This window comes from Microbacterium flavum, from assembly GCF_018717645.1.
Lineage (GTDB): Bacteria > Actinomycetota > Actinomycetes > Actinomycetales > Microbacteriaceae > Microbacterium > Microbacterium flavum.
Genome location: NZ_JAFLHG010000017.1, coordinates 1 through 46623 on the forward strand (window position 1 = coordinate 1; position 46623 = coordinate 46623).

At 71.8% G+C, this 46623-nt stretch carries 41 protein-coding genes, 1 pseudogene and 1 riboswitch; of the genes and pseudogenes, 23 read left to right on the forward strand and 19 right to left on the reverse strand.

The genetic code is table 11. The features are described from left to right. Positions 1 to 872, forward strand: a pseudogene (locus tag J0P97_RS14565) (Na+/H+ antiporter); the annotation flags it as partial. A 34-nt stretch (positions 873 to 906) separates the two neighbouring features. Here the strand turns inward: J0P97_RS14565 and J0P97_RS14570 are convergent. From J0P97_RS14570 to J0P97_RS14620, 12 genes are all read right to left on the reverse strand, one after another. Further along, positions 907 to 1680, reverse strand: coding sequence for an enoyl-CoA hydratase/isomerase family protein (locus J0P97_RS14570; RefSeq protein WP_215488516.1), 774 nt, complete (start codon positions 1678 to 1680; stop codon positions 907 to 909). A gap of 8 nt (positions 1681 to 1688) precedes the next feature. Continuing rightward, positions 1689 to 2813, reverse strand: a complete 1125-nt coding sequence (gene paaE, locus J0P97_RS14575) for a 1,2-phenylacetyl-CoA epoxidase subunit PaaE (RefSeq protein WP_215488517.1) — start codon at positions 2811 to 2813, stop codon at positions 1689 to 1691. A 32-nt stretch (positions 2814 to 2845) separates the two neighbouring features. Then, on the reverse strand, positions 2846 to 3346 hold the full coding sequence (gene paaD, locus J0P97_RS15700) for a 1,2-phenylacetyl-CoA epoxidase subunit PaaD (RefSeq protein WP_282837326.1): 501 nt from the start codon (positions 3344 to 3346) through the stop codon (positions 2846 to 2848). Next, a complete protein-coding gene (paaC, locus tag J0P97_RS15705; RefSeq protein WP_246540632.1) occupies positions 3340 to 4131 on the reverse strand; it encodes a 1,2-phenylacetyl-CoA epoxidase subunit PaaC in 792 nt (263 codons plus the stop codon). Before paaC ends, paaD begins: the two co-directional genes overlap by 7 nt. 101 nt (positions 4132 to 4232) lie before the next feature. Then, positions 4233 to 4538, reverse strand: coding sequence for a 1,2-phenylacetyl-CoA epoxidase subunit PaaB (gene paaB / locus J0P97_RS14585; RefSeq protein ID WP_215488551.1), 306 nt, complete (start codon positions 4536 to 4538; stop codon positions 4233 to 4235). Continuing rightward, positions 4538 to 5524: a 1,2-phenylacetyl-CoA epoxidase subunit PaaA gene (gene paaA, locus J0P97_RS14590; protein WP_215488518.1), complete on the reverse strand. Its 987-nt coding sequence runs from the start codon at positions 5522 to 5524 to the stop codon at positions 4538 to 4540. The genes paaB and paaA overlap by 1 nt, the downstream gene beginning before the upstream one ends. A 67-nt stretch (positions 5525 to 5591) precedes the next feature. Further along, positions 5592 to 6899, reverse strand: a complete 1308-nt coding sequence (locus tag J0P97_RS14595; protein WP_215488519.1) for an AMP-binding protein — start codon at positions 6897 to 6899, stop codon at positions 5592 to 5594. Positions 6900 to 6916: 17 nt separating this feature from the next. After that, positions 6917 to 7309 carry a hydroxyphenylacetyl-CoA thioesterase PaaI gene (gene paaI, locus J0P97_RS14600; protein WP_215488552.1) on the reverse strand — a complete coding sequence of 131 codons (393 nt, stop codon included), beginning with the start codon at positions 7307 to 7309 and terminating at the stop codon, positions 6917 to 6919. A 62-nt stretch (positions 7310 to 7371) separates the two neighbouring features. Continuing rightward, on the reverse strand, positions 7372 to 9468 hold the full coding sequence (gene paaZ, locus J0P97_RS14605) for a phenylacetic acid degradation bifunctional protein PaaZ (RefSeq protein WP_215488520.1): 2097 nt from the start codon (positions 9466 to 9468) through the stop codon (positions 7372 to 7374). Beyond that, on the reverse strand, positions 9468 to 10334 hold the full coding sequence (locus tag J0P97_RS14610; RefSeq protein ID WP_215488521.1) for a 3-hydroxyacyl-CoA dehydrogenase family protein: 867 nt from the start codon (positions 10332 to 10334) through the stop codon (positions 9468 to 9470). The genes paaZ and J0P97_RS14610 overlap by 1 nt, the downstream gene beginning before the upstream one ends. Next, a complete protein-coding gene (locus J0P97_RS14615; protein WP_215488522.1) occupies positions 10331 to 11107 on the reverse strand; it encodes an enoyl-CoA hydratase/isomerase family protein in 777 nt (258 codons plus the stop codon). The genes J0P97_RS14610 and J0P97_RS14615 overlap by 4 nt, the downstream gene beginning before the upstream one ends. Continuing rightward, complete coding sequence (locus J0P97_RS14620) at positions 11100 to 12305, reverse strand: thiolase family protein (protein ID WP_215488523.1); 1206 nt, start codon at positions 12303 to 12305, stop codon at positions 11100 to 11102. Before J0P97_RS14620 ends, J0P97_RS14615 begins: the two co-directional genes overlap by 8 nt. Before the next feature lie 123 nt (positions 12306 to 12428). On the opposite strand from J0P97_RS14620, the gene J0P97_RS14625 reads away from it, so the two are divergent. Beyond that, positions 12429 to 13073 (forward strand): TetR/AcrR family transcriptional regulator, encoded by a 645-nt coding sequence (locus tag J0P97_RS14625; protein ID WP_215488524.1) that lies wholly within the window; start codon positions 12429 to 12431, stop codon positions 13071 to 13073. Continuing rightward, positions 13070 to 13471 (forward strand): PaaI family thioesterase, encoded by a 402-nt coding sequence (locus tag J0P97_RS14630; protein WP_215488525.1) that lies wholly within the window; start codon positions 13070 to 13072, stop codon positions 13469 to 13471. The genes J0P97_RS14625 and J0P97_RS14630 overlap by 4 nt, the downstream gene beginning before the upstream one ends. Before the next feature lie 21 nt (positions 13472 to 13492). Here the strand turns inward: J0P97_RS14630 and J0P97_RS14635 are convergent, their stop codons facing one another. Beyond that, positions 13493 to 15400: an FAD-dependent monooxygenase gene (locus tag J0P97_RS14635; RefSeq protein WP_215488526.1), complete on the reverse strand. Its 1908-nt coding sequence runs from the start codon at positions 15398 to 15400 to the stop codon at positions 13493 to 13495. Between the two features lie 30 nt (positions 15401 to 15430). After that, positions 15431 to 16816, reverse strand: coding sequence for an MFS transporter (locus J0P97_RS14640; RefSeq protein ID WP_215488527.1), 1386 nt, complete (start codon positions 16814 to 16816; stop codon positions 15431 to 15433). Positions 16817 to 16925: 109 nt separating this feature from the next. Here J0P97_RS14640 and J0P97_RS14645 point away from each other — a divergent pair, with 109 nt between their 5' ends. From J0P97_RS14645 to J0P97_RS14695, 11 genes are all read left to right on the forward strand, one after another. Continuing rightward, on the forward strand, positions 16926 to 18512 hold the full coding sequence (locus J0P97_RS14645; protein WP_215488528.1) for a fumarylacetoacetate hydrolase family protein: 1587 nt from the start codon (positions 16926 to 16928) through the stop codon (positions 18510 to 18512). Then, positions 18509 to 19207: a GntR family transcriptional regulator gene (locus tag J0P97_RS14650; RefSeq protein WP_215488529.1), complete on the forward strand. Its 699-nt coding sequence runs from the start codon at positions 18509 to 18511 to the stop codon at positions 19205 to 19207. Before J0P97_RS14645 ends, J0P97_RS14650 begins: the two co-directional genes overlap by 4 nt. After that, complete coding sequence (gene hpaE / locus J0P97_RS14655; protein WP_215488530.1) at positions 19204 to 20724, forward strand: 5-carboxymethyl-2-hydroxymuconate semialdehyde dehydrogenase; 1521 nt, start codon at positions 19204 to 19206, stop codon at positions 20722 to 20724. The genes J0P97_RS14650 and hpaE overlap by 4 nt, the downstream gene beginning before the upstream one ends. 138 nt (positions 20725 to 20862) lie before the next feature. Then, positions 20863 to 22029, forward strand: coding sequence for a 3,4-dihydroxyphenylacetate 2,3-dioxygenase (hpaD, locus tag J0P97_RS14660; RefSeq protein ID WP_215488531.1), 1167 nt, complete (start codon positions 20863 to 20865; stop codon positions 22027 to 22029). A 181-nt stretch (positions 22030 to 22210) separates the two neighbouring features. Next, entirely contained in the window at positions 22211 to 22996 is a 786-nt protein-coding gene (locus tag J0P97_RS14665; protein WP_215488532.1) for a 2-keto-4-pentenoate hydratase, read from the forward strand. Beyond that, on the forward strand, positions 22981 to 23784 hold the full coding sequence (locus tag J0P97_RS14670) for an HpcH/HpaI aldolase family protein (protein ID WP_215488533.1): 804 nt from the start codon (positions 22981 to 22983) through the stop codon (positions 23782 to 23784). Before J0P97_RS14665 ends, J0P97_RS14670 begins: the two co-directional genes overlap by 16 nt. Before the next feature lie 148 nt (positions 23785 to 23932). Then, positions 23933 to 25858 (forward strand): pectate lyase-like domain-containing protein, encoded by a 1926-nt coding sequence (locus J0P97_RS14675; protein WP_246540630.1) that lies wholly within the window; start codon positions 23933 to 23935, stop codon positions 25856 to 25858. Between the two features lie 132 nt (positions 25859 to 25990). Continuing rightward, complete coding sequence (locus J0P97_RS14680; RefSeq protein ID WP_215488534.1) at positions 25991 to 27253, forward strand: NAD(P)/FAD-dependent oxidoreductase; 1263 nt, start codon at positions 25991 to 25993, stop codon at positions 27251 to 27253. Beyond that, positions 27250 to 28164, forward strand: a complete 915-nt coding sequence (locus tag J0P97_RS14685) for an SDR family oxidoreductase (protein WP_215488535.1) — start codon at positions 27250 to 27252, stop codon at positions 28162 to 28164. The genes J0P97_RS14680 and J0P97_RS14685 overlap by 4 nt, the downstream gene beginning before the upstream one ends. Beyond that, positions 28161 to 29606, forward strand: a complete 1446-nt coding sequence (locus tag J0P97_RS14690) for an alpha/beta fold hydrolase (protein WP_215488536.1) — start codon at positions 28161 to 28163, stop codon at positions 29604 to 29606. The genes J0P97_RS14685 and J0P97_RS14690 overlap by 4 nt, the downstream gene beginning before the upstream one ends. Next, positions 29603 to 31165, forward strand: coding sequence for a GMC family oxidoreductase (locus tag J0P97_RS14695; protein WP_282837328.1), 1563 nt, complete (start codon positions 29603 to 29605; stop codon positions 31163 to 31165). The genes J0P97_RS14690 and J0P97_RS14695 overlap by 4 nt, the downstream gene beginning before the upstream one ends. A gap of 36 nt (positions 31166 to 31201) precedes the next feature. Here the strand turns inward: J0P97_RS14695 and J0P97_RS14700 are convergent, their stop codons facing one another. The 3 genes from J0P97_RS14700 to J0P97_RS14710 are packed head-to-tail and all read right to left on the reverse strand — an operon-like array spanning position 31202 to position 34447. Continuing rightward, complete coding sequence (locus J0P97_RS14700; protein WP_215488537.1) at positions 31202 to 33010, reverse strand: glycoside hydrolase family 15 protein; 1809 nt, start codon at positions 33008 to 33010, stop codon at positions 31202 to 31204. A 7-nt stretch (positions 33011 to 33017) separates the two neighbouring features. After that, entirely contained in the window at positions 33018 to 33899 is an 882-nt protein-coding gene (locus J0P97_RS14705; RefSeq protein ID WP_215488555.1) for an SDR family oxidoreductase, read from the reverse strand. Between the two features lie 5 nt (positions 33900 to 33904). Next, entirely contained in the window at positions 33905 to 34447 is a 543-nt protein-coding gene (locus tag J0P97_RS14710) for a Dps family protein (RefSeq protein ID WP_215488538.1), read from the reverse strand. Between the two features lie 131 nt (positions 34448 to 34578). Between J0P97_RS14710 and J0P97_RS14715 the strand changes: the two genes are divergently transcribed. From J0P97_RS14715 to J0P97_RS14740, 6 genes are all read left to right on the forward strand, one after another. Further along, positions 34579 to 35376: a transglutaminase-like domain-containing protein gene (locus J0P97_RS14715; protein ID WP_215488539.1), complete on the forward strand. Its 798-nt coding sequence runs from the start codon at positions 34579 to 34581 to the stop codon at positions 35374 to 35376. 71 nt (positions 35377 to 35447) lie between these two features. Beyond that, positions 35448 to 36014, forward strand: coding sequence for a hypothetical protein (locus J0P97_RS14720; protein WP_215488540.1), 567 nt, complete (start codon positions 35448 to 35450; stop codon positions 36012 to 36014). A gap of 168 nt (positions 36015 to 36182) precedes the next feature. Beyond that, the gene (locus J0P97_RS14725) at positions 36183 to 37040 is read left to right on the forward strand and encodes an ABC transporter substrate-binding protein (RefSeq protein ID WP_215488541.1); all 858 of its coding nucleotides are present in this window, start codon (positions 36183 to 36185) and stop codon (positions 37038 to 37040) included. 32 nt (positions 37041 to 37072) lie between these two features. Next, a complete protein-coding gene (locus tag J0P97_RS14730; RefSeq protein ID WP_215488542.1) occupies positions 37073 to 37918 on the forward strand; it encodes an amino acid ABC transporter permease in 846 nt (281 codons plus the stop codon). After that, a complete protein-coding gene (locus J0P97_RS14735) occupies positions 37915 to 38691 on the forward strand; it encodes an amino acid ABC transporter ATP-binding protein (RefSeq protein WP_215488543.1) in 777 nt (258 codons plus the stop codon). Before J0P97_RS14730 ends, J0P97_RS14735 begins: the two co-directional genes overlap by 4 nt. A 231-nt stretch (positions 38692 to 38922) precedes the next feature. Then, positions 38923 to 39750: a cytochrome c oxidase assembly protein gene (locus tag J0P97_RS14740; RefSeq protein WP_282837330.1), complete on the forward strand. Its 828-nt coding sequence runs from the start codon at positions 38923 to 38925 to the stop codon at positions 39748 to 39750. A 174-nt stretch (positions 39751 to 39924) separates the two neighbouring features. On the opposite strand, the gene J0P97_RS14745 is transcribed toward J0P97_RS14740, so the two are convergent. Together J0P97_RS14745 and glyA are read right to left on the reverse strand one after the other, a co-directional pair. Further along, positions 39925 to 40809 (reverse strand): bifunctional methylenetetrahydrofolate dehydrogenase/methenyltetrahydrofolate cyclohydrolase, encoded by an 885-nt coding sequence (locus J0P97_RS14745; RefSeq protein WP_215488545.1) that lies wholly within the window; start codon positions 40807 to 40809, stop codon positions 39925 to 39927. A 124-nt stretch (positions 40810 to 40933) separates the two neighbouring features. After that, entirely contained in the window at positions 40934 to 42208 is a 1275-nt protein-coding gene (gene glyA / locus J0P97_RS14750) for a serine hydroxymethyltransferase (RefSeq protein ID WP_215488546.1), read from the reverse strand. Positions 42209 to 42274: 66 nt separating this feature from the next. After that, positions 42275 to 42357: riboswitch (ZMP/ZTP riboswitch) on the reverse strand. 165 nt (positions 42358 to 42522) lie between these two features. Here glyA and J0P97_RS14755 point away from each other — a divergent pair. The 3 genes from J0P97_RS14755 to J0P97_RS14765 form a co-directional block, all read left to right on the forward strand. Beyond that, the gene (locus tag J0P97_RS14755; RefSeq protein ID WP_215488547.1) at positions 42523 to 44139 is read left to right on the forward strand and encodes a beta-N-acetylhexosaminidase; all 1617 of its coding nucleotides are present in this window, start codon (positions 42523 to 42525) and stop codon (positions 44137 to 44139) included. After that, on the forward strand, positions 44136 to 45281 hold the full coding sequence (gene nagA / locus J0P97_RS14760) for an N-acetylglucosamine-6-phosphate deacetylase (protein ID WP_215488548.1): 1146 nt from the start codon (positions 44136 to 44138) through the stop codon (positions 45279 to 45281). Before J0P97_RS14755 ends, nagA begins: the two co-directional genes overlap by 4 nt. A gap of 448 nt (positions 45282 to 45729) precedes the next feature. Then, positions 45730 to 46623: sigma-70 family RNA polymerase sigma factor (locus tag J0P97_RS14765; protein WP_215488549.1), on the forward strand; the 894-nt coding region annotated here is incomplete at its 3' end.

Genomic DNA, 46623 nt, shown 5'->3' on the forward strand with positions numbered 1-46623 from the left:
GCTCCGGCGACGCGAGCACCGCGTCGGGCGCCGCGCCGGCGCCGGCGGCGCCGCCGCGCCCGGGCCACCGCGCCCGGATCGTCAGCACGTTCGCCGGCTTCCGCGGAGCGGTCTCGCTCGCGATCGCGCTGTCCGTCCCTGCCACCGTCGCGGGGTCGGGCGAGCTCAGCGGACGTGACGCCGTCGTCTTCGTCACGGGCGGCGTGATCCTGCTGAGCCTGCTCGTCCAGGGGCCCCTCCTCCCCCTCATCCTGCGCTGGGCGGCGCTCGCGCCCGACGACGCGGCAGAGGAGGAGGCGGAGCTCGCGCAACGGACGATCACGGGCGCCGCCGCCGCAGCGATCGACGAGCTCGCCACCGCGAACGACATCAGTCCGGAGGTCCGCGACCGCGCACGGCGCGAGACGTACGAGCAGCTCGAGTACGCCAACGCACGCGCCTACGCCCGTCAGAGCAGGCTCGACGACGCGCGGATCGCCGAGCTCGAGTCCATGCTCACGGATCCCTCCGCGCCAGGCACGGCGGCGGTCGAGGTGGGCGAGGCGCCGGGCGCCGACCCGATGCCGCCGAGCGGCGCCGAGGAAGCGGCGGCTCCGCCGATCGCGGAGGGGACGGTCACGGCCGCGTCTGCGCGACCCGCACCCACTCTGCAGATGCTCGCCACGAGCGACGGCATCGACCTCACCCAGCGCTCCCCGCTCGTCCGTCACGACGAGCTGACGCGCCTGCGACTGGCTCTCATCGGTCGGAAGCGCGACGTGCTGCACCGCCTCCGGCGCGACGGGACGATCGATGACCTCGTCGCCCTGCGCATCCAGGGCAAGCTCGACCTGGACGAACTGCGCCTGCGGGGGATCGACCCTGATTCCTGAGTCCTGACGCCGCGCCGGTCCGTGAGCGCCGGGCTCACCGGCCGGTGAACGACGGCGGCCGCTTCTCCTGGAACGCCGCGAACCCTTCGCGGTAGTCGTCGGTGCCGCCGAGGGCGGCCTGTGCCGCATTCTCGGCCACCATCGCGTCCCAGAGCCCCACGCGCTCGTCGCGCAGCTGCGCGACGAGCCGCTTGCTCGCCCGGAAGGCCGCCGTCGCTCCGGTCGCGGCGCGGCGCGCCGCGGCGAGCGTCGCCGCGGTCACCTCCGCGTCGGGCAGCACCTGCGAGAAGAGACCGGACTGCACCGCCTCGGACCCCGACATCAGCCGGCCGGTGTAGATGAGGTCGAGCGTCTTGTGCGCGCCCAGACGCTCGACGAACAGGGCGTGCCCGCCCGAGTCGAGCGTGGCCCCCAGCGCGGCGAACGGGGACCCGATCTTCGCGGTCTCGGCGACGTAGACGACATCGGTGGCGATCAGGAGGCCGAGGCCCACGCCGAGGCACGCGCCGTGCGCGGCGGCGAAGGTCGGCGCGGGGAACGCCGACATCCGCTGCAGGAGTGGACCGAGGAGACCGTCGAGGTACGCGCTGATGTCGTCCGTCCGCGGATCGACGCCAGCGATGTCCCGCCCTGCGCAGAACGCGCGTCCCTCGCCGCGCAGGACGAGCGCGCGCACGCCCGCGGCCTCGGCCCGCGCGTAGGCGCTGTCGAGGTCGCGCAGCGCCTGTTCGTCGAGGGCGTTCATCCTGCTCGGGTTATCGAGCGCGACGACGGCGACGTCGTCGTCGCCGATGGTGAGGTGGATCATGGGGCGTCCTAGACGTCGTAGTCGACGGTGACGGCATCCGATGTCGGATGCGACTGGCAGGTGAGCACGTACCCGCGCGCGATCTCGTCGGGTTCGAGCGCGTAGTTCTCGGTCATCGAGACCGCGCCGTCCACGAGGCGCGCGCGGCAGGTGCCGCAGACCCCGCCGGCGCAGGCGAAGGGCACGTCGGGGCGCACCCGCAGCGCGGCCGCGAGGATCGTCTCGTGCGCGCTCACCGGGCTCTGCACGCGGGCGGCCTGACCGTCGAGCGTGAACGCGATCGAGACCACCGGCTCGTCCGCGCGGACGAGCACCGGACGGGCCGGGTCGTCGGCACGGCGCGTCTCGCCGGTCGTGAACAGCTCGTAGCGCACATGGGCAGCGTCGACGCCGGCGGAAGCCAGGGTGTCGCGACACAGCTGGACGAGGCCGAACGGACCGCACAGGAACCACTCGTCGACGGTGCCCGGGTGCAGGAGGTCGGCGAAGATGCGCTGCAGTCTGTCCTCGTCGATGCGCCCCGACAGGAGCGGCGCCGAACGCTGCTCGCCCGAGAGGACGTGATGGATCGCGAGCCGTGTCGGATAGCGGTCCTTGAGGTCGGCGAGCTCGTCGAGGAACATCACATCGGTGGTCGACCGGTTCGTGTAGACGAGGCTGAATCGCGAGGTCGCCGACCGGGAGAGCACGGCTCCGGCGAGCGCCATGATCGGGGTGATCCCCGATCCCGCCGCGATGCCGGCGACGTGCGCGCCGGCGACCGAGTCGAGCGCCGACGTGAACGAACCCTGCGGGCTCATGACGTCGAGCGTCATCCCCGGGGAGAGCTCGGAGAGGGCCCAGGTGGAGAACCGGCCGCCCTGATCGCGCTTGATCGCGACGCTCACCGACCCGCGCTCCGGCGGTCGGCAGAGCGAGTACGAGCGGCGCACCTCGGCGCCGTCGAGGTCGGCGCGAAGGGCGACGTGCTGCCCGGGCAGGTAGTCGAACTCTCCGTCGAGATGGTCGGGGACGGCGAAGGTCACCTCGATCGCGTCGGCCGTGAGCGGGCGCACGGCCGCGACCTCCAACGGGTGGAAGCGGGCGCGACGGCGCGCCCCGGCAGGCCGGGCAGACCCGGCAGGCCCAGCCATCAGTGCGTTCCCCTCATCAGCGCAGCACCCTCTCAGTGCACCTTGAAGTGGTCGAAGGGCTCCAGGCACGCGCGGCACTCGTAGAGCGCCTTGCACGAGGTCGAGCCGAAGCGCGAGACCATGCGGGTCGACAGCGAGCCGCAGCGCGGGCACTTCACCGCGATCTCCACGCGGATCGGCCCACGCGCGGCGGCCCGGCCGCTCGGCGGGGCGATGCCGTATTCGGTGAGCTTGCGTTTGCCGTCGTCACTCATCCAGTCGGTGGTCCACGCGGGGCTCAGGGTCAGGCTCACCTCGACCTCGGCGAAGCCCGCGGCGGAGAGCGCGAGAGTGAGATCGTCGCGGATGGTGTCCATCGCGGGGCATCCGGAGTAGGTCGGGGTGATCGTGACGCCCACGTGCCCCCCGCGCACCTCGACGGCGCGCAGGATGCCGAGGTCGGCGATCGTGAGCACGGGGATCTCGGGGTCGCAGACGGTCGCGGCGACCTCCCAGGCCAGGGTCCGGGCATCCGTCCCGGTCGCGCTCACCACGTCGCCCCCGGGTGACGACGGGCGAGCCACTGCATCTCGCCGAGGAGTCCGCGCAGGGTGGGGAAGTGCGCTCCGCGTCGGCCGCCGCCCGAGGAGGGCGGCACCGCGGGAAGGTCGAGCTCCGCCTCGGTGAGGACCGCCCCCACGATCGCGTCGAACGGCGCCCGCAGCGTCGACGGACGGACCGCGACGCCCTCCAGCCGGTCGATGAGGTCGTCGTCGCGGAACAGCTCGTCGACGTACGGCCACACGTCGCCCACCGCGCCGATCATGCGGCGCCGGGATTCCTCGGTCCCGCCGGCGAGCCGCAGGGTCCACTGGATCGCGTGGTCGCGGTGGTACTCGACCTCCTTCACCGCCTTGCCTGCGACGGCGGCGAGGGTGGGGTCGGTCGAGAAGACGAGCGCCGCGTACAGCTCGAACAGGTACACGGATGCCACGAGCTGGCGCGCGATCGTGTGCGCGAAATCGCCGTTGTCCTGCTCGAAGAGCCAGGCGCTGCGGAACTCGTGCTCGTCGCGCCAGAAGGCGAGGTCGTCTTCGCTCCGCCCGTCCGCCGTCCCCGCGTAGCGCAGCAGGGAGCGCGCGTGGCCGAGCAGGTCGAGGGCGATGTTGCCGAGCGCGACATCCTCCTCGAGCTCGGGCGCGCGGGCGATCCATGCGCTCAGCTGCTGGGCGAGGATGAGCGCGTCATCGCCCAGCCACAGGGCGTACTCGGCGACGTCCGCATCCGCCCGCTGCGCGTCGTCGCCGGCGAGCTCGGCCGCGAGCGCGGTGGACTCCAGCGTCACCTCGCCGTGCGGGTCGTGGGGGGCATGCGGCTCGTGCGGACCGTGCGGCTCGGGGGCGTTCGCGGCGGGAAGGGTCAGACCGGCGTTCGATGCGCTCACAGGTGCGGCACCCCCTCCGAGGCCGTGTAGTACACGGCGTGGCGATAGTTCTTGCCCGCCGGCGACTCGAAGAAGGCGCCCTTGGCATCCGGATCACTCGTCGTGATCGCCGCCGCGGGAACGACCCAGACCGAGGTCCCCTCGCCGCGGCGGGTGTAGACGTCGCGGGCGTTGCGCAGCGCGAAGTCCGCGTCGGGCGCGTGCAGCGATCCGGCGTGGACGTGGCTGAGCCCGCGGTTCGCGCGGACGAAGACCTCCCAGAGCGGCCACGGCTCGTCGGGCGAGGCACCGGGCGCGGACATCACGCGACCTGCCTCTCCGCCTTCAGCGCCTGCCTGCGCGCGTACGCCACCGCGGCCTCGCGCACCCACGCGCCGTCCTCGTGGGCGTTCCGGCGGTTCTGGATGCGGACGGCGTTCATCGGTCCGCGCCCGGCGAGGATCTCGTGGAACTCGGTCCAGTCGATCTCGCTCATGTCGTAGCGCTCCTCCTGCGCGTTCCAGCGCAGGGTCGGGTCGGGCAGGCTCACCCCGAGCGCCTCGGCCTGGGGCACGAGCATCCCCACGAAGCGCTGGCGCAGCTCGTCGTTGCTGAATCGCTTGATCTTCCAGGCCATCGACCGCGCGGAGTTCGGCGATTCGTCATCCGGCGGACCGAACATCATGAGCGCCGGCCAGTACCAGCGATCGACGGACTCCTGCGCCATCTCACGCTGCGCGTCGGTGCCCTGCATGAGGGTCAGGAGGATCTCGAACCCCTGGCGCTGGTGGAAGGACTCCTCCTTGCAGATGCGGACCATCGCCCGCGCATACGGGCCGTAGGAGGCGCGGCACAGCGGCACCTGGTTGCAGATCGCGGCGCCGTCGACGAGCCAGCCGATGGCGCCCATGTCGGCCCAGGTCGGCGTCGGGTAGTTGAAGATCGACGAGTACTTCGCCTTCCCGTCGATGAGCTGACGGGTCATCTCGTCGCGCGTGATGCCGAGGGTCTGCGCCGCCGAGTACAGGTAGAGGCCGTGGCCGGCCTCGTCCTGCACCTTCGCCAGGAGGATCGCCTTGCGCTTGAGGCTCGGTGCGCGCGTGATCCAGTTGCCCTCGGGCTGCATCCCGATGATCTCGGAATGCGCGTGCTGCGAGATCTGGCGGATCAGCGTCCTGCGGTAGTCCTCGGGCATCCAGTCGCGCGGTTCGATGCGCGAGTCGGCTGCGATGACGGCGTCGAACGCCGCCTGGCCCGACTCGTCGTCGGCCGCCGGGTTCCCGGCGGTCGGGATCGGAGATGCGATCATCGTCGGCTCCTTTACAGAACGATCGTTCAGTAAGTGTACGGGGGCGGGGATGCCGCGGCAAGGGGGCTCAGCGCAGGTCGTAGACGCGGCGGTACTTGCCCTCGCTCCGCGGCAGGGCGCCGGGTTCTTCCAGCCGCACGTCGACGCTCGTGCCGATGTGGACCTTGATGCGCTGCTGGAGCACCGTCGCGGCCGCCTCGCAGACGGCGCGCGGGAGCGCGGGATGCCGCTCGATGCGGACCGTCAGGGCATCCATCCGCCCCTCGCGGGTCAGCTCGAGGACGAAGTGGGGCGTGAGCGTCTCGATCCCCATCACGAGCTCCTCGATCTGGGTCGGGAAGAGGTTCACGCCGCGGAGGATGATCATGTCGTCGTTGCGACCGGTGATCTTCTCGATGCGGCGCATCGCCGGGAAGGCGGTTCCGGGCAGGAGCCGCGTGAGGTCACGGGTCCGGTACCGGATGATCGGGAACGCCTCCTTGGTGAGCGAGGTGAAGACGAGCTCGCCGAGGGCGCCCGGCTCGACGGGCATCCCGGTCTCGCCGTCGATCGTCTCCGGGAGGAAGTGGTCCTCCCACACGTGCGGACCGTCCTTGGTGAGCGCGCTCTCCATGGCGACCCCGGGTCCCATCACCTCGCTGAGCCCGTAGATGTCGACGGCGTCAAGGTCGAGACGGCGCTCGATCTCGCGGCGCATCTCGTTCGTCCACGGCTCGGCGCCGAGGATCGCGACCTTCAGCGAGCTCGATCGAGGGTCGATGCCCTCCTTCTCCATGGCGTCGGCGATCGCGAGCAGGTAGCTCGGCGTGCACGAGATCGCGTCGGGCCGGAAGTCCGAGATCAGCTGCACCTGCCGCGCGGTCTGCCCGCCCGACATCGGGATGACGGCCGCCCCGAGCAGCTCCGCTCCCGCGTGCAGGCCCAGCCCGCCGGTGAACAGCCCGTACCCGTACGCGTTGTGGAGCTTCCAGCCGGCCCGGACCCCCGCCGCGCCGAGCGAGCGCGCGACGAGACCGGCCCACCGGTCGAGGTCTCCGCGCGTGTATCCGACGACGGTGGGGCGCCCGGTCGTCCCCGACGAGGCGTGGATGCGGCTCACCTCGCTCGTCGGCACCGCGAACATCCCGAACGGATAGGTCTCGCGGAGGTCCGCCTTGGTGGTGAACGGGAGCGCGGTGACATCGCTCAGCGCGCGGATGTCGGCCGGGTGGATCCCGGCCTCGTCGAACTTCCGGCGATAGAGCGGGACGTTCTCGTACGCGTGGCGCACCGTCCACTGCAGGCGCCGGAGCTGGAGGCTCCCGAGATCCTCGCGAGTGAGCGCGAGGGGGTCATGGTCCGCGTCCGGGATCGTGCGGAGGATCGTCGTGGGCATGGTGACTCCTTCGTCGTTCAGCCGGCCGGGATCATCACCGGACGGTCGGTGGTCACCGAGCGCCCGCGGAACTCGGCGACGACCTCGCCGGTCTCGTCGACGACGGTGACGTCGTAGAGGCCCGACCGCCCGCGGAGCGCCCGGCGGAGTGCCGTGGCGGTGAGGGTCTGACCCGCCCGCGTCGAGGAGAGGAAGGTGATGTCCGCCCCTGCGGCGACCGTCACCCGCCCGTCCTCATTGCAGGCGATCGCGAATGCCGTGTCGGCGAGCGCGAAGACGAGCCCGCCGTGCGTGATGGCGAAGCCGTTGAGCATGTCCTCGCGCACGCGCATCGACACCACGGCGCGCCCCGGCTCGCCGTGCTCGACGACCATGCCGAGCATCGCGGATGCCGCGTCGCGCGTCATCATGGCGTGCGCGCCGCGATGGCCCTCCGCCGGGTCCGGGCCGGCCGCGGGCGCCGGACCGTCCGTCACGCGACCACCGCCTGAGCGGTGTGAGCGCCCTCCGGCGCGGGATCCTGCTCCTTGCGGACGAGGGTGAGGACGTCGTACGTCGCGACGGTCTCGTCGCGCTGGTTGCGAATCAGGGCATCCCACCGCACCTCGCCGTACTCGTCGGTCTCGCGGGGGGTGATCTGCTTCGCGGTGAGCGAGACCCGGATCTCGTCGCCCGGACTGACAGGGGTCACGAATCGCAGGTTCTCGAGACCGTAATTGGCGAGCACCGGCCCCGGCGCCGGGTCGACGAAGAGTCCCGCGGCCCACGACACGAGCAGGTACCCGTGGGCGACCCGGCCGGGGAAGAAGGGGTTCGCCTCGGCGGCAGCCTCGTCCATGTGCGCGTAGAAGGTATCGCCCGTGAAGTGCGCGAACGTCTCGATGTCCTCCAGAGCGACCTCGCGAGACGCGGAGTCGATACGGTCCCCGATGCGGAGCTCGGCGAGGGACTTGCGGAACGGATGGGATCCCTCGGCGCTCACGCTCGCCCCCTGGTGCCAGACTCCCGTGAGCGCGGTGAGCATCTCGGGACTGCCCTGCACGGCCGTCCGCTGCATGTGGTGGAGGACCGCGCGGATGCCCCCCAGCTCCTCCCCTCCGCCGGCACGGCCCGGACCCCCGTGGACGAGGTGCGGCACGGGCGCGCCGTGACCGGTCGAGGTGCGGGCGTCGTCGCGATCGAGGAAGAGCACGCGGCCGTTGTAGGCGCCGATCCGCGACAGCAGCTCGACCGCCGTCGCGGGATCATGGGTCGCGACGCTCGTCACGAGTGATCCGCCGCCGTCGTCGACGAGGTCGGCTGCCTCGGCCAGCGTCTCGTAGGTGAGGACGCTCGCGACGGGCCCGAACGCCTCGATGTCGTGGACGTCGCGGGGCGCTGCGCCCGCGAAACCCAGCAGGATCGGCGCGACGAAGGCGCCCTCGGGTGCGAGCCCGACCGCACCGTCGGCGCGCACGACGCGCGGCGCCTCGACATCGCCGAGCAGCAGCTCGCCGCCGGCGGCGCGGAGCGCCTCGACCTGCCGCAGCACCTCGTCGCGCTGCGCGAGCGAGACGAGCGGACCCATCGTCACGCCCTCGGCGTGCGGGTCGCCGAGCACGACTCTGCGGTCGATCCGCTCGCGCAGGGCGTCGACGAGAGCGGCGACCGACCCGGTCGGCACGATCGCGCGGCGGATCGCCGTGCATTTCTGCCCCGCCTTCGTCGTCATCTCGGCGAACAGCTGGGCGACGTACGCGTCGAACTCGGGGGTTCCGGGCGCGGCGTCGGGGGCGAGGATCGAGGCGTTGATCGAATCGGTCTCGCTCGTGAAGCGCACGCCCTCGCCGACCTGCGCGCGCAGGCGGGCCGCCGTGGAGGCGCTGCCGGTGAAGCCGACGAGGTCGCCCAGCCGCAGGTGGTCGAACACTCCGGGGACCGACCCGCTGACCAGCTGCAGGGAACCGGCCGGCAGCAGCCCCGATTCCACGAGCATGCGCACCCACGCCTCGGCGACGTATCCCGTGGGCGTCGCCGGCTTCACGATCGTGGGAACCCCGGCGAGGAATGCGGGCGCGAACTTCTCGAGCGCCCCCCACACGGGGAAGTTGAACGCGTTGATCTGCACCGCGACCCCGGGGAGGCGCGTGTAGACGTGCTGGCCGAGGAATGATCCGTCCTTCGACAGCGGCTCCGGCGGCCCGTCGACGAACACCGTGCCGTTCGGCAGCTCGCGCCGCCCCTTGGACGAGTAGGTGAAGAGCACCCCGATGCCGCCGTCGACATCGCCGAGCGAGTCGCGGAGCGTCGATCCGGCGCGCCGGGAGAGGTCGTACAGCTCCTGCCTGCGCCCGTTCAGGACCCCAGCGAGCTGCTTGAGCACCATCGCGCGCTCGTGGAAGGTCAGAGCGCCGAGGCTCCGCTGCCCGACGGCGCGCGCGTACGAGATCGCACCGGCGAGGTCGATCCCGGCGGTGCTCACCCGCACGATCTCCTCGCCGGTCGAGGCGTCGCGGACCACGGCGGCATCCGGATCGTCCTGCGGCGCCCACCAGGCATCCTGCAGATAGCTCGGGAGGATCGGGGTCATCACTCGCTCCATTCGTAGAAGCCACGGCCGCTCTTGCGACCCGTCGCGCCTTCGGCGACCATCCGGCGCAGCAGGTGGGGCGGCGCGAACCGCTCGCCCAGCGCCTCGTGCAGCTCTTCGGCGATGCCGAGCCGCACGTCGAGTCCGACGATGTCGGTCGTGCGCAGCGGGCCCATCGGATGCCGATAGCCGAGCTCCATGGCCGCGTCGATGTCGGCGGCGGTCGCCACGCCCTCCTCGAGCATGCGGATGGCCTCGAGGCCCAGCAGCACGCCGAGCCGGCTCGAGGCGAAGCCCGGGGCATCGCGGACGACGACCGGCGTCTTGCCGATCGCGACGGTCCATCCCCGTGCCGCGGCGGCGAGGTCGGGGGCGGTCGCCGCGCCGACGACGACCTCGACGAGGGTCGATGCGGGCACGGGGTTGAAGAAGTGCAGCCCGAGGAAGCGGTCCGGTCGCTCGAGGTCGGCGGCGAGCGCATCGATCGAGATCGACGAGGTGTTCGAGGCGAGCGCAGCCCCCTCCCCGAGCACTGCCTCGACCCGGCGCAGCGCGTCCCGTTTGAGCGCCCGCACCTCGGGGACCGCCTCGACGACGAGGTCGCTGCCCGCGAAGGCATCCGGCGTCACCTCGACCCGCAGGCGGGCCACGAGCACGTCGAGGGTGTCCGCGACGCCCCCGCGGGCGACGGAGCGCGCGAGGCTCTCGCGCACGCGCTCCCCTGCCGCACCAGCCGCCTCGTCGTCGCGCTCGACAACCGTCACGTGCGAGCCGGCGAGGAGGAAGGCGTGCGCGATGCCCGCGCCCATCCGGCCCCCGCCGAGCACCCCGACGCGGCGCGGAGCCCCGGGCGGATCCTCGCTCATGCGGTCTCCTCCGGTTCGGTGTCCCCGCCGGCGCGGCGGTCCGTGCGGCGGTCGAGGAACGCCGTCATGCGCCGGTGCTTCTCCGGGCTCTCGAACAGCTCGGCCTGCAGCTCCAGCTCGATCTCGGGGTGGGCGCTCGCCGGTGCGCGCATCGCACGCTTGGTCGCCCTCGTCGCGGCCGGATCATTCGCGGCGATCCGGTCGGCGAGTGCGTGCGCGGCATCCCTCAGATCGTCGGGCTCGTGGACGGCGTTCAGCAGCCCCCACGCGAGCGCCTCCTCGGCGCCCAGCGTGCGGCCGGTGAAGAGCAGCTCGGCGGCCCGCGCCGCACCGACGATCTCGGGCAGACGCCAGGTCGCGCCGGCGGCGGCGATGATGCCGAGCCCGGTCTCGGGGTTCCCGATGCGGACGCGCGGCGTGCCGAGGCGCAGGTCGGCGGCGTAGGCGAGCTCGGCGCCCCCGCCGAGCGCGTAGCCGTCGACGGCGGCGATCACGGGCATCGGCAGGTCGCGGATCCGGCGGAAGACGGTCGTGTTGATGCCGCGGCGCGCGTCGGCGGCGCGACGCTCGCGCAGCTGGGCGATGTCGGCCCCCGACGCGAACACGCCGTCTGCGCCGGTGATGACGAGGATCCGCGGCTCTTCCTCGAGCTCCGCGCACAGGGCGTGCAGCCGGTCGACCATGTCCTGGTCGATGGCGTTGCGCACGCCGGGGCGGTCGAGGACGGCGACGACGCGGTCGCCCGAGCGCTCGATGCGGACGGACTCACCCATCGCGGCGCCCCCTGTCCACGCGCTCCAGGATGACGGCGGTGCCCTGCCCGACGCCGACGCACATCGTCGCCAGGCCGTAGCGGACGCCCTCGCGCTCCATGCGGCCGAGGAGCGTGACGATGAGGCGGCTGCCGCTCGATCCCAGCGGATGCCCGAGGGCGATCGCTCCCCCGTCGGCGTTGACGATGGCGGGGTCGAGTCCGAGCCGGCGCATCGAGGCGAGCGACTGCGAGGCGAACGCCTCGTTCAGCTCGACCGCGCCGATGTCTCCCGCGGTCAGTCCCGCCTTGGCGAGCGCCTTCTCGGTGGCCGGCACCGGCCCGAGACCCATGATCTCGGGCGCGAGCGCGGCCGAGGCCGAGGCCACGACGCGGGCCCGCGGCGTGAGACCGAGCCGATCCACCGCCTCGCCCCCGGCCACCACGATCGCCGACGCTCCGTCGTTCAGGGAACTGGAGTTGCCCGCCGTGACGACCGCGCCGCCGCGGACGACCGGCCGCAGCGTCGCGAGGACCTCGAGCGACGTGTCCGGGCGCGGCCCCTCGTCGGTGTCGACGAGGCCCGCGGGGGTCGGGACGGGGACGATCTCGTCCGCGAATCGCCCTGCCGCGATCGCCGCGAGGGCGCGCTCGTGGCTGCGCAGGGCGAAGGCGTCCGCGTCCTCCCGGGTGATGCCCTCGTGGCGGGCGACCTCCTCGGCGGTCTCCGGCATCGAGAACGTGGCCTTCTCACGCGCCGCGAGGAGCGGGTTCGTGAACCGCCAGCCGATCGACGTGTCGACGGCGGCGCCCGGCTTCGCCCATGCCCGGTCCGGCTTCGCCTGCACCCACGGGGCCCGCGTCATCGACTCGACGCCGCCCGCGACCATGACCTCGGCATCCCCCGCGCGGATCGCCTGCGCCGCGAGGGTGACCGCGGACATGCCGGAGGCGCACAGCCGGTTCACCGTCAGGGCCGGCAGCGTGTCGGGCAGGCCTGCGAGGAGCACGGCCATCCGGGCGACGTTGCGATTGTCCTCGCCGGCCTGATTCGCCGCGCCGAAGAAGACCTCATCGATCTCGGCCCCCGGCACCCCCGCACGGCGGACGGCCTCTCCGAGCACCAGAGCGGCCAGGTCGTCGGGCCGGATGCGCGCGAGTGCGCCGCCGTACCGCCCGACCGGCGTGCGCACGCCGCCCACGAGGTAAGCGTCAGACATCGTCATCCTCCACGCGTCGTCTCGGTGCGGGCCTCATCGCTTTCCTCACCGATCGTTCAGTAATGTTCGCAGAATCGGCCGCGGCGGGCAACCCGGGGCGCTCCGGGGTGGAAGACTGACAGCATGACGACCGCGACCGGACCGCAGGTGCCCGGCCGCCCCGCGGCGACGCCACGGCGCGGACGGCCGGGGTACGACCGGGAGGGAGTGCTGCAGGTGGCCGTCCAGCTGTTCATCGAGCAGGGCTACGACGCGACATCCGTGTCCGATCTCGCCGCGCGGCTCGGGCTCAGCAAGTCGGCCCTCTACCATCACTTCTCCTCCAAGGAGGAGCTGCTCGGCCTCGCGCTGGACGATGCGCTCGGCGCCCTCGAGAAGGCGCTGCAGGACACCCTCGCTTCCGGCGGCACGCCCACGGAACGGCTGACGCTGCTCATCCGCGACGCGGTCGGCGTGCTGATCGATCGGCTGCCCGCCGTCACCCTCCTCCTGCGCGTCCGCGGCAACACTCCGGTCGAGCTCGCCGCGATGGAACGACGCCGGCGCTTCGACCAGCAGGTCACCGCCCTCGTGCGGCAGGCGCAGGATGCCGGCGAGATCCGCACCGACGTCGACGCCGCCGTCGCCACACGGCTGATGTTCGGCATGCTCAACTCGGTCGTCGAGTGGTATCGCCCCGACGGTCCCGCCCCGCAGGGCGTCCTCGCCGAGGACATCGTCACCGTCATCCTGCAGGGCGTGGGCACCCGGAACGGAGAACGCGCATGACGACGGAGCCGGTCTGGGTGATCCGCCCCGGGGCCCTCGATGAGAAGCTCGGCATCGAGGTGCTCGAGCAGTCCGCCGACCGCGTCGTGGCCACGATGCCGGTCACGGGCAACACGCAGTCGCTCGGGCGCCTGCACGGCGGGGCGAGTGCCGCGTTCGCGGAGGCGCTCGGCTCGTGGGCGGCCATGATCCACGCGAGCACGATGGGGCGGGTGTGCGTCGGCGTCGACCTCAACATCACCCACCACCGCGGCGCCCGCGGGAAGGCGATCCGCGGCACCGCGGTGCCGCTGCACCGCGGCCGCCGGACGGCGACCTACGAGGTGCGGATCGAGGATGCCGACGGCTCCCGCATCGCCACCGCGCGGATCACGAATCTGATCGTCGACCGCGACTGAGCGGGCGGCGACGGGACGTCCTCACCCCTGCGGGAGCATCCACTCCCCGAAGAACGCCGTGAGCTCGTCCCGGGCATCCAGCGGCAGGATCTGCGCGACGTACTGGTCGGGGCGGACGACGACGACCACGCCGTCGCGCGAGAGCCCTCGCTCGGCGAAGATGTCGGCCTCGTTCCACCGGCTCGGCCCGGCGGCGAACACCTTCTCCCAGTCCCGGAGCCCCAGCGGCCCGGTGTGCGGTCGGAAGATCTCCGGCACCGACGTCGCATCCACCTCGCCGAAACCCTGCTGGTAGACCACCTTCACGTCGAACACCGCGTCGAGGTCGGCACCGGGGGGCGTGAAGCGACGGATCGGCGCATCGGATGCCTCGCCGAGCCACTGCGCGAACCGCGCGGTGGCCGAGCCGTCGGACAGGCCGTCGGCATCCGCGAACACGTAGATCCGCCACCGCCCGTCCGCGCTCGCGTGGTGGCCGAGGTGAAGCGCGTTGCCGTCGGCGACGAGGGTGACCGGGGCGCTCTTGAAGCGCTTGCCGAGGGGGAACCCGGTCGCGAGCTCCTGGCGGGAGGTCGCGGAGACCACCCCCTCCCCCGGCGCGTACTGCGTCATGAACCCGGAGGGGAACTCCGCCGTGGCGAGGTAGTAGGTCGCGAGATCCTCCGGGTCCGAGATCTCCTCGGGCTTGCGCGCCATGAGACTCGACCACTCCTTGTCGAAGTCGATCAGCTGCTGCGCGACCGGGCGCCGCTCCGTGCCGTAGGTCGCCAGGAGCGTCGCGGGGCTCTGCCCCGAGATCACCGCCCCGAGCTTCCACCCCAGGTTGAACCCGTCCTGCATCGAGACGTTCATGCCCTGCCCGGCCTTCGCGCTGTGCGTGTGGCAGGCGTCGCCGGTGAGGAAGACGCGTGGCGTGCGCCCCGTGTCCAGCGCGTCGTCGAACCCGTCGGTCACGCGGTGCCCGACCTCGTAGACGCTGTGCCACGCGACCTCGCGCACATCGAGCGTGTAGGGGTGGAGGATCTCGTTGGCGCGGCGGATGATCTCCTCGATCGGCGTCTGGCGCACGCGGTGGGCGTCATCGGCGGCGACGGCGCCCAGGTCCACGTAGATGCGGCTGAGGTAGCCGCCCTCGCGCGGGATGTGCAGGATGTTGCCCGCGGCGGAGTTGATCGCGCACTTGATCCGCCAGTCGGGGAAGTCGGTGTCGACGAGGACGTCCATGACCCCCCACGCGTGCTGCGAGATGTCTCCGACGTGGACGCGGCCGATGGCGTCGCGGACCCGGCTGCGCGCGCCGTCGCATCCGACGACGTAACGGGCGCGGACGGTGCGCTCGCCCGACCCGCCCGGACCGGTCCCTGAGCCTGTCGAAGCGCGCACCCGCACCTCGACGGGCGCCGCCTCGTCCTCCGGCACGTCGAGCCCCAGGAACTCCACCCCGTAGTCGGGCACGATGCGCCCGGGCCCGTCGGCCGCCGCCTCCGCGAAGTAGTCCAGCACGCGTGCCTGGTTGACGATCAGGTGGGGGAACTCGCTGATGTCGAAGGCATAGTCGGCGGTGCGCGAGCGGCGCACGATGCGGGCGGGGTCCTCCGGGTCGGGTCCCCAGAAGTTCATCCAGCCGATGTTGTACGCCTCGGCCACGATCCGCTCCGCGAAGCCGAACGCCTGGAAAGTCTCGACGCTGCGCGGCTGGATGCCGTCCGCCTGGCCGAGCGCGAGACGCCCCTCCCGCCGCTCGATGATCCGCGTCGTGACCTCGGGGTAGCGGGAGAGCTGCGCCGCGAGCAGCATGCCGGCCGGGCCGGAGCCGACGATGAGGACGTCGACCTCATCGGGGATCTCGGCCGGGCGGTCCCGTCCGATTCCGGCGGCGGGGAGGACCCGCGGGTCGCCGGAGACGTATCCGTGGTGGTGGAACTGCATCGTCGTCGGTCCTCTCCGCGCCGGTCCCGCTCAGGCCTTCGCGAGTCCGTGGATCGGGCTCTGCGCCTGCTCGTCCTCGTGGTCCGGTCCCAGCGGGATGCCGCTGCGGTCGCGCAGCAGCAGCGTGGCGATCAGGCCGATGAGCGTCATCCCGGCGAGGTACCACGTCACGCCACCCGTGCCGCCGGTGGCCTGGACGATCGCCTGCGCGATCAGCGGAGCGAACGCGCCGCCGAGGATGGCGCCCAGGGCGTAGGAGATCGAGACGCCCGAGAAGCGGATGGACGCCGGGAACAGCTCCGCGTACAACGCCGCCTGCGGCCCGTAGGTGAACCCGAGGCCGATCGTCAGGATCGCGAGCCCCAGGAACAGCAGGCCGATGCTGCCCGTGTTCACGAGGGGGAAGAGCGTGAACACGCCGACGAGCTGAAGGATCCACCCGATGATGTACGTCGAGCGGCGGCCGATCCGGTCGGAGAGGAAGCCGGCCGCGAGGGTCGAGAGCAGCCAGGTGACGGCCGAGCCGGCGACCGCCCAGAGGACCGGCCCGCGCTCGAAGCCCAGCGGACCCTCGGGGTTCGTCGCGTATCCCTGGATGTAGCCACCCGTCGTCATGTAGCCGACGGCGTTGTTGCCGGCGAACACGAGCGCGGCGATGATGACCAGCAGCGCGTGCCGACGGAACAGCTGCACGATCGGCATCCGCGTCTCCTCCTTGCGCTCGGCGAGCTCGGTGAACACCGGGCTCTCCTCGACGCGGCGGCGCACGTAGTAGCCGATGAGGATGAGCACGACCGACAGCAGGAACGGGACGCGCCATCCCCACGCGACGAACTGGTCGCCCGGGGCGATCGTCGCCATGAGGGCCATGACGCCCGATGCCAGCAGGAGGCCCAGCGGCACGCCGATCTGCGGCGAGGCGCCGAAGGCGCCGCGGCGGCGGCGCGGCGCGTGCTCGACGGCCATGAGCACCGCTCCGCCCCATTCGCCGCCTGCGGAGATGCCCTGCACGATGCGCAGGAGGACGAGCAGGATGGGCGCGCCGATGCCGATCGCGTCGTAGGTGGGGAGGAGGCCGATGAGCGCGGTCGCCACGCCCATCATGATGAGGGTCCACATCAGCACGGGCTTGCGGCCGTACTTGTCGCCGAGGTGCCCGGCGAGGAACGCGCCGAACGGCCGGAACAGGAAGCTGATGCCGACGGTGGCGAACGCCACGAGCGCACTGTTGGCACCGAGCGGAGCGAAGAACAGCTGACCGAACACGAGACCGACGGCGGTCGCGTAGATGAAGAAGTCGTACCACTCCACGGTCGTGCCGACGATCGTGGCGAAGACGACCCTCCGGCGGTCGGTGGCGGTCGCGATGGTGCCGGTGGGGGTGAATCCGGCCGGTTCCGGGCGTTGTGCGCTCAAGGGGTGACTCCAATGTCAACGGACTTCATTGTCAGAGCGGGAAGCGATGCTTGCCCGACGTGTCTCGATCATATACGATTTCGAATATCACGCAAGAGCGAGGGAGCTCATGACCATCGACAACGACTCGTCCGGCGCGGCGACGGATGCCGCCGGCGCCGCATTCGGAGCCCTCCCCGTCCGCCCCGGCAAGATCATCGCGGTGCATATCAGCTACGCCTCCCGTGCGGACCAGCGCGGGCGTCGCCCCGCCGCCCCGTCGTACTTCTTCAAGGCCTCGAGCTCACTCGCCGAGTCGGGCGGCGTGATCGAGCGGCCCGCCGGCACCGAGCTCCTCGCCTTCGAGGGCGAGATCGCGCTCGTCATCGGCGCCCCGGTCCGGCGGGTCGCACTCGAGGATGCCTGGGACCACGTCGCGTGGGTCACGGCATCCGACGATCTCGGTCTCTACGACCTGCGCGCGAACGACAAGGGGTCGAACGTGCGCTCGAAGGGCGGCGACGGCTTCACCCCGATCGGCCCGCAGCTGATCGATGCGCGCGCGGTCGACCCCGCCGCGCTCCGCGTCCGCACCTGGGTCAACGGCGAGCTGCGCCAGGACGACACGACCGCGGGGCTCATCTTCCCGCTGGCGCAGTTCGTCGCCGACCTCTCGCAGCACTTCACGCTCGAGACCGGCGACGTGATCCTCACCGGCACCCCGGCCGGCTCGTCGGTGATCGTCCCGGGCGACGTCGTCGAGGTCGAGGTGGACGACCCGTCATCCGGCGCCACCTCGGGACGTCTCGTCACGACGGTCGTCGACGGCCCGGCCCTCGCCTTCGATGCGGAGGTCGGCTCGCTCCCCTCGGTGGACGACACGCAGCGGGAGGAGGCGTGGGGATCGCGCGAGGCGGCCGGGCTTCCGGCGGCGAGCGACCCCTCGACGGGCTCGGGGACCGATGCGGGCACGGGCAGTGGCGGGAAGGAACCGGTCGCTGAGCCCGTCGAAGCGTCGTCCCGCGCACCGCTGCCCGCGGCGCTCCGCGACAAGCTCGCACGCGTCCCCGTGGCGGGCCTGTCCCAGCAGCTGCGCAAGCGGGGCCTCAACAACGTCACGATCGACGGCGTTCGCCCGCTGCACCCCGAGCGCACGCTCGTCGGCGTGGCGACGACCCTCCGCTTCGTCCCCGGGCGCGAGGACCTCTTCGCGAGTCACGGCGGCGGCTACAACGCGCAGAAGCGCGCCTTCGACGCGGTCGGCGAGGGCGAGATCATCGTGATCGAAGCGCGCGGGGAGACCGGATCCGGCACGCTCGGCGACATCCTCGCGATCCGCGCGCACGCGCGCGGCGCGGCGGGGATCGTGACCGACGGGGGCGTCCGCGACGCCGACGCGGTGACGGCCGTCGGCATCCCCGTGTACACCGCCGGCGCGCACCCCGCCGTCCTCGGCCGCAAGCACGTGCCGTGGGACGTGGATGTCACGATCGCGTGCGGCGGAACCACGGTGCAGCCCGGCGACATCCTCGTCGGCGACGCCGACGGCGTGATCGTCATCCCTCCCGGCCTCGCCGAAGAGGTCGCGGACGCCGCACTCGCGCAGGAGGAGGAGGACGCGTGGATCGCCGCGCGCGTCGCGGAGGGGCACGCGGTGGACGGCCTCTTCCCGATGAACGCCGTCTGGCGCGCGCGGTACGAGGAGTCCCGCGGATGAGCACGGTGGACACGGTGCCGAAGGACACGGGCAGCAAATCCGAGGTCGCCTACGACTGGATCCGCGCCCGCATCTCGCGCCACGAGTACGGCCCGGGCTTCCGCCTCGTCCTCAGCGCCATCGCGGGCGAGCTCGACATGAGCGTCGTCCCGGTGCGCGAGGCGATCCGCCGGCTCGAGGCCGAGCACCTCGTCACGTTCGAGAAGAACGTCGGCGCTCGCGTCTCGGTCGTCGACGAGGAGGCGTACATCCACACGATGCAGACGCTGAGCCTCGTCGAGGGCTACGCGACCCGCCTCGCCGCGCCGCTGGTCACGGGCGACGACCTCGCCCGCGCCGCGGAGATCAACGACCGGATGCACCGACTGCTCGACGACTTCGACCCCTATACGTACACGCAGCTCAACCAGCGCTTCCACGCCGTTCTGTTCGACCGGTGCCCGAACCCGCACATCCTCGATCTCGTCGGGCGCGGCTGGTCGCGCCTGGCGGGCCTGCGCGACACGAGCTTCTCGCTCATCCCCTCCCGGCCGCGCCACTCCGTCGAGGAGCACGACCGGATCCTCGAGCTGATCCGCACCGGCGCCGATCCCGACGAGCTCGAGCTGTTCACCCGCACCCACCGCCTGCGCACGCTCGACGCGTTCCTGCAGGCACGCCACGACGACGCCACACCCACCACGGAGACACCATGACCGACACCACCCCCGCCCTCGACACGCGGCACGTTCCCGCCGACCTCCCGGACCGCATCCGCCACTACATCGACGGCGCCTTCGTCGACTCGCAGGACGGCGACACGTTCGACGTCCTCGAACCCGTCTCCAACGAGGTGTACGTGCAGGCCGCCGCCGGAAAGAAGTCCGACATCGAGCTCGCGGTCGCCGCCGCCCGCCGCGCGTTCACCGACGGACCGTGGCCGCGGATGCTGCCCCGCGAGCGCTCGCGCGTGCTGCACCGCATCGCCGACATCGTCGAGTCGCGCGACGCGCGGCTGGCCGAGCTCGAGTCCTTCGACTCGGGGCTGCCGATCACTCAGGCGCTCGGCCAGGCGCGGCGCGCGGCCGAGAACTTCCGCTTCTTCGCCGACCTGATCGTGGCCCAGACCGACGACGCCTTCAAGGTGCCCGGCCGCCAGCTCAACTACGTCAATCGCAAGCCGATCGGCGTCGCCGGCCTGATCACGCCGTGGAACACGCCGTTCATGCTCGAGTCGTGGAAGCTCGCCCCGGCGCTCGCGACCGGGAACACCGTCGTCCTCAAGCCCGCCGAGTTCACACCGCTGTCGGCATCCCTCTGGGCCGGCATCTTCGAAGAGGCGGGCCTGCCGAAAGGCGTGTTCAACCTCGTCAACGGACTGGGCGAGGATGCCGGTGACGCACTCGTGAAGCACCCCGACGTGCCGCTCATCTCCTTCACCGGCGAGAGCTCGACCGGTCAGCTGATCTTCGCGAACGCCGCCCCCTTCCTCAAGGGCCTGTCGATGGAGCTCGGCGGCAAGAGCCCGGCGATCGTGTTCGAGGACGCCGACCTCGACGCGGCGATCGACGCGACGATCTTCGGCGTGTTCTCTCTCAACGGCGAGCGCTGCACCGCCGGCAGCCGCATCCTCGTGCAGCGCTCGGTGTACGACGACTTCGTCGAGCGCTACGCCGCGCAGGCCCGGCGCGTGCGCGTCGGCTACCCGCACGATCCCGCCACCGAGGTCGGCGCGCTCGTGCATCCCGAGCACTTCGCGAAGGTGATGAGCTACGTCGAGATCGGCAAGACGGAGGGGCGCCTGGTCGCCGGCGGTGGCCGGCCCGAGGGCTTCGAGGTCGGAAACTTCGTGGCGCCCACGGTCTTCGCGGACGTCGCGCCCGAAGCGCGGATCTTCCAGGAGGAGATCTTCGGCCCCGTGGTCGCGATCACCCCGTTCGACACCTGGCAGGATGCCCTCACGCTCGCCAACGACACGAAGTACGGCCTCGCCGCCTACCTCTGGACGAACGACCTCAAGGGTGCGCACAACTTCGCGCAATCGCTCGAGGCGGGGATGGTCTGGCTGAACTCGAACAACGTCCGCGACCTCCGGACGCCGTTCGGCGGCGTCAAGGCATCCGGCCTCGGACACGAGGGCGGCTACCGCTCGATCGACTTCTACACCGACCAGCAGGCCGTCCACATCACGCTCGCCCACGAGCCCCACAACCCCACCTTCGGCAAGCGCTGACCCTTCCCGCCTCCTCTCCCGCCCTCCCGCCGACCCGCCCCTCCCGCCGAGTGTCCAAGACACGCCGACCCGCGCCACCGCCGCTCCGCACGTCTTGGACACTCGGCCCGGCACACGAACAAAAGCAAGGACGCTGACATGACACACCGTGACCAGATGACGAAGACCTCGTCGGGCTTCTTCGTCTCGCAGGAGGCCCCGATCGTCACCGACGACCCGGTGGCGACTCCCCAGGCCTCGCCCCCCGATATCCTCCGCTGCGCGTACATGGAGCTCGTGGTCACCGACCTCGCGGCATCCCGCCAGTTCTACGTCGACGTGCTGGGCCTGTACGTCACCGAAGAGGATGACGAGGCGATCTACCTGCGCTCCACGGAGGAGTTCATCCACCACAACCTCGTGCTGCGGAAGGGCCCCGTCGCGGCCGTCGCGGCGTTCTCGTACCGGGTGCGCGAGCCCGCCGACCTCGACCGCGCCGAGGAGTTCTACCGTGAGCTCGGCTGCGACGTGCGCCGGAACCCCGACGGGTTCGTCCGGGGCATCGGCGACTCCGTGCGCGTCGTCGACCCGCTCGGATTCCCGATCGAGTTCTTCCACCAGACCGCGCACGTCGAGCGGATGTCGTGGCGCTACGACCTGCACATCCCGGGAGAGCTCGTGCGGCTCGACCACTTCAACCAGGTGACCCCCGACGTCCCTCGCGCCGTGAAGTTCATGCAGGACCTCGGCTTCCGCGTGACGGAGGACATCCAGGACGAGGCGGGCACCGTCTACGCCGCCTGGATGCGCCGCAAGCCCACCGTGCACGACACCGCCATGACCGGCGGCGACGGCCCGCGGATGCACCACGTGTGCTTCGCGACGCACGAGAAGCACAACATCCTCGCCATCTGCGACAAGCTCGGCGCACTCCGCCGCTCCGACGCGATCGAACGCGGCCCGGGCCGCCACGGCGTGAGCAACGCGTTCTACCTCTACCTCCGCGATCCCGACGGGCACCGCGTCGAGGTGTACACGCAGGATTACTACACCGGCGACCCCGACAACCCGGTCGTGACGTGGGACGTGCACGACAACCAGCGTCGGGACTGGTGGGGCAACCCCGTGGTCCCGTCCTGGTACACGGATGCCTCGCTCGTGCTCGACCTGGACGGCATCCCCCAGCCGGTCCACGCGCGCACCCACGACTCGGAGATGGCCGTCACGATCGGCGCCGACGGCTTCAGCTACACCCGCCCGGACGAGGGCGAGAGCTCGATGCCGGAGTGGAAGCAGGGCGAGTACAAGTTGGGCAACCAGCTGTGAGCCGCCCCCTCCGTACCGTCTGCAGGATCAGACCACACCGGCCGCGGGGCGCTGCCGCGGGATTCCGCGGCGGGCGGGTGGGAATCCTGTGGTCTGATCCTGCGAACGGTACAGGACGGACGGAACACCGACGGACGGAACACCGACCGACGGAACACCGACCGAGAAGGGGGCGGGGCGGATGCTGAACGCCGAGCAGATCGCGCAGCTCGCGGACGAGCTCGCCGAGGCCGACCGCACGCACGGGGTGATCCCGCGGATCACCGCGCGGTACCCGGATGCCACGGTCGAGGACTCCTACGCGATCCAGGGCGTGTGGCGCGACCGGATGATCGCGTCCGGCCGCACCCTCGTCGGGCGCAAGATCGGTCTGACGTCCAAGGCGATGCAGCAGGCGACCGGCATCTCGGAGCCGGATTACGGGGTCATGTTCGACGACACCGTCTTCCGCTCGGGCGACACGATCCCCACGGCGCACTTCTCGAACGTGCGCATCGAGGTCGAGCTCGCGTTCGTGCTGAAGGCGCAGCTCGCCGGGCCCGACTGCACGCTCGAGGATGCCCTGGCGGCGATCGACTACGCCGTGCCCGCCCTCGAGGTGCTGAACTCGCACATCGAGCTGGAGGGGCGGACCATCGTCGACACGATCAGCGACAACGCCGCCTACGGGGCGATGGTCCTGGGCGACGTCCACAGGACCCCGGAGGAGATCGACCTGCGCTGGGTTCCCGGCATCCTGAGCCGGAACGGCGAGATCGAGGAGACGGGGGTCGCCGCGGGTGTTCTCGGCCACCCCGCGACGGGCGTCGCCTGGCTCGCCAACACGTTCGCGCGACACGGTGCCAGACTCGAGGCGGGCGAGATCATCCTCGCCGGCTCCTTCACCCGGCCCATGTGGGTGAAGGCGGGCGACGAGGTCCGCGCCGACTTCGGACCGATGGGAGTGATCGAATGTCGTTTCGTCTGAGCGCGACCTTCCGCGATCGGCTCGAGTCCGCACCGCGCCCCCTCGCCGGCGGGTGGGTGTGCTCCGGCTCCGCTCTCGTGACCGAGATCATGGCCGGGGCGGGGCTCGACTGGCTGCTCGTCGACATGGAGCACGGGCCGAACACGCTCTCGAGCGTCCTCGCGCAGCTGCAGGCGATCGACGGCTCCGGGTCGATCCCGGTTGTTCGGGTGCCGACGGCCGACGCGGTCGTCATCAAGCAGGTCCTCGACCTCGGCGCGCAGAACATCCTCGTCCCCATGATCTCGTCGGCGGACGAGGCCCGCGCGGTCGTCGACGCCGTGCGCTACCCGCCACGCGGTCGGCGCGGCGTCGGGTCGGCCCTGGCCCGCTCCGCGCGCTGGAACCGCGTCGACGACTACCTCCCGCAGGCGGATGCCTTCGTGTCGGTGTTCGTGCAGATCGAGACGGCCGCGGGCGTGGATGCCGCGGCCGACATCGCGGCGGTCGACGGCATCGACGGCGTGTTCGTCGGACCGAGCGACCTGGCGGCATCCCTCGGCCTGCTCGGCCAGCAGACGCATCCCGACGTCGTCGCGGCCGTGCACCGAGCCTTCGCAGCCGTGACCGCCGCCGGCAAGCCGGTCGGCGTGAACGCGTTCGACCCCGCGGCGGCGCAGGGCTACCTGGACGCGGGCGCCTCCTTCGTGCTGGTCGGCGCGGATGTCGCGCTCCTCGCGCGCGGCTCCGAGGCGCTCGCCGCGCGATGGATCCCCTCCTCCGACGACACGCAGCGCGCCGGGTACTGACCCGGCGGCCATGACCGCGGCTCGCGAGGACGTCCACGCCGCACGCGACGGGATCGGGTCTTGCCGTGCCGCCCCGGGATGGTTACTGTTCCGTAAGTAAGCGACCCCTCGCGTCGCGGCGTCACCTCAACGGAGAGGATCCACCCGCATGCCCGCTTCCCCCACCCCGCCCCGCGGAGCCCGAACCCCCAGGCCCGGCCGGGCAGGACGGTATCGCCGACTCATCGCCGCCGCGCTGGGCGCCGCCCTCGTCGGCAGCGCCGTCATCGCCGCGCCCGCGACGGCCGCGACCGCCGCGTCGCCGCCGCCCGGAACGCCCGATCTCGGCCCGAACGTGACGGTGTTCAGCGCGGATCAGCCGATCGAGCAGATCCAGTCGACGCTCGACACGCTGGCCGATCAGCAGCGCGACGCCGAGATGTCCGCCGCGCGCCACGCGGTCTACTTCCTCCCCGGAACCTACGGCACGGCCGAGCATCCCCTCCAGTTCGAGGTCGGCTACTACACCGAGGTCGCGGGCCTCGGGGCCAGCCCGGGCGATGTCGTCATCAACGGCGCGGTGGAGGTCTACAACCGGTGCCTCGGAGACGGCGGGACGTCCAACTGCCTCGCCCTCGTCAACTTCTGGCGCACCCTCTCGAACCTGACGATCCACGTCGACAAGACGGGGCAGGACGGATGCCGCGCCAGCGCGAACTTCTGGGCGGTCTCGCAGGCCGTCTCGATGCGGCGCCTGGACATCTCCGGGGCGAACGTGTCGCTCATGGACTACTGCTCCGCCGGCCCGCAGTACGCGAGCGGCGGCTACATCGCCGACTCGAAACTGCCCTACACCGTCAGCGGCTCTCAGCAGCAGTGGCTCACCCGCAACAGCGATGTGTCCGCGGGGTGGAGCAACGGCGTCTGGAACCAGGTGTTCTCGGGCGTCGTCGGCGCTCCCTCCGACGAGACGTTCCCCGCCGTCCCGTACACGACGGTCGCCCAGACCCCCGTGAGCCGCGAGAAGCCGTACCTCTACGTCGACGGCGGCAGATGGTACGTGCGCGCCCCGTCCGTCCAGAAGGAGTCGAGCGGCGTCTCCTGGGCGAACGGGATGACCCCCGGGCGCAGCATCCCGCTCTCGGACTTCTACCTCGCGAAGCCCGGGGACTCGGTGCGGAGGATCAACACCGCCGTCGCGCTCGGCAAGCACCTCATCTTCACGCCCGGCGTCTACGACATCGACAAGACCCTCCTCATCTGGCGGCCGAACACGGTCGTGCTCGGCCTCGGGCACGCGACGCTCACCGCGACCGGCGGCGCGACGCCGATGGCCGTCCTCGACGTGCCGGGCGTCATCGTGGCGGGTGTCACCTTCGATGCGGGCGAGAAGCTGTCGCCGACGCTCCTGAAGGTCGGACTGACCTCGAACCTGAATCTCTCCTCGCGGGCGTCGAAGGGCAACCCCATCACCCTGAACGACGTGTACTTCCGCGTCGGCGGGCCGCACATCGGCAAGGTGACGACCGCCCTCGAAGTGAACGCCGACAACGTGCTGATCGACCACATCTGGGTCTGGCGTGCCGACCACGGCGATGAGGGCTTCACGAACGGCGTGAACGGCGACACCGACAGGTGGGCCACCAACACGGGCACGAACGGCGTCGTCGTGAACGGCGCCGACGTGACGGCGACCGGCCTCTTCGTCGAGCACTTCCAGACGTACAACACGCTCTGGAACGGAGAGCGCGGGCGGGTCATCCTCTATCAGAACGAGCTTCCGTACGACCCGCCGACGCAGGCGGATTGGACGCAGCCGAACGGGACGCTCGGATTCCCCGGCTACAAGGTGGGCGACAAGGTGCGAAACCACGAGCTCGACGGCGGTGGGGTCTACGTGTTCAACCAGAACGACCCGTCGATCCTGACCGCGAACGGGTTCGAGGTCCCCGCGCGCCCTGGCGTGAAGCTCCACCACATCATGACGGTGAACCTGTCGGCGGGCACGGTGCAGCACGTCGTCAACGGGACGGGCACGCAGGCGGATGCCTCGACGAGCGGCACACCGCAGTACATCGTCGACTACAGCGGATAGCGCGGCACGGCGATACCGGACGGCTCCCCCCGCCCCGCACGGCGGAGGGGGCCGTTCCGCGTGGGCGTAGCGCCTGGGCGCGGCCGGGTCAACCCGATGGCGCGCGCCGGGGCCGTTTGATCGAATCGGGCCATGACCTCCCCGCATCCCGACCCGCACTCCGACACGCGCGCCGACGGCGCGCCGACGACGAGCGCGTACGACCACATCATCGTCGGCGGCGGCATGGTCGCGGATGCGGCCGCGCGCGGCATCCGCGAGCGGGACCAGGACGCCTCGATCGCGATCATCAGCGACGACATCGACGAGCCCTACACCCGCCCGGCGCTGAGCAAGAAGCTCTGGACCGATCCCGAATTCACCTGGGACGACGTGCCGCTCGGCACCGCGGAGGACACGGGGGCGACGGTGCTGCTGCGCACCCGCGTGACCGCTCTGCGCCCCGAGGCGCACGAGATCGACACCGATGCGGGCGGCACCTTCTCCTACCGCACGCTCCTGCTCGCGCCGGGCGGGCGGCCCGTTCCCCTTCCGGTGGAGGGGGGCGGGAAGAGTGATCGCGTGGTGGCCTTCCGCACTGCGGAGGACTACCGGCACCTGCGGGCCCTCGCGGCGCACGCCGAGCGGATCGCCGTCGTCGGGGGCGGCTACATCGGCAGCGAACTCGCCGCGGCGCTCGTGCAGCAGGGGGTCGACACGGTGCTCGTGCACAGCACGCCGACGCTCGGCTCCGATGTCTTCCCCGCCGACCTCGCCGAGCACTTCGCCGCGATGTTCCGCGAAGCGGGCGTCGAACTCGTCGGCGGCCGCGAGGTGGTCGGCGGCGTCGCGGGCGACGCGGGGGTGCGGCTGGATCTCGAGGGCGGCGACACGGTGGTGGCGGATGCCGTGGTGTCGGGTCTGGGCATCGAGGTCCGGAGCGAGCTCGCCGAAGCGGCGGGCATCCGCACCGGCGACGGCATCGTCGTCGACGCGCGCCTGCGCACCGACCGCCCCGACGTCTACGCGGCCGGTGATGCCGCGGAGTACCCCGACCGGATCCTCGGGCGCCGTCGCGTCGAGCATGTCGACAACGCCGAGCAGATGGGCCGGCAGGCGGGGCGGAACCTCGCCGGCGCGGAGGAGGAGTACACCCACACGCCGTACTACTACTCCGCCGTCTTCGGAACGCGGTACGAGGCGGTCGGGACCCTCGACGGGTCGCTCGAGACCGTCGAGGACTGGGCCGAGCCGCGGGAGCGCGGCGTCGTCTACTACCTCGACGAGGATCGCGTCGTCGGCGTGCTGCTGTGGAACGTCCCCGACGCGACGGATGACGCCCGCGCGGTCCTCGCCGAGGAGGGCACGGTCGACCGCGCCGCTCTCATCGGACGCATCCCGGGGGGATCCCGGTGAGCCGCGACGAGCAGGAGTCCCGCGACCAGTACACGTTCGGCGATCCCGTCACCCGCTACGCCCGCGTCGAGCCGCCGCTGCAGCACCAGGACGAGCCCGCCGTCCAGCGCGACATGTCCCCCGTCCCCGACCTCGGCGAACACAGCTATCGCGGCTCGGGCCGCCTGACGGGTCGGCGCGCGCTCATCACCGGGGGCGATTCGGGCATCGGCGGCGCGACAGCGATCGCCTTCGCCCGCGAGGGCGCCGACGTCGCGATCGTGCACCGCCCCGGGGAGGAGGCGGACGCCGCGCACATCCTCGGCCTCATCGACGGCGTCGGACGCCGCGGCGTCGCGATCGTCGCCGACCTGACCGACCCCGAACGCTGCCGTGCGGTCGTCGCGGAGGCGGTGACGGCGCTCGGCGGGCTCGACATCCTCGTCAACAACGCGGGCAAGCAGACCGCCGTCGCGAAGATCGAGGACCTCAGCGACGAGCAGTTCGAGACGACGTTCCATACCAATGTGTTCGCGCCGTTCCGGCTGATCAAGGCGGCGCTCCCGCACCTCCCCGCGGGCGCGACCATCATCAACACGGCGTCGCTGGAGGCGTATGTGCCCGCGCCCGACCGGCTCGACTACGCCGCGACGAAAGCGGCGATCAACAACCTCTCCAAGGGGCTCGCGCAGCAGCTCGCCCCCCGTGGCATCCGGGTCAACGTCGTCGCGCCCGGGCCGACGTGGACCGCCCTCCAGGTGTCCGACGGGGTGTCCGACGAGCAGATGACCCACTTCGACGACGAGAACGAGTACCGGCGGGCGGGACAGCCCGCCGAGATCGCGCCCGCCTTCGTCTTCCTCGCCTCTGCCGAGTCCGGCTACGTCTCCGGCGAGACGCTCAACGTCAACGGGGGCATGGTCACCCCGTGAGACCCGAGGAGACCCGCCCGCAGCCCTCCGGCGCCGCACCGGGCGTCGCCCCCACCCTCACGGTCTACGCGCTCCACGCGCTCGGGGGCAGCGGCGCGGAGTTCCGCGCCGTCGCCGACGCGCTCGGCACGGACATCCGGCTGGTGCCGATCGACCTCCCCGGCTTCGGCGACGCCCGCGACGAGCCCGGCCGCACCGTGTCGGAGATGGCGGATGCCGCGATCGCGCGCATCCACCGCGACGGCGCCCCCCGGTGGCTCCTCCTCGGGCACAGCATGGGCGGGAAGGTCGCCTCCGTCATCGCCCGCCGGGCCCTCGACGGCCACGATCCGGTATTCGGCCTGGCGGGGATCGTGCTCCTGGCCGCCTCGCCGCCCACGCCCGAGCCGATGAGCGAGGACAAGCGCGACGAGATGACCGGCTGGGCGGATGACGGGGCGCTGAGCGAGGCGCAGGCTCGCGCTTTCATCGAGGCGAACGCGGCGGTCCCCCTCTGCCGCGAGTGCGACGCGCGCGCGATCGACGACCTGCGCCGCGCCGCACCGTCGGCCTGGGTGCACTGGCTCGAGCACGGCAGCCGCGAAGACGTCTCCCCCACCGTCGGCACCCTCGACATCCCCGCCCTCATCCTCGCCGGGGAGGACGACGACGACCTCGGCGCCGATGCCCAGCCGCACCTGCACGGGAGCGTCTACCCTCGGGCGCGATTCGTCCGCCTGCGGGAGACGGGGCACCTGATCCCCCAGGAGCGACCGGGCATCGTGGCCACCGCGATCGCCGCGCTCCGCGACGAGATCGACGCGCACGCCCCGGTCATCCCCGCCGACTGGGCGCGCCTCATCGCCTCCCCCGCCGTCGCTCCCCGGGTGCGCCGCACGCTCGCCCACCGCGCGATCGCCGATGACCCGGCCTATCGCCCCCGCGCGCTCACCGCGCCCCAGCTCGACACGCTGCGCCGGCTCGCCGACCTCGTCGTCCCGCAGCCCGCCCGCGGCGCTGAAGCAGGTGACGGCGGGCGCATCGACCTCGCCGCCCGTGTCGATGCGCAGCTCGCCGACGGTGAGGGCGACGGCTGGCGCCCCGCCGACCTTCCCCCCGACGCCGTCGCGGCCGGGCTCGCCCTGGACGCGCTTGCCGGCCTCGACCTCGACGCGGACCTCGTCGACGCGCTCGTCGACGGACGGCTGGCGCCCGCGGGCTCCCCGCTGTCCCCCGCGCAGCTGCAGGCGTGGGCGGAGGATGCGCGCGTCGATCTCGTGCGGCACTGGCTCGCGCATCCCGCCTCCCTCGCGCGCACGGGCAACGACTCCTTCGCGACACGCGGCGTGCCGGAGCCGCGCGGTTTCACGGTGCTCGCACCCGGACGGCGCGAGCAGTGGGAGCCGGAAAGCCTCGGCGCCCTGCCCGCGCCTCTGCTCGACGACGGAACGGATGACTCGTGAGCGCCCTCGCCCTGGACACCTCCCGGATGCGGCGCTTCGGCGCGGCCGATGAGGTCGATGTCGTCGTCGTCGGCACCGGCGCCGGCGGCGCGCCGGTCCTCGCCGAGCTCGCCGCGGCGGGGCTCCGCGTCGTCGCGCTGGAGGCCGGCCCGTTCTTCGACCCCGCCGAGCACACCCCCGACGAGACGGATGCCGCCGAGATCAACTGGATGAGCGAGCGGCTGTCCGCGGGAGAGGATCCGACGGCGTTCGGACCGAACAACTCCGGCCGCGGCGTCGGCGGCTCGACGCTGCACTGGGGCGCGTTCACCCCCCGCCCCGACGCCGCGCAGCTGCGCCTGCGGACCGAGACCGGCGAAGGCCGCGATTGGCCGTTCGGCCTCGACGAGCTCCTCCCCTACCTCCTGCGCGCCGAGCAGGATCTCGGGGTCAGCGGCCCGGCCGACTACCCGTGGGACCCGGACCGGCTCTACGCCTACCCGCCCGCGGATCGCAACGCGTCCGCGCGGAACATGGCCGACGGATGCCGCGCCCTGGGCATCCGCACGGCGGACGCGCCCGCCGCCGTACTCACCCGCGCCCGCTCGCAGCACGGGCTCGCCCGCGGCGCGTGCATCTCCTGCGGCACGTGCCACCAGGGGTGCCGCACCGGCGCGAAGGCGACGATGGGGACGACGTATCTCCCCGCCGCGGTCGCCGCCGGAGCGGAGATCCGCGCGGGCGCGCTGGTGCACACGGTGGAGACCGACGCCGTCGGCCGCGTCCACGCCGTCGTCTACCGCCAGGACGGCACCGACATCCGGCAGCCGTGCCGCGCACTCGTGCTGGCCGCCGGCGGGGTCGAGACCCCGCGCCTCCTGCTCGCGAACGACCTCGCCACCGGCGGCGGACAGGTGGGCCGGAACTTCCTCGCGCACCCCGCCACCCAGGTGTGGGGGACCTTCGACGAGCAGCAGCGCGCCTACCGCGGCTATCCGTCGTCACTCCTCACCGAGGACTTCCTGCGGCCCGCGGATGCCGACTTCGCGGGCGGGTACCTCATCCAGAGCCTCGGCGTCATGCCCCTGACCTTCGCGACGACCCTCGTGCGCGGCGGCGGGCTGTGGGGGCCGGAGCTCATGGCGGCGCTCGACGGCGCGCGGTTCACGACCGGGCTCGGCATCAACGGCGAGTGCCTGCCGAGCGGCGACAACGCGCTCGTCCTCTCCGGAGAGACCGACGAGGACGGCATCCCGCGAGCGGAGGTGTCCTTCACCGCCGGCCCGAACGAGCGCGCGCTGATCCGGCACGCGACGGATGTCATGGTGCGGATCCTCGAGGCTGCGGGCGCCACGTCGACGCGGGTGCTCGACCGCACCGCCCACACCCTCGGGACCTGCCGCATGAGCACGGACCCGGGCGACGGCGTCGTGGATGCCGATGGGCGCAGTCATGAGGTGGACAACCTCTGGATCGTCGACAACTCGACCTTCCCCAGCGCTCTGGCCGCGAACCCGGCGCTCACGCAGGTCGCGCTGGCGCTGCGCAGCGCCGAGCGCATCCTCCGCGCCGCACGCTGAGAGAGCGCGCCGGCGCGACAGGGCGCCCGATCCCGATCAGTGACCTTCGAGAGCCTTCGCCGGCACGACCTGACGGATGGTCAGGGCCGCCGTGACGACGGCGAGGTGGCTGAGCGCCTGGGGCAGGTTCCCCCAGAACGATCCGTCGCGCGCGGAGATCATCTCGCTGTACAGTCCGACGTCGTTCGCCATCGAGACGAGCTCGTCCATCGCGGCGATCGCCTCATCGTGCCGGCCGACGCAGGCCAGCGCTCCCGCCCGCCAGAACGCGGAGGCGACGAACGTGTGCTCCTCGCGCTCCATGCCCGAGTACCGATAGATGAGTGCGCCGGCGCCGAGCTCGGCGCTGAGGGCGTCGATCGTCCGCGACATCCGCTCTCCCCGGTCGAAGCCGCTTTCGGCGTGGAGGAGCACCGAGGTGTCGAGCGCCGTCGAGCCGGGGGCCATGACGTAGGCGCCGAGGTCCTCCGACCAGCACTCCTGCGCCACCCAGGCGGCGATGCGGTCGCGTTCCACGCTCCATCGGTCGACCGCGCCGTCCGCGACGGGGATCGCCCCCCTCTCGACCAGGTGCACGGCGTCGCGCAGCGCCTGCCAGCAGCCCATCTTCGAGGACGTGTAGTGCGCGAGCTCCGGGAGCTCCCACATGCCCGAGTCGCGGTTCCGCCACAGATCGCAGACGCGGTCCGCGAGGGATGCCAGCAGGCGCCCCGTCGCGGGATCCAGCACGTTCCCGGCATCCGCGTACGTCCGGCAGATCGCGAACAGGTCGCCGTAGACACCGAGCTGCAGCTGATCGCTCGCCGGATTGCCCGTGACGACGGGCCCGATCCCCGACCAGCCGGGTGCGTCGAAGAACTCCACCCCGTCCACCGGCTCGCCGCGCAGGGTGTACATGACGCGGAGGTCGCCGTCGGCGCGGATCGTCCCCAGCATCCACGACAGGGCGGCGTGCGTCTCCTCGCGGAGGCCGAAGCGCACGAGCGCGTGCGCGGTGTAGGCGAGGTCGCGCACCCACGCGAAGCGGTAGTCCCAGTTCTTCCCGCCCGCCGGGTTCTCGGGCAGCGAGGTGGTCGCGGCGGCCGCGATCGCACCGGTCGGCGCGTAGACGAGGAGCTTCAGTGCGAGGGCGCTGCGCTGGACGGCGTCCCGCCACGGTCCGTCGTAGGAGAACTCCTTCGACCAGTCGCGCCAGCCCGCGATGGACCGGTCGAGGCTCGCGCCGAAGAGGGCGGGATCGGCGAGGTGGAGCGGCTCGTCGTCGTTCGCGATGATGCCGAGGATGTGCGTGGAGCCCTCCGCCGTCGTGAAGGTTCCCCGCACCGCGGAGAAGGGCGATGAGGTCACGTCGGCGCGAGGGCGACCGACCTCCTGCCCGATGACGGCGAGCATGGTCGATCCGACCTGCAGCAGGTGGACGCCGTCGTGCTTCTTGATCCACGGCGCGGCGGTCCGCAGGCGCGTTCCCGGGCGCACCGCCCAGCGGAATCGCACCTCGCCACGCACACCCGCGATCCGGCGCACCAGCTGCGCCCACGGCAGCCGCCCTGCGACACCCGTCACGAGCGCGTCGGTGACCGTCGCGACTCCGTCATCGGTCGTGAATGTCGTCTGCAGGACGTTCGTGCCGGGAAGGTAGCGGCGGCGCACCGAGAACGCACCCTCGGGCGCGAGCTCGATGCAGCCGCCATCGTCATCGTCGATGATCCGGGCGAAGACCGGCGCCGAATCGAGGTTCGGCATCGGCATCCAGTCGATGCCGCCGTCCGCGGCGATCAGCGCGACCGTGCGGCCGTCGCCGATCGCCGCGTACGTACGCAGGTCCTCTCGACCCGGGATCGTCATCGCACGATCACGTGAGGGTCATGCCCCCGGTCACCGCGATGGTCTCGCCCACGATGTAGCTCGCCTCCTGCGACGCGAGGAACACGTAGGCGGGCGCGAGCTCCACCGGCTGACCGGCGCGGCCGATGGGCGTCTGCTCGCCGAAGTGCTCGATCTTCTCGTTCGGCACGAACGCGGGCTGGAGCGGCGTCCAGATCGGCCCCGGCGCGACGCCGTTGACGCGGATCCCGCGCTCGATCAGCTGCTGGCCGAGGGCGCGCGTCCAGTTGGCGATCCCCGCCTTGGACACGGCGTACTCCGCGAGGGAGGGCGACGGGTCGAAGCCCTGGATGCTGGAGGTCGTGATGATCGCCGCCCCCGGCTTCAGGTGCGCGGATGCGGCCTTGGTCATCCAGAAGAGCGGATAGATGTTGACCTTCACGACATGGTCGAGGGTCTTCGTCTCGAAGTCGTCGATGCTGTCGACGGTCGGCATGGTGCCGGCGTTCAGGACGAGGATGTCGAGCCCTCCGAGCCCCTCCACCGCCTTCTCGACCGTCTCGACGTTCGTGGCCTCGTCCTGCAGGTCTCCGGGGAGGAGGACCGCGGTGCGCCCCTCCGCACGGATGAGCTCCGCGACCTCCTCGGCCTGCGCCTGCTCCTCGGGGAGGTACGACAGGGCGACGTCCGCACCCTCACGGGCGTAGGCGATCGCGACGGCGCGCCCGATCCCCGAGTCGGCACCGGTCACCAGGGCCTTGCGCCCGGGGAGGCGACCGAACCCGATGTACGTCTTCTCACCGTGGTCGGGCGCCGGGTCCATCTTGTGGATGTCACCGGGCGCATCCTGCTGCTGCGGAGGGAAGGGCGGGCGCGGATACTGGGTCGTCGGATCCTGGGCGGTGTACATGTCGGTCACGAGGCGGCCGGCTTCCGGTTCTCGGCGCTCATCATCCACGCGTACTGCTCGAGCTTCTCGATGATCTCGTGGAAGATGTCGGCGCTCGTCGGATCCTCCTCGTCGACCTGGTCGTGGACGTCGCGACAGGTGGCGACGGTGTCCTCGAGCCGGGCGGTGATGAGGTCGATGACCTCGGTCGTCGCGATCTCGCCCTGCGGGAACTCCGGGAGCGTCGTCGACTCGGCCACGGTGTCGCTGCGTCCGTCGGGCAGGGCGTGCAGGGCGCGCATCCGCTCCGCAATGGTGTCGCTGAATTCGCGGGCGGCGTCGATGATCTCGTCGAGGGCGAGGTGGGTGTCGCGGAAGTTCGTGCCGATCACGTTCCAGTGCGCCTGCTTGCCCTGCGACGCGAGCTCGATCAGATCGACGAGCACCTTCTGCAGGTTCTCGCTCAAGGCCTTCGACGCGGTGAAGCCCTTCTCGGCGTTCTGTTCGTCGGTCAGGCGCGCACCGTGCGCGGGCTTGCGCTTGTTCTTGGTCGCTGTGGTAGTTGCCATGCCTTCGACGGTACGGGGGGAGCGCGCACGGGCGGACGGGGATTGCGCGCAGTGGGTGCGAATGATACGCCCTGCGTCACGAGAGGCCGGACGCGTTCCGCAGGGGTCCGCGGGTGTGCCACGCTGTGCTCATGCAGCGAGACGTCACCGCCCACCTGGAACTGACCGTGACCGAGCCCGCCGACCTGGTCGTCGCGATAGCGGTGTCCGCCGACTACGAGCCCGACCAGGAGACCTTCACGGCACTCCTGGACGGATCGCCCGTGGACGGATCGGATTTCACCGATCACAACGGCACCCGCTTCCGCCGCCTGCAGGCGGGCGTCGGGAGCCTCGTCATCGACTACCACGCCCACATCTCGGGCGAGGGGTCGGAGACCATCGGCATCCCTTACGACCTCTTCTCGTTCCGCCTCCCGAGCCGCTACGTGGAGAGCGACGTGCTCTCCCCGACGGCCGCGGCCGAGTTCGCGGGGATCGAGCCCGGGCCCGAGCTCCTCGCCGCGGTGTCCTCGTGGGTCGGCACCCAGCTCAGCTACGTGCCCGGCGCGTCGGATCCGACCGACGGCGCCGTCCAGACCCTCCTCGCCCGCCAGGGCGTGTGCCGCGACTACGCCCACCTCTGCGCCGCCCTGCTGCGGGCACGCGGCGTGGCGGCGCGCGTCGCCGCCGTCTACGCCCCGGGCCTCGCGCCGATGGAGTTCCACGCCGTCACCGAAGCCTGGATCGACGGTGCGTGGCGGGTGGTGGATGCCACGGCTCTCGCCCCGCGACAGAACCTCGTGCGCATCGCGACGGGACGCGATGCGGCCGACACCGCGTTCCTCACGGTGCTGAGCGGCCGCGCCGACCTCGCCGCCATCGAGGTGACGGCGGTGGTGGACGAGCTCGCCCGTGACGACGTCACACAGCTCGTCTCGATCCACTGAGCGAGCCGGCACCCTGAGCTGACCGGGCGCGCGCTCTCGCGAGGACGGGGCCGCCGTGGCACTCTGGTGACATGAAGGCCTGGGTCGTCCGTTTCGTGTCGCTGTACGTGTTCAATGTCCTCGTGCTGCTGGTGATCGGCCTGCTCACGCCGGCGCATGTCGGCTGGGCGGTGCTCTGGGCATCCGTCATCCTGACCCTCGCCGAGCTGTTCGTGAAGCCCCTCCTGCAGAAGGCGTTCGCGAACTCGGCGGCGAAGAGCGCCGGCGAGCGCACGCGCGCGGGAGAAGCGTTCGTGCAGGTGATGCTGGTCCTCGCGGTCGCCGCCATCATCTGGGTCATCACGCTGCTGCTCACCGGCGTGAACGCCCGCGGCAGCTGGTTCTGGGCCTACGTCCTGCCCCCGATCATCATCGCGATCGGGTGGGCCGTGTACGCGCGCATCGACGACCGCATCGAGGCGAAGGCGGGCTCCTACTACGACCGCGCCTCCGCGGGCCTGCGCGGCCGCGGCGAAGCCGGGTCCGTCGACGGCCCCGCCTCCGCGCGCACCGCGCCCGCGCCGGGCGTGGCGGCCGAGCTCGATGACGGCCTCACCCCCGAGCAGCGCAAGATGCTCGACGATCTCGGCAGGAGCTGACCCGCTCCGCGCGGTCCCGCCGACCGCCGCATGAGGGCGCCGCATGACGACCCTGTAACAAAGGGACCGAGATCGGCCCCCGGCCCGAAGCGAGCGGCGATGATGGATGCTGCGGCATCCGTCCACAGCATCCGACGCGCCGTTTCCCCAGTCCCGGAGGTCTCCGTCATGCCGCGTTCCGTCCTGCGCACCGCCCTCGCCGCCGCCGCGGCCGCCGCGCTCCTCGTCCTCGCCGGATGCTCCGGCGCGTCCGACCCGGCATCCTCCTCCGGCGCTCCGGCGGACTCCGCGGCAGACTACATCACCCCCGGCAAGCTGACCTTCGCGACCGGCCAGACGGCCTACGAGCCGTACGTGTACGACGACGACCCCACGACCGGGAAGGGCTTCGAGGCCGCGGTCGCGTACGCGGTCGCCGAGCAGCTGGGTTTCGCTCCCGAGGACGTCGTCTGGGTACGGACCTCGTTCGAGGCCGCGATCGCGCCCGGACCGAAGAACTTCGACATCAACATCCAGCAGTACACGATCACGGATGAGCGCAAGCAGGCCGTCGACTTCTCGACGCCGTACTTCGAAGCGAGCCAGACGATCGTCGCCATCGCCGGAGGCAAGGCCGACGGCGTGAAGGACCTCGCCGGCGCGAAGAGCCTGCTCCTGGGCGCCATGGCCGGATCGACGAGCGCCACGACGATCGACGAGGCCATCGCCCCCACCACCCCCGCCGCGCTGTTCAGCTCGAACGAGGACGCGCGCGCCGCCCTCGAGGCGGGCCAGATCGACGCCATGGTGCTCGACACACCGACCGCCTACCTGGCCGCGAACTTCTACATCACCGGCGGCTTCATGGTCGGCGAGCTGCCCGCGGCGGGCGTGCCCGACCAGTGGGGGCTCCTCCTGCAGAAGGACTCGCCCCTCACCTCGCGGGTGAGCCACGCCGTCGACACGCTGCGCGAGGACGGCACCCTCGCCGACCTGGAGAAGCAGTGGCTGTCGGTGCTCACCGAGGGTGTCCCGACGCTGAAGTGATCCGGGCGGACCGGCTCGGGTAACGTCGTCCCGTGAGTTCGCACGCACCCAGCGCCCTGGAGGTCGAGCGGCGCGCCTACCGGCGGGGCCGCGAGCGGCGCTCGATCCTCATCGCGATCGCGTCGACCCTCGTCTTCGCCGCCATCGTGTGGGTGACGGTCGTCAATACGCCCGGGTGGGCGAAGGTGCAGGCGACGTTCTTCGACCCGGCGACGGCGATCTCGTCGCTGCCCAAGGTGTGGGACGGGTTCCTGGTCAACCTCCAGGTGCTCGCGCTCTCGGTCGTCACGGTGGCGATCGTGGCGCTCCTGGTCGCGGTGGTACGGACCCTCCGCGGTCCGGTGTTCTTCCCCGTCCGCGTCCTCGCGGCGGCCTACACCGATCTCTTCCGCGGCTTCCCGTTCATCATCGTGCTCTACCTCGTCGGCTTCGGCGTGCCGACGATCGCGGGCGTCCGGATCCCGGTCGTGCTGCTCGGCGTCCTCGCCGTGACCCTCACCTACTCGTCGTACGTCGCGGAGGTGATCCGTGCGGGCATCGATGCCGTGCACCCCTCGCAGCGACTCGCCGCCCGCGCACTCGGGCTCGGGCACCTCCAGACGCTCCGCCGGGTCGTCCTCCCGCAGGCGATCCGGAAGATGACGCCCCCGCTCATGAACGACTTCGTCTCGATGCAGAAGGATGTCGGCCTGATCTCCATCCTCGGCGCGATCGATGCGATCGCCGCCGCCCGTTCGGCGAACGCCCTGAGCTACAACTTCACGCCGTATGTCGTCGCCGGCATCCTCTTCGTCCTGCTCGCCATCCCCACGATCCGGCTGACCGACTGGTACACCGCGCGGCTGCGGGAGCGCGAGCAGAGCGGGGCGATCCTGTGAGCGAGGCGGAGACCCTCCGCACCGAGGGCGCGGCCACGGCCGCCCCCGTGCTCCGGGCGGAGGAGGTGTGGAAGGCGTTCGGCGAGCGGGAAGTGCTGCGCGGGATCTCCCTCACCCTGGCGCGGCATGAGGTCGTTGCGCTCATCGGAGCGTCCGGCTCGGGCAAGTCCACGCTGCTGCGCTGCCTCGGACTGCTCGAGCCGATCGATGACGGCCGCATGTGGCTCGATGACCGGGACATCTCCGATCCGCGCGTCGACGCGAACCGCGTGCGAGCGCGCCTGGGCGCGGTCTTCCAGAGCTACAACCTCTTCCCCCATCTCTCGGTGCTCGACAACGTCACGCTCGCGTCGCGCGTCGTGCACCGGATGCCGAAGCGCGATGCCGAGGCCCGCGCCCTCGCCCTGCTGGACCGGATCGGACTCGCGGGCTTCGCCAAGGCGCACCCCGACCGCCTGTCGGGCGGCCAGCAGCAGCGCGCCGCGATCGTGCGGGCCATCGTCACCGATCCCGAGGTGCTCCTCCTCGATGAGATCACCTCGGCGCTGGACCCCGAGCTGGTCGGCGAGGTGCTCGACCTCGTGCGCTCCCTCGCCGACGGCGGCGCGACGATCCTGATGGCGACGCACGAGATGGCGTTCGCCCGCGACGTCGCTGACCGGGTCGTCGTCCTCGACGACGGCGTGATCGTCGAGGAGGGCGCCCCGGCGCGCGTCTTCGCCGACCCTCGGCATCCGCGCACCCGCGCCTTCCTGGCCCGCTTCACATCCTGACGCCCACGCCGTCCGGGCTGGTGCCGGGGCGCTCGCGGGGCGCGGCGGGGCGCGGCGGGGCGAACTCCGCAGAAGGTGACGAACTCCGCACCGGATGCCGCGCGTCGCTGCGGCGTTCGCGAGAATCTGCGGCGTTCGGGCGCTCGCGTCTCCCGGGCGTAGACTGCCGCCACGCCGTCCCTCACCCAGTTCCTGACCACGTGGCGAGCCGACCCTGCGACCCTCGCAGTGGTGGCCGTCGCGGCCGTTCTGTACGCCCTGGGGATTCGCCGCGCCGCACGCGCGGGCATCGTGTGGCCGCGGCGTCGGACGGTGCTGTTCTTCGGCCTCGGGCTCGGCTCCTACGCCGTCATCGAGCTCGGGTTCCTCGGGACGTACTCCGGCGGGCTGCGCTGGGCGTTCGTCACCCGGATCGCGCTGCTCCTGATGGTCGTACCGGCGCTTGTGACCCTCGGCAAGCCGCTCGAGCTGCTTCGCGCGGGGCTCGGCCCTGCCGGGCGGGAGCGCCTCGACCGCGTCGCGCACAGTCGCGTCTTCCGCATCCTCGGGAACGCGATGGTCGCGACCCTCGTCGCGGCCGCCGTGTTCTGCCTCTTCCTCACGCCGCTCGCGGGAGTGCTGCGGACCTCCCCGATCATCGGCGAGGTCATCGGCGTCGCGACGCTCGTCGTCGGACTGCTCCTGGTCGTCCCCCTCATGGTGCTGACGGGGTTCCACACCAGCACGTTCCTCGCGATCGAGTTCCTGCTGGCGTTCGTCGAACTGCTCGTCGACTCGATCCCCGGCATCCTGCTGCGCCTGAACGACGCCGTCGTCGACGGGATCACGACGGTCGCGCCCGGCGCCCTCTGGTGGCCGAATCCGCTCCACGATCAGCACCTCGCGGGCGACTTCCTCTGGTTCATCGCCGAGGTGGCCGACGTGCCGATCCTCATCATCCTGCTGATCCGGTGGAACCGACGCGACCGCGCCGAGGCGTCGTCGTTCGACGAGCTCAGCGACGCGGAGCACGACGCCCTCGTGCAGGCGCACCTGCGCGGCGAGCAGCCCGCCCGCTGACCGGCCTCCGCCGCGCAGGTCGCTCCGGAGCCGTCGACGGAACTCCTCCGACCCCGACGGATTGCCGTGCGGATGCCGCGGACCTCCGCCGAACTCGGGAGAATCGCCGGAGTTCTGGACACCGCCGACGCCCTACCCGCCCGTGCGTCGGTGCGGATGTCTCCCGCCCGGGCGTCAGGCGCGGATGGTGCGCTCGGCCGCCTCGACCACGTTCGTCATGAGCAGCGCCACGGTCATGGGCCCCACGCCGCCGGGGTTCGGGGAGAGCCACCCCGCGACGTCATCGACGCCGGGGGCGATGTCGCCGTACACCCTGTTCTTGCCGGTCTCGGGGTCGATCTCGCGCGTGACGCCGACGTCGAGCACGGCGGCGCCGGGCTTCACGTCCTCGGGGCGCACGAGGTGCTTGACCCCGGCCGCGCCGACGATGACGTCGGCCTGCCGGAGGTAGGACGGCAGGTCGCGGGTGCCCGTGTGCGTGAGCGTGACCGTGGCGTTGACCGCGCGGCGGGTCAGCAGCAGCCCGATCGAGCGACCGATCGTGACGCCGCGGCCGACGACCACGACGTGGGTGCCCGCCAGTGCGAAGCCGTTCCGCTCGAGGAGCTCGATCACGGCCCGCGGCGTGCACGGCAACGGCGAGGCGATCTCGTCGTTCACATTCAGCACGAGCTTGCCCAGGTTCGTCGGGTGGAGCCCGTCGGCATCCTTGGCGGGGTCGATGCGTTCGAGGATGCGATCGGTGTCCAGATGGCGCGGCAGCGGCAGCTGCACGATGTAGCCATGACAGGTCTCATCGGCGTTCAGCCGGTCGATCTCCGCCTCGACCTCTTCCTGCGTGGCCTGCGCCGGGAGCTCGATCTGGATGGAGTTCATCCCGATCGCCTCGGATTCGCGGTGCTTCATCCCCACATAGAGCTGCGATGCCGGGTCGGCGCCCACGAGCACCGTCGCGATCCCCGGGGTGACGCCGGCGGCCTTCAGCTTCGCGACGCGCTCGGCGAGCTCTGCCTTGATCGCGGCGGCGGTGGCCCGGCCGTCGAGCTTCTGCGCAGTCATGGTTCTCTCCTCAGAGGTTCGCCCGCGAGACACCGCCCACGCCCCGAGACACTCGCAGGCGAACGGTGTCTCGGGGCACGGACGGTGTCTCGCGGTCAGGGGTGGCCGGCGCGGCGGCCGCGGGTCACTGGGCCAGGCCGGGGTAGAGCGGGAAGGCCGCGGTCAGGGATGCCACGCGGGTGCGGAGCGCCTCGAGGTCGGCGCCCGGCAGCAGCGCGAGCGCGATGATGTCGGCGACCTCGGTGAACTCGGCGTCGCCGAAGCCGCGCGTCGCGAGCGCCGGGGTGCCGATCCGCAGGCCCGACGTGACCATCGGGGGCCGCGGGTCGTTCGGCACGGCGTTGCGGTTGACGGTGATGTGGATCTCGTGGAGGAGGTCCTCGGCCTGCTTGCCGTCGATCGCCGCGTCGCGGAGGTCGACGAGCACGAGGTGCACGTCGGTGCCGCCGGAGCGGACCGAGATGCCGGCATCCTGCACATCCTGCTGCGACAGCCGGTCCGCCAGCAGCGCCGCCCCGCGCACCACGCGCTCCTGGCGCTCACGGAACTCCGGGGTCGCGGCGAGCTTGAATGCCGTCGCCTTCGCGGCGATCACGTGCATGAGAGGGCCGCCCTGCTGACCCGGGAAGACGGCGGTGTTGATCTTCTTCGCGAGGTCGGCGTCGTTCGTCAGGATGAAGCCCGAACGGGGGCCGCCGATGGTCTTGTGCACGGTGGAGGAGACGACGTCCGCGTAGGGCACCGGCGAGGGGTGCAGACCGGCGGCGACGAGACCGGCGAAGTGCGCCATGTCGACCCACAGGAGCGCGCCGACCTTGTCGGCGATCTCACGGAAGCGCGCGAAGTCGAGCTGACGGGGGTACGCCGACCAGCCGGCGATGATGACCTTGGGCGAGTGCTCGACGGCGAGGCGCTCGACCTCGTCCATGTCGATGATCGAGGTCTCCGGGTCGACGCCGTACGCGACGATGTCGTAGAGCCTGCCGGAGAAGTTGATCTTCATGCCGTGCGTGAGGTGCCCGCCGTGATCGAGCGAGAGACCGAGCAGGGTGTCGCCGGGGCGGGCGATGGCGTGCAGGACGGCGGCATTGGCGGATGCCCCGGAGTGCGGCTGCACGTTGGCGAAGGCCGCACCGAAGAGCGACTTCGCGCGTTCGATCGCGAGCTCCTCGGCGACGTCGACCTCTTCGCAGCCGCCGTAGTAGCGGCGTCCGGGGTAGCCCTCGGCGTACTTGTTGGTCAGCACGGAGCCCTGCGACTGCAGCACCGACACCGGGACGAAGTTCTCCGAGGCGATCATCTCCAGATAGCCGCGCTGACGCTCGAGCTCGCGCTCGAGAACCTGCGCGATCTCGGGGTCGACCTCGGCGAGGGGGGCGTTGAAGTACGGGTCGGTCATGATCGTGGCAGCTCCTGTCGGGCTCGGTGGTTGAGTGCCGCCGCGCAGCGGCGGTGTTTCGAAACCACGGCCGACCCAGGCGAACGGTCGATTGCCATGTGGCCGCTCCCCGGTGGTGTCCCACCTCAACGCCAGTCGCGACACAGCGAGCATATCGAAAAAGGCGCGCATCATGGCGGGTCGCATCACCTGCCTCCCGCTATTTGTTAGGGCGCTTTACAACTCGAATCGATTCGGCCAGACTGGAGGGACCAGACTGGAAGACCGACATCGACTGGCGGGGCGTGCGTCCCCGCCGCGCAGATTGGAGCATCGTGGCCCTCCCCGCCGTCGTCCCCGCCCCCTCGTCGATCGCCGATGGCGGCGATGCCGCCTTCCCCCTGTCCGCGGGGACCGCGCTGCGCGGCGACGCGGATGCCGTCGACGCGGCGCGGCACCTGATCACGGCACGCACCGGTCTGGAGCCGCCGACCGCCGCGCAGGAATCCCCGGACGATGCCCCGGGCGAGGCGGGAGCCGGATCGATCGTCCTCCGCGTCGACGCGTCATCGGGCGCGCCCGAGTCGTACCGGCTGGAGGCGACCGGGGCATCCGTCGAGATCGTCGGCGCCGACGCGGCCGGACTCTTCTACGGCGTGCAGACCCTCGGCCAGCTGATCACGCCGCCTGGGGACGGGCCCGGGGCGGCATCTGCGGCGACGTCCGAGTGGACGATCCCCGCGACCCGGATCGTCGACGCACCCCGCTTCGCCTACCGCGGAGTGATGCTGGATGTCGCACGCCACTTCCACGGGCCGGACACCGTCCGAGCGTTCATCGACCGCGCCGCGAGCCTCAAGTTCAATGTCCTGCACCTGCATCTGAGCGACGATCAGGGCTGGCGCCTGGAGCTGCGCTCGCGCCCTCTTCTCACGGAGAGGTCCTCCGCGACGGCGGTCGGGGGCGCTCCCGGCGGCTTCTACACGCAGGAGGACTACCGCGTGATCGTCGCGTACGCCGCCGCACACCACATGACCGTCGTCCCCGAGTTCGACATGCCGGGGCACACGCATGCCGTCACGCTCGCGTATCCGGAGCTGAACGAGGAGCCCCGGCTCGACGAGCACATGCATCAGATCATCCGCGAATACGGCGGCGAAGCGCCCGTCCACGGCGCCCCCTACGACGGCATGGCGGTCGGGTTCTCCTCGCTGCGGATCCACGACGAGGCGACCTACGCCTTCATCACGGATGTGTTCACGGAGCTCGCGACCCTCACCCCCGGACCGTACCTGCACCTCGGCGGCGACGAGGCGCTCGGCACCCCCGCCGCCGATTTCGCCCTGTTCGTCCAGCGGGCGAGCGCGATCGTCGCCGCCACCGGCAAGGTCCCGATCGCCTGGCACGAGGCCGGAGTCGTCGGCGCGCAGCTCGCCCCGGGAACGATCGGGCAGTACTGGGGGTTCCGCACCCCCACGGACGGCATGGACGAGAAGACCCGGGGATTCCTGGCCGCCGGCGGCCAGGTCATCCTCTCCCCCGCCGACGCGATCTACCTGGACATGAAGCACGCGCCGGGCGCGCCGCTCGGTCTCAGCTGGGCGGGCATCGTGTCCGCGCGCCAGTCGTACGAGTGGGAGCCCGCGGCGGTCATCGACGGGGTCGGCGATGAGCAGATCCTCGGGATCGAAGCGCCCCTCTGGACCGAGACCGCGCGTACGCTGAGCGACATCGACGCTCTCGCCTTCCCCCGCATCGCCTCCGCCGCCGAGGTGGCCTGGTCGCCCGCCGCCTCGGCGAGCGGGCTGCGCACGTGGGACTCGTTCGCCGCGCGCGTCGGCGCGATCGCCCCCCTGTGGACGAGCCTCGGCATCGCGTACACCCCGCTGGAGGGCATCGTGTGGCCCCCCGAGTCGTCCGCGGCGGCCCACGCGGAAGAGGACGCGGCATGACCACCGTCATCCATTCGGTCCGACTCATCGACGGGGGGACCGTCACCGAAGACAGCTGGGTCGCCTTCCAGGACGGCGTCGTGCTGCGCACGGGGACCGGCGACGAGTGGCGGGCGCTCGCCCCGGGCGACACGGGCGTCGCGTTCGACGGCGAGGGCGCCTTCCTCGCGCCCGGGTTCGTCGACATCCACGGCCACGGCGGGGGCGGGGCCGCATTCGACGACGGCGCGGACGCGATCCGCACCGCCCGCGCCCTCCATCGCGCGCACGGCACGACCCGCGCCGTCCTCTCCCTCGTCACGGCGTCCGTGGACGACCTCGCCGACCGTGTCGCCGTGATCGCAGAGCTCGCCGAAGCCGACCCGACGATCCTCGGCTCGCACCTCGAGGGCCCCTTCCTCGACCCCGGGCACAAGGGTGCGCACACCGAGAGCCTGCTGCGTGCGCCGGATGCCGCCGCCATCGCGCGCCTCGTCGACGCCGGCCGCGGCACGGTCCGCCAGGTGACCCTCGCGCCCGAGCTCCCCGGCGGCCTCGACGCGGTGTCCCAGTTCGTCGCGGCGGGTGTGGCCGTCGCGGTCGGCCACACCGACGCGACCGAGGACGACGCGTTCGCCGCATTCGATGCCGGCGCGACGATCCTCACTCACGCGTTCAACGCGATGCCCGGCATCCACCACCGTGCACCCGGCCCCGTGGTGGCGGCGCTGCGCGATCACCGCGTGACGCTCGAGATCATCGCCGACGGTGTCCACGTGCACCCCGACGTGGTCGCCCTCGCCTTCGCGCAGGCGCCGGGCCGCATCGCCCTCATCACCGACGCGATGGCGGCTGCCGGCGCGGCGGACGGCCACTACGAACTGGGCGGGCTGGCCGTGACCGTCACGGACGGCACGGCGCGGCTGGATGCCGACGGCGCGATCGCCGGCTCGACGCTGACACAGGATGCTGCGCTCCGCGAAGCGGTGGCCGCGGGAATCCCGCTCGCCGCGGCGGTCGGCGCACTCACCGCTGTGCCTGCGCGCGCCGTCGGCGTCGACGATCGCTTCGGCTCGTTCGCCGTCGGACGGGCCGCGGATGCGGTCCTCCTCGACGACGCCCTGACGGTGCGGGCGGTGTGGGTGGACGGCATCCGGACCTGACGGCGGCGCGGCTGAGCGACCGGTCCTCGGGACAGCCGAGAGCGGGGCGGGGTGGCGCCCCTCGCGCCATCCCGCCCCGCTTTCCCCCCAGCCGGTCGGGTGCGCAGGCCCTCCCCCCGAGGTCCTGCACGCCGGCTCTGGCCGGGGAACGCTGCGTTCCCCGGCGGTTTCCCGCCCGCGCTGCCCCTGTTTCCCCCAAGGAAGAGCACGGGTCGAGAAGTCCCCACCTACAGAGAGCGCGCCCCTCCGCTTTCATGACGCGGATGCCCGGACTTTTCTCCGAGATTCTTCTTCGGCCGCCCGCCGCCGCCGTACGTGCGGTCGGCGGGCCCCCAGCCACGGCCTGCGAAAATGGCAGACGGATGGCGTGACTCGCGTCATAACCCGACGCTGTCGGCGTCTCTCAGGAGAACGACCGACCACGCTCCACCCCCGACAGGACACCACCATGGATGCCCCGGATCAGCCGCGCGCCGATGCCTCCGACATCGCCGACGCCGACCTCGTGCTGCGCACCCGCGCGGGAGATCGGCAGGCGTTCGCGGAACTGTGGCGGCGTCACTACCGCTCCGGTCTGACCGTCGCCTCCTCGATCACCTCCAGCTTCGATGCCGACGACCTCGTCCAGGAGGCGTACACCCGCATCTATCAGGCGATCGAGAAGGGAGGCGGCCCCACGGGCTCCTTCCGCGCCTACCTGTTCACGAGCATCCGCAACACGGCGGCCGGGTGGGGGCGGGCGCGCCGTGAGACGGCGATCGATGAGCTCGAGACGCTGCCTGATCCGGATGCCGAGGCGCACGTCACAGACGAAGCCCTCGATCGGAGCCTCACCCACCGCGCGTTCCGGAGTCTTCCCACGCGCTGGCAGGAGGTGCTGTGGTACACCGAGATCGAGCAGATGAAGCCCGCGGAGATCGCTCCGCTCCTCGGCCTGAAGCCGACCGCGGTGGCCCAGCTGGCGTTTCGGGCGCGGGAAGGGCTGCGCGAGGCGTGGATCGGAGCCCACCTGCAGAGCGCCGCGGACGCGCCCGAGTGCCAGTGGACCATCGAGCGCCTCGGCGCGTACGCGCGCGACAACCTCGGGACGCGCGACCAGAGGAAGCTCGAGGCCCACCTCGCCGACTGCACCCGGTGCACCATCGTCGCCGCGGAGGCGACGGAGGTCTCCCACCGTCTCGCCCTCATCCTGCTGCCCCTCACGATCGGCGCGGGCGCCGCGACCGCCTACCTCGCGGCCGTGCAGGGGGGCTCCGCGCCCCTCGTCGCTCTCGCCGCGGGAGCGTCGGGCACCCTCCCGGGCGCGGTCAGCGTCGGGCCCGGCTCCGCCCCGGTCGCGACC

Coding starts and splice junctions, on each gene's coding strand:
- paaE (WP_215488517.1), bottom strand. CDS start 2,813: ATGGCTGGGCCTGCCGGGTCTGCCCGGCCTGCCGGGGCGCGCCGTCGC.
- J0P97_RS14625 (WP_215488524.1), top strand. CDS start 12,429: ATGACGACCGCGACCGGACCGCAGGTGCCCGGCCGCCCCGCGGCGACG.
- J0P97_RS14610 (WP_215488521.1), bottom strand. CDS start 10,334: ATGAGCGAGGATCCGCCCGGGGCTCCGCGCCGCGTCGGGGTGCTCGGC.
- J0P97_RS14715 (WP_215488539.1), top strand. CDS start 34,579: ATGCAGCGAGACGTCACCGCCCACCTGGAACTGACCGTGACCGAGCCC.
- paaA (WP_215488518.1), bottom strand. CDS start 5,524: ATGATCGCATCTCCGATCCCGACCGCCGGGAACCCGGCGGCCGACGAC.
- J0P97_RS14680 (WP_215488534.1), top strand. CDS start 25,991: ATGACCTCCCCGCATCCCGACCCGCACTCCGACACGCGCGCCGACGGC.
- J0P97_RS14615 (WP_215488522.1), bottom strand. CDS start 11,107: ATGGGTGAGTCCGTCCGCATCGAGCGCTCGGGCGACCGCGTCGTCGCC.
- J0P97_RS14595 (WP_215488519.1), bottom strand. CDS start 6,899: ATGCCCACGACGATCCTCCGCACGATCCCGGACGCGGACCATGACCCC.
- hpaD (WP_215488531.1), top strand. CDS start 20,863: ATGACACACCGTGACCAGATGACGAAGACCTCGTCGGGCTTCTTCGTC.
- J0P97_RS14620 (WP_215488523.1), bottom strand. CDS start 12,305: ATGTCTGACGCTTACCTCGTGGGCGGCGTGCGCACGCCGGTCGGGCGG.
- J0P97_RS14670 (WP_215488533.1), top strand. CDS start 22,981: ATGTCGTTTCGTCTGAGCGCGACCTTCCGCGATCGGCTCGAGTCCGCA.
- J0P97_RS14630 (WP_215488525.1), top strand. CDS start 13,070: ATGACGACGGAGCCGGTCTGGGTGATCCGCCCCGGGGCCCTCGATGAG.
- J0P97_RS14645 (WP_215488528.1), top strand. CDS start 16,926: ATGACCATCGACAACGACTCGTCCGGCGCGGCGACGGATGCCGCCGGC.
- J0P97_RS14705 (WP_215488555.1), bottom strand. CDS start 33,899: ATGTACACCGCCCAGGATCCGACGACCCAGTATCCGCGCCCGCCCTTC.
- J0P97_RS14710 (WP_215488538.1), bottom strand. CDS start 34,447: ATGGCAACTACCACAGCGACCAAGAACAAGCGCAAGCCCGCGCACGGT.
- paaB (WP_215488551.1), bottom strand. CDS start 4,538: ATGTCCGCGCCCGGTGCCTCGCCCGACGAGCCGTGGCCGCTCTGGGAG.
- J0P97_RS14650 (WP_215488529.1), top strand. CDS start 18,509: ATGAGCACGGTGGACACGGTGCCGAAGGACACGGGCAGCAAATCCGAG.
- glyA (WP_215488546.1), bottom strand. CDS start 42,208: ATGACCGACCCGTACTTCAACGCCCCCCTCGCCGAGGTCGACCCCGAG.
- J0P97_RS14635 (WP_215488526.1), bottom strand. CDS start 15,400: ATGCAGTTCCACCACCACGGATACGTCTCCGGCGACCCGCGGGTCCTC.
- J0P97_RS14665 (WP_215488532.1), top strand. CDS start 22,211: ATGCTGAACGCCGAGCAGATCGCGCAGCTCGCGGACGAGCTCGCCGAG.
- J0P97_RS14700 (WP_215488537.1), bottom strand. CDS start 33,010: ATGACGATCCCGGGTCGAGAGGACCTGCGTACGTACGCGGCGATCGGC.
- J0P97_RS14720 (WP_215488540.1), top strand. CDS start 35,448: ATGAAGGCCTGGGTCGTCCGTTTCGTGTCGCTGTACGTGTTCAATGTC.
- J0P97_RS14675 (WP_246540630.1), top strand. CDS start 23,933: ATGCCCGCTTCCCCCACCCCGCCCCGCGGAGCCCGAACCCCCAGGCCC.
- nagA (WP_215488548.1), top strand. CDS start 44,136: ATGACCACCGTCATCCATTCGGTCCGACTCATCGACGGGGGGACCGTC.
- paaZ (WP_215488520.1), bottom strand. CDS start 9,468: ATGACCCCGATCCTCCCGAGCTATCTGCAGGATGCCTGGTGGGCGCCG.
- paaI (WP_215488552.1), bottom strand. CDS start 7,309: ATGATGACGCGCGACGCGGCATCCGCGATGCTCGGCATGGTCGTCGAG.
- J0P97_RS14570 (WP_215488516.1), bottom strand. CDS start 1,680: ATGATCCACCTCACCATCGGCGACGACGACGTCGCCGTCGTCGCGCTC.
- hpaE (WP_215488530.1), top strand. CDS start 19,204: ATGACCGACACCACCCCCGCCCTCGACACGCGGCACGTTCCCGCCGAC.
- J0P97_RS14725 (WP_215488541.1), top strand. CDS start 36,183: ATGCCGCGTTCCGTCCTGCGCACCGCCCTCGCCGCCGCCGCGGCCGCC.
- J0P97_RS14745 (WP_215488545.1), bottom strand. CDS start 40,809: ATGACTGCGCAGAAGCTCGACGGCCGGGCCACCGCCGCCGCGATCAAG.